This is a genomic window from Pseudobacillus sp. 179-B 2D1 NHS (assembly GCF_045370945.1).
In the GTDB taxonomy this organism is placed as follows: domain Bacteria; phylum Bacillota; class Bacilli; order Bacillales; family Domibacillaceae; genus Pseudobacillus.
The window spans coordinates 1-56662 of the sequence record NZ_JBIQDP010000005.1 but is presented as its reverse complement, the minus strand read 5'-3'; the positions used below and the strand labels follow the sequence as shown (position 1 = coordinate 56662).

General features: G+C 42.0%; 59 protein-coding genes and 8 tRNA genes (1 of these 67 cut by a window edge). 49 read left to right on the top strand and 18 right to left on the bottom strand.

From position 1 onward, the window contains the following. On the top strand, window positions 1-555 hold the 3' portion of the coding sequence (locus ACH0BF_RS06815) for a response regulator transcription factor (protein WP_120036040.1). Its footprint begins 78 nt before the window's first position; 555 of the gene's 633 nt are visible here — the last part of the coding sequence; its start codon lies beyond the left edge, outside the window; the stop codon is at window positions 553-555. Between the two features lie 3 nt (window positions 556-558). Here ACH0BF_RS06815 and ACH0BF_RS06810 read toward each other — a convergent pair whose 3' ends face one another. Then, window positions 559-729, bottom strand: coding sequence for a hypothetical protein (locus ACH0BF_RS06810; protein WP_406909130.1), 171 nt, complete (start codon window positions 727-729; stop codon window positions 559-561). A gap of 275 nt (window positions 730-1004) precedes the next feature. Between ACH0BF_RS06810 and ACH0BF_RS06805 the strand changes: the two genes are divergently transcribed. Continuing rightward, window positions 1005-2180 carry an LL-diaminopimelate aminotransferase gene (locus tag ACH0BF_RS06805; RefSeq protein ID WP_340851368.1) on the top strand — a complete coding sequence of 392 codons (1176 nt, stop codon included), beginning with the start codon at window positions 1005-1007 and terminating at the stop codon, window positions 2178-2180. Between the two features lie 16 nt (window positions 2181-2196). Continuing rightward, window positions 2197-3723, top strand: a complete 1527-nt coding sequence (locus ACH0BF_RS06800) for an aldehyde dehydrogenase family protein (protein WP_120036042.1) — start codon at window positions 2197-2199, stop codon at window positions 3721-3723. Window positions 3724-3807: 84 nt separating this feature from the next. Here the strand turns inward: ACH0BF_RS06800 and ACH0BF_RS06795 are convergent, their stop codons facing one another. Continuing rightward, window positions 3808-5019 (bottom strand): CdaR family transcriptional regulator, encoded by a 1212-nt coding sequence (locus ACH0BF_RS06795; protein WP_406909129.1) that lies wholly within the window; start codon window positions 5017-5019, stop codon window positions 3808-3810. Window positions 5020-5157: 138 nt separating this feature from the next. Here ACH0BF_RS06795 and ACH0BF_RS06790 point away from each other — a divergent pair, with 138 nt between their 5' ends. The 5 genes from ACH0BF_RS06790 to ACH0BF_RS06770 all read left to right on the top strand — a co-directional run bounded on the left by ACH0BF_RS06790 (window position 5158) and on the right by ACH0BF_RS06770 (window position 9056). Beyond that, entirely contained in the window at window positions 5158-6822 is a 1665-nt protein-coding gene (locus tag ACH0BF_RS06790) for a thiamine pyrophosphate-dependent enzyme (RefSeq protein WP_340851366.1), read from the top strand. A gap of 143 nt (window positions 6823-6965) precedes the next feature. After that, window positions 6966-7271: an antibiotic biosynthesis monooxygenase family protein gene (locus ACH0BF_RS06785; RefSeq protein ID WP_120036045.1), complete on the top strand. Its 306-nt coding sequence runs from the start codon at window positions 6966-6968 to the stop codon at window positions 7269-7271. Beyond that, window positions 7268-7615, top strand: a complete 348-nt coding sequence (locus ACH0BF_RS06780) for a globin family protein (RefSeq protein ID WP_120036046.1) — start codon at window positions 7268-7270, stop codon at window positions 7613-7615. The genes ACH0BF_RS06785 and ACH0BF_RS06780 overlap by 4 nt, the downstream gene beginning before the upstream one ends. A gap of 42 nt (window positions 7616-7657) precedes the next feature. Further along, on the top strand, window positions 7658-8308 hold the full coding sequence (locus ACH0BF_RS06775; protein ID WP_120036047.1) for a cobalamin B12-binding domain-containing protein: 651 nt from the start codon (window positions 7658-7660) through the stop codon (window positions 8306-8308). Beyond that, window positions 8295-9056, top strand: coding sequence for an STAS domain-containing protein (locus ACH0BF_RS06770; RefSeq protein WP_340851363.1), 762 nt, complete (start codon window positions 8295-8297; stop codon window positions 9054-9056). The genes ACH0BF_RS06775 and ACH0BF_RS06770 overlap by 14 nt, the downstream gene beginning before the upstream one ends. Window positions 9057-9277: 221 nt before the next feature. Here the strand turns inward: ACH0BF_RS06770 and ACH0BF_RS06765 are convergent, their stop codons facing one another. From ACH0BF_RS06765 to ACH0BF_RS06755, 3 genes are all read right to left on the bottom strand, one after another. Next, complete coding sequence (locus ACH0BF_RS06765) at window positions 9278-9733, bottom strand: hypothetical protein (RefSeq protein ID WP_120036050.1); 456 nt, start codon at window positions 9731-9733, stop codon at window positions 9278-9280. A gap of 84 nt (window positions 9734-9817) precedes the next feature. Beyond that, entirely contained in the window at window positions 9818-10612 is a 795-nt protein-coding gene (locus tag ACH0BF_RS06760) for an HAD family hydrolase (RefSeq protein WP_340851362.1), read from the bottom strand. 267 nt (window positions 10613-10879) lie between these two features. Further along, window positions 10880-11425 carry a hypothetical protein gene (locus ACH0BF_RS06755; RefSeq protein ID WP_340851360.1) on the bottom strand — a complete coding sequence of 182 codons (546 nt, stop codon included), beginning with the start codon at window positions 11423-11425 and terminating at the stop codon, window positions 10880-10882. A gap of 230 nt (window positions 11426-11655) precedes the next feature. On the opposite strand from ACH0BF_RS06755, the gene ACH0BF_RS06750 reads away from it, so the two are divergent. From ACH0BF_RS06750 to ACH0BF_RS06720, 7 genes are all read left to right on the top strand, one after another. Further along, on the top strand, window positions 11656-11931 hold the full coding sequence (locus ACH0BF_RS06750) for a hypothetical protein (protein WP_120036052.1): 276 nt from the start codon (window positions 11656-11658) through the stop codon (window positions 11929-11931). Further along, the gene (locus ACH0BF_RS06745) at window positions 11928-12809 is read left to right on the top strand and encodes a diacylglycerol/lipid kinase family protein (RefSeq protein ID WP_406909128.1); all 882 of its coding nucleotides are present in this window, start codon (window positions 11928-11930) and stop codon (window positions 12807-12809) included. Before ACH0BF_RS06750 ends, ACH0BF_RS06745 begins: the two co-directional genes overlap by 4 nt. Window positions 12810-12939: 130 nt before the next feature. Continuing rightward, a complete protein-coding gene (locus tag ACH0BF_RS06740) occupies window positions 12940-13446 on the top strand; it encodes a DUF4178 domain-containing protein (RefSeq protein WP_120036054.1) in 507 nt (168 codons plus the stop codon). 19 nt (window positions 13447-13465) lie between these two features. Beyond that, entirely contained in the window at window positions 13466-14137 is a 672-nt protein-coding gene (locus tag ACH0BF_RS06735) for a PspA/IM30 family protein (protein ID WP_406909127.1), read from the top strand. A gap of 30 nt (window positions 14138-14167) precedes the next feature. Beyond that, window positions 14168-14728: a DUF4247 domain-containing protein gene (locus ACH0BF_RS06730; RefSeq protein ID WP_120036056.1), complete on the top strand. Its 561-nt coding sequence runs from the start codon at window positions 14168-14170 to the stop codon at window positions 14726-14728. Between the two features lie 27 nt (window positions 14729-14755). Beyond that, the gene (locus ACH0BF_RS06725; RefSeq protein WP_120036057.1) at window positions 14756-15151 is read left to right on the top strand and encodes a DUF350 domain-containing protein; all 396 of its coding nucleotides are present in this window, start codon (window positions 14756-14758) and stop codon (window positions 15149-15151) included. 24 nt (window positions 15152-15175) lie between these two features. Next, window positions 15176-16729 (top strand): polyamine aminopropyltransferase, encoded by a 1554-nt coding sequence (locus ACH0BF_RS06720; RefSeq protein ID WP_406909126.1) that lies wholly within the window; start codon window positions 15176-15178, stop codon window positions 16727-16729. Window positions 16730-16827: 98 nt separating this feature from the next. Here ACH0BF_RS06720 and ACH0BF_RS06715 read toward each other — a convergent pair whose 3' ends face one another. From ACH0BF_RS06715 to ACH0BF_RS06705, 3 genes are read right to left on the bottom strand one after another with little or no spacing between them, the layout of a single operon-like run. Then, complete coding sequence (locus tag ACH0BF_RS06715; RefSeq protein WP_120036059.1) at window positions 16828-18312, bottom strand: sodium/proline symporter; 1485 nt, start codon at window positions 18310-18312, stop codon at window positions 16828-16830. A 35-nt stretch (window positions 18313-18347) separates the two neighbouring features. After that, window positions 18348-19313, bottom strand: coding sequence for an ornithine cyclodeaminase family protein (locus tag ACH0BF_RS06710; protein WP_340851353.1), 966 nt, complete (start codon window positions 19311-19313; stop codon window positions 18348-18350). Window positions 19314-19344: 31 nt separating this feature from the next. Next, on the bottom strand, window positions 19345-20505 hold the full coding sequence (locus ACH0BF_RS06705) for an NAD(P)/FAD-dependent oxidoreductase (protein ID WP_340851352.1): 1161 nt from the start codon (window positions 20503-20505) through the stop codon (window positions 19345-19347). Between the two features lie 161 nt (window positions 20506-20666). On the opposite strand from ACH0BF_RS06705, the gene ACH0BF_RS06700 reads away from it, so the two are divergent. After that, the gene (locus ACH0BF_RS06700; protein WP_340851350.1) at window positions 20667-21875 is read left to right on the top strand and encodes a CdaR family transcriptional regulator; all 1209 of its coding nucleotides are present in this window, start codon (window positions 20667-20669) and stop codon (window positions 21873-21875) included. A 100-nt stretch (window positions 21876-21975) separates the two neighbouring features. On the opposite strand, the gene ACH0BF_RS06695 is transcribed toward ACH0BF_RS06700, so the two are convergent. Further along, a complete protein-coding gene (locus tag ACH0BF_RS06695; protein WP_406909123.1) occupies window positions 21976-23358 on the bottom strand; it encodes an FAD-binding oxidoreductase in 1383 nt (460 codons plus the stop codon). Between the two features lie 267 nt (window positions 23359-23625). Next, the gene (locus tag ACH0BF_RS06690) at window positions 23626-23808 is read right to left on the bottom strand and encodes an SE1832 family protein (protein ID WP_120036064.1); all 183 of its coding nucleotides are present in this window, start codon (window positions 23806-23808) and stop codon (window positions 23626-23628) included. A gap of 47 nt (window positions 23809-23855) precedes the next feature. On the opposite strand from ACH0BF_RS06690, the gene ACH0BF_RS06685 reads away from it, so the two are divergent. Next, on the top strand, window positions 23856-24977 hold the full coding sequence (locus ACH0BF_RS06685) for an NAD(P)H-dependent flavin oxidoreductase (protein WP_406909121.1): 1122 nt from the start codon (window positions 23856-23858) through the stop codon (window positions 24975-24977). 359 nt (window positions 24978-25336) lie between these two features. On the opposite strand, the gene cls is transcribed toward ACH0BF_RS06685, so the two are convergent. Next, on the bottom strand, window positions 25337-26791 hold the full coding sequence (gene cls, locus ACH0BF_RS06680; RefSeq protein WP_259455683.1) for a cardiolipin synthase: 1455 nt from the start codon (window positions 26789-26791) through the stop codon (window positions 25337-25339). Window positions 26792-26947: 156 nt separating this feature from the next. Between cls and ACH0BF_RS06675 the strand changes: the two genes are divergently transcribed. Further along, window positions 26948-28336: an L-cystine transporter gene (locus ACH0BF_RS06675; protein ID WP_120036066.1), complete on the top strand. Its 1389-nt coding sequence runs from the start codon at window positions 26948-26950 to the stop codon at window positions 28334-28336. 178 nt (window positions 28337-28514) lie between these two features. Further along, a complete protein-coding gene (locus ACH0BF_RS06670) occupies window positions 28515-28658 on the top strand; it encodes an Lmo0850 family protein (RefSeq protein ID WP_182917074.1) in 144 nt (47 codons plus the stop codon). A gap of 149 nt (window positions 28659-28807) precedes the next feature. On the opposite strand, the gene ACH0BF_RS06665 is transcribed toward ACH0BF_RS06670, so the two are convergent. From ACH0BF_RS06665 to mgtE, 7 genes are all read right to left on the bottom strand, one after another. Then, window positions 28808-29386 carry a YqaA family protein gene (locus ACH0BF_RS06665; RefSeq protein ID WP_340851344.1) on the bottom strand — a complete coding sequence of 193 codons (579 nt, stop codon included), beginning with the start codon at window positions 29384-29386 and terminating at the stop codon, window positions 28808-28810. 85 nt (window positions 29387-29471) lie between these two features. Then, entirely contained in the window at window positions 29472-30635 is a 1164-nt protein-coding gene (locus ACH0BF_RS06660) for an MGDG synthase family glycosyltransferase (protein WP_406909117.1), read from the bottom strand. A 14-nt stretch (window positions 30636-30649) separates the two neighbouring features. Next, window positions 30650-31246 (bottom strand): DedA family protein, encoded by a 597-nt coding sequence (locus tag ACH0BF_RS06655; protein ID WP_120036069.1) that lies wholly within the window; start codon window positions 31244-31246, stop codon window positions 30650-30652. Between the two features lies 1 nt (window position 31247). Next, window positions 31248-31964 carry a polysaccharide deacetylase family protein gene (locus tag ACH0BF_RS06650; RefSeq protein WP_406909115.1) on the bottom strand — a complete coding sequence of 239 codons (717 nt, stop codon included), beginning with the start codon at window positions 31962-31964 and terminating at the stop codon, window positions 31248-31250. A 166-nt stretch (window positions 31965-32130) separates the two neighbouring features. Beyond that, window positions 32131-33498, bottom strand: a complete 1368-nt coding sequence (locus tag ACH0BF_RS06645) for a hemolysin family protein (protein WP_340851339.1) — start codon at window positions 33496-33498, stop codon at window positions 32131-32133. Beyond that, window positions 33485-33643, bottom strand: coding sequence for a hypothetical protein (locus tag ACH0BF_RS06640; RefSeq protein ID WP_406909112.1), 159 nt, complete (start codon window positions 33641-33643; stop codon window positions 33485-33487). Before ACH0BF_RS06640 ends, ACH0BF_RS06645 begins: the two co-directional genes overlap by 14 nt. A 278-nt stretch (window positions 33644-33921) precedes the next feature. Next, window positions 33922-35280: a magnesium transporter gene (gene mgtE / locus ACH0BF_RS06635; protein WP_340851338.1), complete on the bottom strand. Its 1359-nt coding sequence runs from the start codon at window positions 35278-35280 to the stop codon at window positions 33922-33924. Between the two features lie 190 nt (window positions 35281-35470). Here mgtE and ACH0BF_RS06630 point away from each other — a divergent pair, with 190 nt between their 5' ends. The 30 genes from ACH0BF_RS06630 (at window position 35471) to ACH0BF_RS06485 (ending at window position 56660) form a co-directional block, all read left to right on the top strand. After that, entirely contained in the window at window positions 35471-36241 is a 771-nt protein-coding gene (locus ACH0BF_RS06630) for a hypothetical protein (RefSeq protein ID WP_340851337.1), read from the top strand. A gap of 510 nt (window positions 36242-36751) precedes the next feature. After that, window positions 36752-37807: a D-alanine--D-alanine ligase gene (locus ACH0BF_RS06625; RefSeq protein WP_120036075.1), complete on the top strand. Its 1056-nt coding sequence runs from the start codon at window positions 36752-36754 to the stop codon at window positions 37805-37807. A gap of 17 nt (window positions 37808-37824) precedes the next feature. Further along, window positions 37825-39201: a UDP-N-acetylmuramoyl-tripeptide--D-alanyl-D-alanine ligase gene (locus ACH0BF_RS06620; protein WP_120036076.1), complete on the top strand. Its 1377-nt coding sequence runs from the start codon at window positions 37825-37827 to the stop codon at window positions 39199-39201. 184 nt (window positions 39202-39385) lie between these two features. Further along, window positions 39386-40087 (top strand): alpha/beta hydrolase, encoded by a 702-nt coding sequence (locus ACH0BF_RS06615; protein WP_120036077.1) that lies wholly within the window; start codon window positions 39386-39388, stop codon window positions 40085-40087. 117 nt (window positions 40088-40204) lie between these two features. Next, on the top strand, window positions 40205-41668 hold the full coding sequence (cshA, locus tag ACH0BF_RS06610) for a degradosome RNA helicase CshA (RefSeq protein WP_120036078.1): 1464 nt from the start codon (window positions 40205-40207) through the stop codon (window positions 41666-41668). A 179-nt stretch (window positions 41669-41847) separates the two neighbouring features. Then, window positions 41848-42330, top strand: coding sequence for a PH domain-containing protein (locus ACH0BF_RS06605; protein WP_406909223.1), 483 nt, complete (start codon window positions 41848-41850; stop codon window positions 42328-42330). Continuing rightward, window positions 42323-43789: a PH domain-containing protein gene (locus ACH0BF_RS06600; protein ID WP_340851332.1), complete on the top strand. Its 1467-nt coding sequence runs from the start codon at window positions 42323-42325 to the stop codon at window positions 43787-43789. The genes ACH0BF_RS06605 and ACH0BF_RS06600 overlap by 8 nt, the downstream gene beginning before the upstream one ends. Before the next feature lie 5 nt (window positions 43790-43794). After that, window positions 43795-44145, top strand: coding sequence for a holo-ACP synthase (gene acpS / locus ACH0BF_RS06595; RefSeq protein ID WP_120036082.1), 351 nt, complete (start codon window positions 43795-43797; stop codon window positions 44143-44145). Between the two features lie 83 nt (window positions 44146-44228). Next, a complete protein-coding gene (locus tag ACH0BF_RS06590) occupies window positions 44229-45245 on the top strand; it encodes a LolA family protein (RefSeq protein ID WP_120036083.1) in 1017 nt (338 codons plus the stop codon). Between the two features lie 371 nt (window positions 45246-45616). Then, window positions 45617-46780, top strand: coding sequence for an alanine racemase (alr, locus tag ACH0BF_RS06585; RefSeq protein ID WP_340851328.1), 1164 nt, complete (start codon window positions 45617-45619; stop codon window positions 46778-46780). 182 nt (window positions 46781-46962) lie between these two features. After that, on the top strand, window positions 46963-47244 hold the full coding sequence (locus tag ACH0BF_RS06580) for a CopG family ribbon-helix-helix protein (protein WP_120036085.1): 282 nt from the start codon (window positions 46963-46965) through the stop codon (window positions 47242-47244). Window positions 47245-47249: 5 nt separating this feature from the next. Then, window positions 47250-47600 (top strand): type II toxin-antitoxin system PemK/MazF family toxin, encoded by a 351-nt coding sequence (locus ACH0BF_RS06575; RefSeq protein ID WP_041100719.1) that lies wholly within the window; start codon window positions 47250-47252, stop codon window positions 47598-47600. Between the two features lie 376 nt (window positions 47601-47976). Continuing rightward, window positions 47977-48810: an RsbT co-antagonist protein RsbRA gene (locus ACH0BF_RS06570; RefSeq protein WP_120036086.1), complete on the top strand. Its 834-nt coding sequence runs from the start codon at window positions 47977-47979 to the stop codon at window positions 48808-48810. Further along, window positions 48807-49163 (top strand): STAS domain-containing protein, encoded by a 357-nt coding sequence (locus ACH0BF_RS06565; protein WP_049659773.1) that lies wholly within the window; start codon window positions 48807-48809, stop codon window positions 49161-49163. The genes ACH0BF_RS06570 and ACH0BF_RS06565 overlap by 4 nt, the downstream gene beginning before the upstream one ends. Before the next feature lie 3 nt (window positions 49164-49166). Further along, a complete protein-coding gene (locus ACH0BF_RS06560; RefSeq protein ID WP_120036087.1) occupies window positions 49167-49562 on the top strand; it encodes an anti-sigma regulatory factor in 396 nt (131 codons plus the stop codon). Window positions 49563-49573: 11 nt separating this feature from the next. Continuing rightward, a complete protein-coding gene (locus ACH0BF_RS06555) occupies window positions 49574-50584 on the top strand; it encodes a PP2C family protein-serine/threonine phosphatase (protein WP_120036088.1) in 1011 nt (336 codons plus the stop codon). A 73-nt stretch (window positions 50585-50657) separates the two neighbouring features. Continuing rightward, window positions 50658-50987: an anti-sigma factor antagonist gene (locus tag ACH0BF_RS06550; protein ID WP_120036089.1), complete on the top strand. Its 330-nt coding sequence runs from the start codon at window positions 50658-50660 to the stop codon at window positions 50985-50987. Next, window positions 50987-51457, top strand: a complete 471-nt coding sequence (gene rsbW, locus ACH0BF_RS06545; protein ID WP_120036090.1) for an anti-sigma B factor RsbW — start codon at window positions 50987-50989, stop codon at window positions 51455-51457. The genes ACH0BF_RS06550 and rsbW overlap by 1 nt, the downstream gene beginning before the upstream one ends. Continuing rightward, a complete protein-coding gene (sigB, locus tag ACH0BF_RS06540) occupies window positions 51435-52229 on the top strand; it encodes an RNA polymerase sigma factor SigB (protein ID WP_120036091.1) in 795 nt (264 codons plus the stop codon). The genes rsbW and sigB overlap by 23 nt, the downstream gene beginning before the upstream one ends. Beyond that, entirely contained in the window at window positions 52229-52822 is a 594-nt protein-coding gene (locus tag ACH0BF_RS06535) for a PP2C family serine/threonine-protein phosphatase (RefSeq protein ID WP_340851319.1), read from the top strand. The genes sigB and ACH0BF_RS06535 overlap by 1 nt, the downstream gene beginning before the upstream one ends. 58 nt (window positions 52823-52880) lie before the next feature. Then, window positions 52881-55058 carry a Tex family protein gene (locus ACH0BF_RS06530; RefSeq protein WP_406909102.1) on the top strand — a complete coding sequence of 726 codons (2178 nt, stop codon included), beginning with the start codon at window positions 52881-52883 and terminating at the stop codon, window positions 55056-55058. Window positions 55059-55085: 27 nt separating this feature from the next. Continuing rightward, a complete protein-coding gene (locus ACH0BF_RS06525; RefSeq protein WP_340851316.1) occupies window positions 55086-55556 on the top strand; it encodes a SprT family protein in 471 nt (156 codons plus the stop codon). 126 nt (window positions 55557-55682) lie between these two features. Beyond that, window positions 55683-55757: transfer RNA gene (locus ACH0BF_RS06520), tRNA-Asn, on the top strand. Window positions 55758-55767: 10 nt separating this feature from the next. After that, window positions 55768-55858, top strand: a tRNA-Ser gene (locus ACH0BF_RS06515). 19 nt (window positions 55859-55877) lie between these two features. Continuing rightward, window positions 55878-55952: transfer RNA gene (locus ACH0BF_RS06510), tRNA-Glu, on the top strand. An 18-nt stretch (window positions 55953-55970) separates the two neighbouring features. Continuing rightward, window positions 55971-56042, top strand: a tRNA-Gln gene (locus ACH0BF_RS06505). 7 nt (window positions 56043-56049) lie between these two features. Then, window positions 56050-56122: transfer RNA gene (locus tag ACH0BF_RS06500), tRNA-Lys, on the top strand. Between the two features lie 6 nt (window positions 56123-56128). Then, a tRNA-Leu gene (locus ACH0BF_RS06495) sits at window positions 56129-56212 on the top strand. Between the two features lie 282 nt (window positions 56213-56494). Then, window positions 56495-56580, top strand: a tRNA-Leu gene (locus ACH0BF_RS06490). A gap of 6 nt (window positions 56581-56586) precedes the next feature. After that, a tRNA-Arg gene (locus tag ACH0BF_RS06485) sits at window positions 56587-56660 on the top strand. Window positions 56661-56662: the final 2 nt, after the last annotated feature.

Here is a 56662-nt window from a genome sequence, read left to right as displayed (position 1 = left end):
ATTCAAGTAGAAGCTGAAGCGGAAGACGGTGAAAAAGCGGTGACGGCTGCTCTTGAACTAAAGCCTGATATTATTTTAATGGATCTGGTCATGCCGAAGATGGATGGAATTGAAGCGACCAAACGTATTACAGAAAAGTGGCCTGAGGCCAAAATCATCATCGTAACCAGCTTTCTTGACGATGAGAAGGTCTATCCTGCTCTTGAAGCAGGGGCTGTCAGTTACATATTAAAAACATCAAAAGCCAGCGTAATTGCTGATGCAATCCGCAAAACATATAGCGGGGAGCCAGTGCTTGAACCGGAAGTAACAGGGAAAATGATGAAGCGCATGCGCCAGGGTCAAAAGATGCCGCTTCATGAAGAGCTGACCGAGCGAGAGCTGGAAGTTTTGCTGCTTATTGCTCAAGGAAAATCCAACCAGGAGATTGCTGACGAGCTGTATATTTCTTTAAAAACAGTGAAAACGCACGTCAGCAATATCCTGTCCAAGCTGGAAGTAAACGATCGGACACAAGCGGTTATCTATGCCTTCCAAAATCGGCTTGTTCACTAACATCTACGGAATCAAGTCACCAATCGAGCGGAACAGAAAGCGGATGAACATCCATAACATCCGAAGTGGCCATAAGATGATATTAAGCAAAAAGTTTTCAAATAAAGCTTCGAATAACTCAGACGCTCCTTCACGAGAGCGTCTTTTTTTCTTTTTATTTGACGACTTGGACATCTTCTTCATCCTTTACTCAGTTTTTTTGTATATACGGATGAAAGCCCAAAAAGTTTCCAGCTGCCGTTAAATTTTCACGGATGATAGAAGTGGATGCCAGACAATCCAGTCTGGAATACTTCTTTTGTGAAAAGTATACGGATTTTTTCGATAATTTTCCGGGCATTTTTGTACAAAAAGACCATAGTTTATAAATGTAAAAGAAGATAAAGTAAAAGCATGAAAATGTTTACTAATTAAACAAGACGAATGTGAAGGGGTGGTGATCACTTTTCATGCGCTATCAATCGCAAAGAATCTCACAAATTCCCCCGTATATGTTTGCCGAATTCAATAAGAAGAAACAGATGATGCAAGAGGCTGGAGTGGATGTAATTGATTTAGGAATAGGGGACCCGGATTTACCAACGCCGCAGCATATAACAGATAAGCTGATAGAGGAAATGGCTTATCCGGAGAATTTTAAGTATCCGAGTTTCATTGGCTGCCTGGACTTTCGAAAGGCAGTAGCTGAGTTTTATAAGCGGGAATTCAACGTTGATTTAGATCCGGAAACAGAAGTGCTCGCTCTGATCGGTTCCAAGGAAGGGCTGGCCCATTTAGTGCCCACAATGATTGATCCCGGAGAGATTGTTCTGGCGCCGGATCCGGGTTATCCTCCTTACCGTATGGCGGTTTCCCTTGCAGGCGGCAAGTTACATACGATGCCGCTGCTGCAGGAGAATAACTTTGAGCCTGATTTTCAGAAGATTCCTGAAAATGTCGCTGCAGAAGCAAAGCTGATGTTTTTAAATTATCCGGGCAATCCAACGGCAGCTACTGTGGACGTTAATTTTTTTCGCAAAGCTGTGTCATTTGCCAAGCAGCATGAAATCGTTATCGCTCATGATGCTGCTTACAATATGGTTACTTTTGAAGGCTACAAGGCACCGAGTATTTTGCAGGCAGAGGGGGCGAAAGAAGCTGTTGTTGAGTTTGGCTCCTTATCCAAGACATACAGCATGACCGGCTGGAGAATTGGCTATGTTGTCGGCAATAAAGAGGTCATTAAGGCCCTATCGATTTACAAAAGCAATACCGACACCGGTCAGTTTATCCCTATCCAAAAGGCAGCCGCCCATGCTTTGGCGGGCAGCCAGGATTGCATCAAGGCAAGCAACGACGTGTATGCGGAACGAATGAAGGCAATGACGGCTGCTTTAACATCTATTGGCGTGAATACAAAACCGACGCGTGGCACATTTTTTATTTGGGCACCGGTACCGGATGGATACACGTCAGCTGAATTCGCAAACCGTGTGCTAGAAAAAACAGGCGTCATTATCACGCCGGGTCATGCATTCGGGGAAAGCGGTGAAGGGTATTTTCGTCTTTCGCTGTCTGTTCCGACTGACCGGCTCACCGAAGCCATTAACCGCATGAAAAAAGAGCTCACTATTATTACAAATTAAGAGGAGAGATCATGACATGAATAATCAAACGGTAAAAGATGCAGTTCAAAAAGATACAGCGGTAAAAAAATACTTAAATTTTATTAACGGTGAATGGGTAGAGTCTGAATCAGGCAGATTTACGCAAAATACAAATCCGGTCAATGGAGAAGTATTGGGAGAGGTAGTTGCCTCGACAAAAGCGGATGTGGATAAAGCTGTCCAGGCGGCAAAAGCAGCGCAAAAAAAGTGGCGTAACGTACCAGCTCCAGAACGTGCGGAGGTTTTATATAAAGTTGCTTATTTGTTAAAAGAGCGCAAAGAAGAGTTAGCGCAGATTCTGACAACAGAAATGGGAAAAGTGATTGCGGAAGCGCGAGGAGAGGTACAAGAAGCGATCGACATGGCGTTTTACATGGCCGGAGAAGGCCGGCGCATGTTTGGCGACACAGTGCCTTCAGAGCTGCACAACAAATTTGCGATGAGCGTCCGTGTTCCTGTTGGCATTGCCGGGTTGATTACTCCCTGGAACTTCCCGATTGCGATCGCTTCCTGGAAGTCATTGCCGGCGCTTGTAACTGGAAATGCGGTTGTTTGGAAGCCGGCCTCTGAAACCCCATTTCTAGCCGGAGAGTTTGCAAAAATCTATGAAAAAGCTGGCTTGCCGAAAGGTTTGTTGAACCTTGTCTATGGTTCTGGAGGCGAGGTAGGAAATGCGATCGTTGAGCATCCGGATATCGATATCGTGTCATTTACAGGCTCCAATGAAGTCGGCAAGGAGATTAATGGACGTGCTGGTGAGCTTCTGAAACGTACATCGCTTGAGATGGGCGGAAAAAATGCAGTAACTGTGCTTGAAGACGCGGATATTGACCTTGCAGTAGATGGAATCGTATGGAGTGCATTTGGCACGAGCGGACAAAGATGTACAGCTTGCAGCCGAATTATCGTCCATGAGTCTGTGAAGGAAGAGCTGGAGCAGAAGTTGCTGAAGCGCATGGAAACATTGAAGATCGGCGACGGATTGGATGAGTCGATCGATGTAGGTCCTGTCATTAACCGTTCATCGCTTGAGAGAATACATGAATATGTCAAAATCGGTAAAGACGAGGGGGCAAAACTGTTAAAAGGCGGAGAAATTCTAACTGAAAATGGTTTAGATAAAGGGAATTTCTATGCACCGACTTTGTTCACTGACGTCAAATCCGATATGAGAATTGCCCAGGAAGAAATTTTCGGACCGGTCGTTTCTATTATTCCGGTGAAAAGCCTGGAAGAAGCCATTGAAGTAAATAACAGCGTTGAATTTGGATTATCCAGCTCTATTTTTACGGCTGATATCAACCGGGCATTCCAGGCGATGAGAGACTTGGATACGGGGATTGTTTATATTAATGCAGGAACAACAGGCGCGGAAATTCATCTGCCATTCGGAGGAACGAAAGGAACAGGAAACGGGCATCGTGACTCCGGCGTTGCTTCACTGGACGTATACACTGAATGGAAGTCTGTTTATGTAGACTACAGCGGAAAAATTCAGCGAGCGCAAATTGATAACTATTAATTCCTTCTATTAACCATAAAAACAAGCAGGAATGCCTCGCAAAAAGCGTGATTGCATTTCTGCTTGTTTTTTCCAGGGAAGCGCTTACGCCGGACGAAACGACTTCTCTTTCGTTTCTTCATAGCAGCGTATGGCCATGTAAAGCAGCATGCAGTCCTGAAAGCTTCCCGTGTCTATGCCGGTCGCTTCGCTTATCCGTTCCAATCGGTAAATAATTGTATTGCGGTGAATAAACATGTTGCGCGCTGCCTCGCTTAAATTTAAATTGTACTCACAATATTTAAGAAAAGTCGTAGACAGTACTTCATAATTATCGAGATCAGCAAGAGGCTGAACGATATTTAAAAGCTTTCTTTGAAGTTCAGGAGTGATTTCTTTCGGCAGCAGTTGGAAAGTTGTCTGTTTTTCATTATAAATAAAAATGCCTGAGCCGGTATCTCCTTTTCTTCCAAAAATCATCGTCTTTTCAGCATTGCGGAACGACTCAGCAATGCCCCTGATTCCTTTTTGTACATCGCCAATCGCGATGGAGGCGGCTAAGTAATACTTCGTTTGCAAGAAATTATTTAGCTTTTGGAGCCTTTGCTCCAGAGAGGAAACGAGAGCTGTGTAAGCTTGCTCTGTTGTGATAGGTTTGACAATAATTAACCGCTCAATATTAATGAAGGAAAGAATGTCTTCTTCGGAATCATGAAAAATTAAATAAAGATAGTCCAATAGATCTCTTTGAAAATACGGAAGTGAATAAGGGTCATAAACCTCATTTGAGTTGGTTTGCACAGGCAAAGAGCGATGAATGTCTATTAAAATGCACGTTCGATAGATTTCCTGGTTGTAGCCGAGTGTTTTAGCATACTGAATCATCCGCTCATCTCGTTCGTCTGTGTCATAATGAATAATTTGCTGGATAAACACTTCAACCATTTTCGATTCCAGCTCTTTCATTTCTTTGCGAAAGGCATCCTGGCACATCATTTCGACTTGATTCTTTACAAGCTGAGCATATTTCTCAACTTCTTCAGGTTTTCCGACGATTCCAAGCACGCCGATGGCTTTATTATTAATCATGATTGGTACAGAAACACCTGGAAGGATTTGTCCGATTCCTTCATTGCGACAATTAATTAAGCCCTTTTTTCTAATAACGTCAAGTGAAGGACGGTGGAAGAGTCCCAGCCTTTCCTTATCAGTTGATCCGATAATATATCCTTCGTTATCTGTAATGCTGATTGGATAACCTAAAACAGCGCTTGTTTTTTCTGCGATGTCCTGAGCAATATGCTCTAAAATTTTCACTGACAGCACCCCTTGTTTTCCGAAATAGCCAGCTTAAAAGATAGAATATTGACCAGAGTATACCATATTTCCGAGTTAAATAGACGAACTATTTAGAAATTTGTCAAGTGCGTATTCTAAGAGAAAGTAGGGAGGTAAATGACAAAATTATCCGGAGGGCAAACGATTGTAAAAGTAATGGAAAAGGAGGGGGTTAAAAAAGCTTTTTGTGTGCCTGGAGAGAGTTACCTTGGAGTCATTGATGCGCTGTATGAGCACCCGTCTATCCAACTGATTTCTACCCGTCATGAGGGCGGGGCATCTTTTATGGCAGAAGCTTATGCAAAAGCATCGGGAGGCACAGGGGTTTGCATGGCTACACGGGGGCCGGGCGCAGCGAATCTTTCCATCGGTTTGCATACGGCTATGCAGGACTCTACGCCGCTCGTCGCTTTAATTGGACAGGTGGAACGGCCATTCAAAGGAAAGGAAGCATTCCAGGAAGTAGAATTCACAGCATTTTTCAGTCATTTGTGTAAATGGACAGTAGAAATTGAATCCATTGAAAGGATTCCGGAGTTACTTCACCGGGCATTCTATATAGCGAAGTCCGGCCGTCCAGGACCAGTAGTTGTTTCTTTGCCTCACGATATGCTTGAAGATACCGCAGAATATATAGAGCAGCACGTGCAGGATGAATATGTGCCTAAGCCTGCTGATGAAGCTGTTCACGTTGTTCTGGAAAAGATTCGGGAAGCTGCACGGCCTATTATCATTGCAGGCGGAGGAGTGACCCGGACAAAATCAGCTGACCTGCTCGTCCGCTTTGCAGAAACAATGAATGTTCCTGTGGCCACAGCCTTCCGTCGGTTTGATGCATTCCCAAATAGCCATTCACATTATGCCGGCTGGCTTGGCTTTGGTTCGGACAAAGAATTGCTCGATTACATTAAAAATGCTGATTTGGTAGTAGCATTAGGCACCCGTTTTTCTCAAGTGACTACGCAGGACTATACGCTGCTTGGCGAACAGACGAAGCTGATTCAAGTGGACATTTCTCCCGATAGCATTGGCAAGGTATATCCGCCTGTTCTTGGTATTACAGCAGACGTCAAACAGTTTTTGCAAAAAGCTTTGGAAGTATCAGTCCCTACGAAGGATGAAGCGAAGGAGCGGGTAGTCGAAAGGTTACATGCAGCGTATCTCACTTTTTCATCGGCACCAAAAGATTATTCAGAACAATACGTTGATATGGATGGCATGCTTTATGATATGATGCGTATATTTCCGAAAGATACCATTCTAACAAGCGATGCCGGCAACTTTTTTGGCTGGCTGTCACGCTATTACCGCTTTGACCGTCAGAACACTTATATTGGGCCAACGTCAGGTGCGATGGGGTATGGGCTGCCAGCGGCCATTGGCGCAAAGATAGCGCAGCCGGGCAAAATGGTTGTTTCTTTTTCCGGGGATGGAGGCTTCATGATGACGATGCAGGAGCTTGAAACGGCTGTTCGCATCCAGGTTCCAGTCATCGCTATTGTCATTAATAATAATATGTATGGAACGATCCGGGCCCATCAGGAAAAGCACTTTCCGGGAAGAGTCGTAGCAACAGAGTTATCCAATGCTAATTTTGCCGAGCTAGCCAAACTATTTGGCTGTCACGGGGAACAAGTGACAAAAAATGAAGATTTTCTGCCGGCTTTGGAAAGAGCAAAAGCGAGCGGGCGCCCGGCTGTGATAGAGGTACTGACAAACCCGGCACTTTTGTCTGCCAGCCAGTCAAAAACCATTCATTCAAACGTACAAAGGGCTACTTAACTCAATCAAGAATACAAGATGCAGAAACGGTACTAGAGAGCAGTGCCGTTTTTTACATTCTTTAAAAATAAACAATATAATAGATTAACAGGAAGTGGAAGTGATAGAGTAGTACATATACCGTAGAAGAAGGGGGATTTAATGTGTATGTTGTTCACTCGACATTTTCTGTGGGGGATCACCAGGCAGAAGAAGTAATCTCTATCTATAAGAATCGTTCGCGTTTGGTAGACAAGACAGAAGGCTTTCAGCATTTCTTATTGCTGCAAAATGATAAAAAACCAGGCGAACTGACGGTCCAACTGGCTTTTCAAACAAAAGGCGCCTATTTATCGTGGGTGCGCAGTGAAGAATTTAAAAAAATTCACGAATTGGAAAAAAACTATCCGGACAAAGAGCTGTCCGCCGTTATTCCAACTGTCCGCCAGTTTAAAGTGGTGGCTACATGAAAAAGGGCTGGAAGGCGACATTAGCGGAAAAGGCAACGGCCGAAATTTATAAGCGTGAGCCCGCTCTTCTTTCCCGGTTTGGAGAAGAAGGAAAGGCAAAGTGTCTCGAAGATAACAATCATCATATCAAACAGCTGGAGAGCGCTTTGCTTTTAGATAACGAGCAATTTTTTATCGACTATGCTCTTTGGTTGAATGGCATCTTAACGAAGCATGGGATGAGCACCCGGCATTTAATTGATAACTTTACGATTATCCAGCAACTGTTGATCGAAAATGGAGAACAGGAAAATGAAAAAGGTCTTTTCTATCTAAGTGAGGCTATATTCGCTCTGCAGCAATGATATAGCTTATTCGCTGCTAGAGAGGCAAGTGAGGTGAGGGAGATGAGCGAGGAAGCACGTGAGTTTGCCGAATATTTACTGGAAGGTGATGCGCTGGCATCCATAGATTTTATTAAACATCGAAAGCAGTTGACCACGTTGGAACTATTTAATCAGCTTGTTACACCTGCAATGAGGCATGTAGGAGAGCTGTGGGAAAATAATAAGATTACGGTGGCTGATGAGCATTTGGCTACCGGTACCTGTGACTTTGTCTTATCGCGATTGTTCCCATGGCAGAAGGAACAACCTTCAGTCAACAAAAAAGCCATGTTTTTATGTCCGCAGGGGGAACGCCATTACCTCGGATTAAAAATGGTGAGCAGCCTATTTGTGGAGTCAGGCTGGAGCGTTCGTTTTTTCGGTTCTGACCTGCCTTTAGAATCGGCACTGACAACCGCTCATAAATGGCAGCCAGATGTAATTGGCTTATCAGTAGCGATCGTATACCATCTTCCGCATTTACAAGATTATATCGAGCGGTTTTCTGATTTACCTTCCCGGCCCGCTATTATTCTTGGAGGAAGATTGGCCGGCATGTATGATCTAAAGCCGTATTGCTCAGAAAGCACAATAATTTTTGAGGATTTGCAGGCCGCTCATTTATGGTTGAAGAATAACAGGATAGAGGGGGAGTCGAATGTCTCCTTATAATCAGCCATTTCCTCTCCCCTATTTTCAAATTAATAAAGAGGGAGTCATTTTAGCTTATTCAGATGCAGCCGCTAATCTTTTTCATATTAATCAGGGAAATATTTTAGCCCTGGTAGATAAGGCGAGTGAAGAAAAGGTTAAAACATTTATTTTTAAGCGAGAAAATCCACAAAAAATCGAAGCGAATTTTAAGACAAAGATAAATTCAATCCAGCTATTTGATATTCATTTATCGTGGGATGAACAATCAAACGGGCATATGGTTCTGCTCGTGAAAGACCAGCTGAATAAGCATTTGGAAGACCGTCTTTTATCTTTGCAAAAACGTTTGTCTTCTACAAACTTCGAGCTATTTGAAAAAAAAGAGGAATTAGAAAGAACTCTAATTCGTTTAAGAGAGCTGTCTGGTCCATTTATTGCGTTGTCTTCCGGTTTAGCATTTATTCCTCTTTTCGGTGACATAACGAAGGAAAAGCTGGAAGCCATTACTGGAAAGGCATTGCAGTCCGCTTATGAGGGAGATTATAGCCATATTGTAGTGGATTTTACTGCGGTTGGACAAATAGAAAAGGAGGGCGTTGATAAGCTGCTTGAACTTTTCACTATGCTAAGATATATGAGTGGTGCCGAGATTGAAGTAGTCGGAATGAAGCCGCATCATTCTCAGATAATGAACTCCCTCCAAAATAATTGGTCTTTTTCATTTTCTTCCTCACTAGCAGAGGTATTGCAAAGAAAAAATAAATAAGCATCAATCGCTCAATAACCCGTGTGGTGATCTTCGAGTATGGATGAATGGAAGAGAGAGGAGAAGTGGCCCTTGCATCCAATAGGAGCACTTCTGTATGAAGTTTTACTAACCCAGCAGTCAGGCCAGCTCAAACAAGATAGATTGAAATTTGAAGTATGAGAACAGTCTTCTTTCGTCCACTAATAAAAAACAGCGACGGGCAAAAGCCCGTCGCTGTTTTAAAATTCCACTTGAACTTGCTGTAGTTCTTCTTCTGTTTTCTCTGTAAATGTGTAACCGAGCTCTTTTAGCTGGCTGCAGATATTTGTAGCACATTGATCGTCAACAATAAGAAATGTCTGATCAAATTGCATTTTATCCTTAATAGAAGCGAGCAAATCAAATAAAGCACTCGTTCTTTCTTCCTTAAGGGATTGAGTTAATGCGGAAGTTTCTGTTGTAACGGGTACAATCCAAAGCTCACATTTATTAGGCACTTTCAAAAGCTGTTCGAACACTTCTGCTTTTTCAAGGGGTGTCCGTAATGTTTCATCATGAATTTCATATACACGTTTCGATGACAAGACTTTTTCTCTAAATGGAAAAATTCCTTGCTCATCGAATACTTTTATCTCTAATTTAGAAGCCTGAGGCATTTGGTTTTCCTGCGCATTTTGTTTTAAATGGCTGGTCATGTTTCTCTCTCCTTTTCCTTCTTCCCCTGATATGTATAAAAGGGATGTGCTATTCTATTCCCTTTTTGAGAAGAAGAAAACCTATTAGACACTTGCTAATTTTTGGAGAGTATCAGCCACTTCACTTAGGGTGCGAACTGTATAAGTTGGCTTGGCTCCTTCTACTTTTCTATCATCACCGTGATCAATAAGGATAGAATCCATGCCAATACGAGTAGCACCAAGAATATCCGTCCCTAAGTTGTCGCCAATCATGATAGCCTCTTCACGTGATACATCCATCAGTTTTAATGCATGAGTAAAGATAGATGGGTCTGGTTTTCCAAATCCAAAGTTTCCTGAAATGACGATATGTTCAAAATAAGGCACAAGCTCTGGCGTCATCGTTAACTTTTCCAGTTGAAGGGATGGAGCGCCATTCGTTAAAAGCAAAAGTCGGAAGTCATTTTCTCTCAGCTTATCAAGCACTGTAATGGTGTCATCATATAAGAAGGGAGAGTAGCGGCGTACTTCTCGAAATCGCTCTCTTGCCCATTCTTCCGCCCCTTGAATGCCGACGGACTCTAAGCCGTTTTTCCATGTGTTTAATTGATAGTCACTAATATCTTTGCCCATCTGGCGCAGCTGCCAGTGATGGACGTCCCCAAAATCTCCCCAAAGCCCCTCAAATGGATTAATGCCAAGATGAAGCGTAACCGGGTAAAAAGAATATTTCTGGTATTGCTTTCGTGCTGCTTCTCTGACAGAGGATTCAATGGCATCCTTTTGAATTCCATATTTCTGTTCTAAGTCGCCGCATGTCACATCGAAGGCGGTTTGAATACTTTTGCGATCATTTAAAAGTGTGTCATCTAAATCAAAAAAGACTGCTTTTTTCATTCTATAAAGGCTCCCTTTTAAACATAATGTTGAACCTAATTCTACACAAATGTCAGAATTCCTGCAAAATAAAATGAAAGCCACCTTGTTAAAAGTGGCTTTGGCGTGCGCAGCTGAAATTTTTATCATGCACATGAATGTGATCGAAAATATTTGTCTTTCGAGGCGCAAAGCTTGATGAAGAATGGAGAACCAGGAGGACCATAAGTGCTACAGACAGGTGAGTAATGAAGAATGCGAGCGTTTGCCAACAGACTGAGAAGCCGCTTAATTAAAAGTGGCTTCATTCTTCTTTCCTCTAAAAATAGAAAACAAAGAAGGAAGTCGATATTTGGGCGGCTCTCTTTTTATAGGAGGAGGCTGCAGGCCATTTAGCAACAGGCGATCACGAATAGCTATCTCCTGGTGTTCCAATTTCTCCTTCATCCATCTTTGATATTGGGCAAGTTCTTTAACAAGTTCTTTGTTTACTTCGATCAGTGTCTCTTGCTGTTGCTCAAGCCGGGCAATCCGCTCATGTAATTCATCATTTTCAGCCGAGGTATGGACTATTTTTTTCGCTTCTTCTTTTTTTTCCGGCTCCACCTTCATTGCCAGCTCAATCGCTGTTTCAAGGGCCATATTTTGTTCCTGTATAAGTTTCAGCAGACGCTGGACAGTAATAATATCCTTTTGATAAAAGACACGGGAATTATTTAACCCTCTATCAAAACGATAACCGGCATCTTCTAACGCTAGCGCATACTTTCGGAGTGTGCTTGCACCGACTCCAAGGCTCTTGGCTACTTCCGAGCTGAAATAAGCCTGCTCCATGTTCATCCCTCCGTTAATTAGTTATGTGGTACTTCCTCAAGCGGCTGATTCCGGGACAATAGACTGTTATTACTACTTTCCATAGGAATAAATAAATTCCTTTCACTACTTTTGTTGATTGATCAGTAGTTTTGTCGAGAAGAGCTTAAAAGATTTGCTGAAACCCTCAGTTGAAAAAGCAGAGAAAAGGGTATATAAAGGATATTATTTGATCAATGGGTGGATTGCTTATGAAGCTGAAAAGGTGGACCTATTCCCGTCGGTATAACATTAAGGCTGTTTTTGATAAGTTTCCTAATTCGAATGTTATTTTCCGAACGATTAACCAATTTTATTTTATTTATATTGTCAACTGGTCAGAAAAGGATCCGGTGGTAACAAGAGAGGATCTGGAACAGATGGAGAAATTGCTGAATGAAGAAATGGGAACAGCGCTCTTTTATCGTTACCGCAAGTCACAAATAGACGATGGGAAAGAGGAGCCAAATGGGGGGAAAGCTGAATGAAGAAAGCAATGGTTATTGCCAATCCTTCTTCAGGAAAAGAAGAGGCAGAGATTTATTTAAAAAAGATCCGTCGACAATTGGAGAGCAAGGAATATGAAGTGGATATCCGTTTGACGAGCAAAGAAGGTGATGCGGTAACATGGGCATCAGAGGCTTGTGCGAATAAGTATGAGGCAGTCGTTTCAATCGGAGGAGATGGGACGCTGAGTGAAACAATAAATGGTCTGGCGGAAAAAGAGTACAGACCGGCACTCGGTATCGTCCCGCTTGGTACGATAAATGATTTTGCCAGAGCACTAGGTATTCCACTTGATCCCGAAGAGGCAATCGCTATCATTGGAGGAAGTAAACTTCAGAAAACGGATATCGGAAAAATCAATAATCACTACTTTTTAAATATTGTAGCTCTTGGCGAGATCGCTGAATCAACGGCAGATGTATCAGCCGGACAAAAAACAGTGCTTGGATCATTTGCTTATTTTTTGGAAGGCGCAAAAACACTCGTTCATAAAACATCATTTGATGCGGCCGTTATCGCTGATGAACAACAGTGGGAGGGAGAGGCGCTGCTATTCCTTGCGGCTTTAACGAATTCTGTTGGCGGCTTTGAAAATATAGCGCCGGAAGCAAAAACGGATGATGGCAAATTGCACTGTTTTATTATTAAAGATACAGCTCTTCCGAAGCTTGTTCGAGTGATAGCCAACCTGTTGAAGGGCAATTTAAAAAAAGATCCCGATGTTCTCTATTTTCGCTCCAGCCAAGTAACCATTTCTTCAAGCATACGGTTAAAAGCAAATGTGGACGGTGATACGGGGGAGAAAGTTCCAGTCACTCTTCAAGCGTTAAAGGAACATATAAATGTTTTTACACCATAAATGACTGAAAGTAAAAAATATGAATAAAATACAAAATAGTGAAACCACATACAGAAAAGAGAGTATATCATAAAGAGATTAGAGAATTCTTATGAAGAAGCGCTAGTACATGGTACATGGAGGTGAAAATATGGGGTTTTTTGACCGGTTGTTTAAAAAAGAAAAAGAGACGGTGAAGGTAGAAGAAAGAACCGTTTTAAACCTACAGGTCGGTGATATTGTTACATATGATCTGCTGGATTACCAAGTAACGGGGAAGCTTCATTATAATGACAGCGGCTTTATGTGGGATGCTTATCAATTGCAAGGAGAGACCGGAGTCTTATGGCTCGCTGTGGAAATGGATGATGAATTAGAACTTGGAATGTATCGCGCTGTTAAACTGCCGCTTGAAGAGCCAATTCCTAAAAAAATCACCTATGATGGCCGAGAATATAGAATGATAGAGAGCGGTAAGGCGTACGTTAAAGGAGAAGGGCGCAGCCAGAATGTGCATGGAAAAGAATTAAAGTACTTTGATTTTGAAGATGATTCCGAAGAGCATTTTTTGTCTGTTGAAATATGGGGCAGCGAAGTAGAAGTAAGCTATGGTTATGCCATTGAAGAATATGAACTAAAAATTTTAGCGGGAAGCTAACTAACTGGGAGGAGTAAATATGTTTCAATTTTTTAAAAGAATGAAGACCTACGTAGGATCAGAATTAAATGCAGCTTTAGACAAAGCGGAAGATCCGGTGAAAATGCTTGACCAGTTTATGCGGGAAATGGAAATGGACATCCGCGATGCAGAAACGGCTGTGGCTAAGCAGATTGCTAATGAAAAAATGCTGAAAAAGAAGCTGGATGAAGCCAATAACATGGTAGAAAAACGCCAGCAGCAAGCTGTTACTGCGTTGGAAGCAGGAAACGAGGATCTTGCCCGCCGTGCTCTTGAAGATAAAAAAGTGTATGAAGGCCAGGCTGAATCAATGCGCTCAGCCCATGAACAGGCGTCACAAGATGCGGCTGTTTTACGGGAAAAGCTTGATGAAATGAAGAGGGAATATCAGGAAATGAAACTGAAAAAAGATTCGCTGAAGGCTCGTGCTGAATCAGCGAAGACAAGAACTAAAATGAACCGGGCGATGTCTTCCATTGGTGGGGATGAATCTCGTCGGGGATTTGAGCGCATGGAAGAAAAAGTATTGCAGTATGAAGCGGAAGCGGAAACATCTGATGACTTAAGGTCTTCTTCACGTGGGATTGATGAGGAACTGGATGCGTTGAAAACGAACAGTGCAATTGATGAGGAGCTAGCTGCGCTAAAGAAAAAATTAGGGAAAGAGTAATTCTTTCCTCTTTTTATTGGAGTGTTTTCCATGAAAAAACAACTATTATTGTTAGTTACTTTATTTACCTCCGCGGCCGTTTTGTTAGCAGGCTGCGGATCGGTACAAATAGAAGACTACATATCAGATAATTATTCGCTGATTGATGTCGTTCGCAGCCAAGCTGCAGAAGATTCTTATGTTTACTTGGCTGAAGATCAACAAGTGAAAGAGGTAGCGGATGAACTGATCCAGGTGCAGGAGCCTGATGAAATTGGAAAGTATGTAAATGGTAAACAAGTGCTTATTTATGATGATCAATTCGTCATTCTAACTGAGGCACCTAAAGAGCCGGACCAGACACTAATCGAAGTGTCTGACCAGGAATTTGTCCGTAATCATTATCATCCGGGTTTCTTTCAAGGGATGCTCCTCGGAAACATGTTAAGCAATATGTTTGGAGGAGGCTGGGACCGTGATCAGCGCTCGCGCTGCAATTCAGCTTACAATAACGATTGCTATGGCGGCTATGGTTCGACTGGTAGATGGAATCCTGGAGCAGCCGGACGTGGTTCTACTTTTCGAGGCGGGGGTCCGGGCACAGGAAAATAATTGATTACTCAGTAGAGGAGAAATGATATGAATCCGTTTTTATTAACCTTCCTTTATTTTGCTGTAGCCATTTTAATTGTATTGGCTGGTTTATTTATTTTTGAGATGGTTACGAGAAAATATAAAGATTGGCATGAAATTAAAGAAGCTAACATTGCTGTAGCATTGTCTATCGGTGGGAAAATCATCGGTATCTGTATTATTTTAATGTTCTCTATCCTTCATAATGATACGATTGTAGAAACGTTAATCTGGGGTGGATATGGAGTTGTTTTGCAAATGGCTGCTTATTTGTTATTTGAACTGTTTACGCGCAACTTCTCAGTACAAGAACAGCTGAAAGCACGTAATACGGCTGTTGGGATTGTTTCTTTCTGTGTTTCTGTTGGACTTTCGTTTGTAATTGGCGCGTCTATTACATAGGAGCGCATGACAGGTGGCACGCAAATGGATAAAAAAGAATTGTTAAAACAAAGCAGTAGTATTTACTGGGCATCAGGCATTGTTTCAATATGTGGCATTATTTTTGAAGTGCTGTTTGGTGCTCTTGGCTCTTACATACTTGGAGATGGCGTAAAGCAATACACGCTAACAATCTCGCTATTCTTAACTGGCATGGGCATCGGTGCCTTTATAAGTGAAAAAATCACAAAGCAGCTCGTCCTCTCCTTTATTTGGATTGAATATGGCATTGGACTCATTGGCGGATTTTCAGCTTTGCTCTTGTTTGGCGTAACGGCTTATTTACCGGATGGAACGGATGCGCTCTTTTTATATGCAGTTACACTTATTGTTGGTGCCTTAACAGGTGTGGAATTGCCGGTTTTAATCCGCAAAGCCAATGACATTGGTGTTGCTTTGCATAAAAGTACAGCAAAAGTGTTGTTTTCCGATTATGCAGGCGGGCTCATTGGCGGACTGCTATTTTTGTTTTTGCTGCGCCCTTATTTTGGCCTCGTGAAAACGGCCTTCATCGTGGCAATGATTAATGTGGCGGTTGCGCTTTGGGTAGCCGTGAAATTCAGGAAGGAACTGAAGCGGTTTTCTTTGCATGCAGGAGCGGGAGGCCTTTTGCTTTTATTGATCATCATCGGCATTTTAATGGGGGAAGAAGCAGCTTTTCACTTTGAACAAAAGCTATACAAAGATCCAATTGTTTATTCAGAGCAAACGAGTTATCAGCAAATTGTATTAACAAGAGAAGAAGGAGACACGCGGCTTTATTTAGATGGACAGCTACAATTTAGTTCAGCAGATGAACATCGCTACCATGAAACACTTGTTCATCCGGCTATGTCAGCAGCGGGCGGCCATCAGCGTATATTGATTCTCGGCGGGGGAGATGGGCTTGCTGTCAGGGAAGTATTAAAATATAAAGATACGCGCTCTATCACTCTGGTAGACCTTGATCCTAAAATGGTGGAGCTTGCTAATACGCATCATTTATTAACAGAGTTAAATAAACGCTCTCTTACAAATAAAAAGGTGGAAGCCGTTCATCAAGATGCCTTTCGCTTTCTGGAAGAATCAGATGGTTTCTATGATGTTATTCTGGTGGATTTGCCTGACCCGAATAATGAATCGCTTAACAAATTGTATACGATGGAATTTTATTCGCTGCTTCGCAACCATTTAACTCCCGGCGGAGCAATAATGGTCCAGGCGACAAGCCCAGTTTTTGCCCCACAAGTATACTGGACCATTGATAGAACGATACAGGCAGCAGGGCTTTCAACAAATAATCTTCATGTTGATGTTCCAAGTTTCGGCGGCTGGGGATTTGTTCTTGCTTCACGCCATCCGATTTCTCTCAAAGATCTACAAATAAAAGCAGAGACCCGTTATTTAACAACGGAGCTTTTGCCGGCGCTTGCCCGGTTTGGAAAAGATGAGGATGCCAAAATTGAAGACGAGAGCGGACATCCAGTTGAGTTAAGACCCAATACATTAATTCGGCCGAATCTTATTGAAGTATATGAAAAATCATGGAAATATTATTAAATGAACCAATGGTTCAAAAAAAGCTGTATCCAAGTCGATAAGTAACCGGCTTGGATACAGCTTTTTAATTATCTGGATTGATGCAGAACGCGGTCTGGCTATCCAATGCTTTTTGTTGATATATCGCTCTCTTTTTTATTTTTTATAATGCCGACACTTTCTTTCGCCGGGAACAGCAGGCTGAAAATGATGCCAAAGAAGGCAGCGATGAAAAAGGTAGTAAAGCGGGAAGAGATGATTGCCTCAAGTGGAGTGGAAATCCACACGACTGTGCTGATAAATCCGGCAAGAATCGTAGCGATGACCCCGATACCGGAATAACGCTTCCAGAAGAACGTGAGAATGATAGCTGGAGAGAGGGTACAACCAACGCCAGCCCAGGCCCAGCTAACGACAAGATATACAAGAGATTTAGATGTTAATGCAATGAGCAATCCTAGTAGGCCAGCTCCGATGATGGTTAATCTTGATACAGTTACCAGCTGTTTTTCTGTCATCTTTTTGCCTAGTGCGTTATTGACGATGTCTTCACTGACTGAGCTTGTAATGACAAGCAGTTGGGAGTCAGCAGTAGAAATAATGGCTGCCAAAATTCCTGAAAGTAAAATACCGGCCATCCATGCTGGAAGCAAGTCTAGCACCATAAAAGGCAAAATCGTTTCAACATCAGCAAACTCTTGCCCTTGGTATAACGTGAGAGCGGTCAGACCAATCATAAAGGCCCCGCCATAAGCAAGAAGGGTCCAAATGATAGCGACACGGCTGGCTGTTTTTGCTTCTTTATCATTTTTCAATGCCATAAAGCGAGCGCTGAGCTGTGGCTGGCCGCCTAGAAAGCCAAAAAACCAGGCGAAATTATTGAATAGAAGGAGGCCGAGGGCAAATCCAACTGCTCCACCTGTCCATGAATCCATCGTAGGACCGGAGGTGGCAAGTGCCGCACTAATAGAAAGGTCTGCGGCATGAATATGAAAAAGGGCAACAATTGGCAGGACGACGAGAGTGACAAGCATCATTAAGCTTTGAATCATATCTGTCCAGACAACAGATGTAAACCCGCCAAGATAAGAGAGGACAATAACGATAACAAGACTAAGAAGAGCTCCTACAGTGGGATCAATTTTAAAAACAGTAAACAAGGTTTTTCCGGCACCAGCAATTTGAGCGCCGAAATAAAACATCATAAAGCTGATAATTAAAATAGTAGACATCCACAGGATGATCTTTCCCTGGCTACCGAATCGTTTCGCTAAATAGCCGGGTAATGTCATAATTTTATGCTCTTCGGCTTCGTCCATAAATCGCTTCGCTAAAAATAACCAAGAGAAAACAATTCCTAAAGAGATGCCGACAGCTACCCATATACCAGAGAGTCCGGTAGAAAAGACAAAGCCAGTATAACCGAGGAGGAGCCATGCTGATTCACCGGTTGCCCTTTCTGAGAAAGCAAGCGCCCAACCAGGAAGCTGTTTGCCGCCGAGAAGGAAGGAAGCGTGATCCATTTCCCTTCGGCTGAATAGGTAACCAGCGCCAAGCATTAATAAGCAATAAAGAATGAATTCAACCATTATGATCGTTTGCATGTTTTATCATCCCTTTCAGAGTTTTTCACAGCTTTTTATAACTCTACGTCCATCCCAATTCCCTGTTGGACAGCTTTTTCATAGATGGCAGAGGCAGCAATCAAATCAAATAAGGCCATGCCAGTTGATTTAAAGATCAGCGGTTTTGGTGCATTTAACTGTAGGTTGTGTTTACCAGAAACCACGCTGGAGAAAGGGATAATTTGCGACTGGGTGAACCAGCCTGCTCTCAACGGATCCATCACATCTCCTGATTCTTGGATAGCATCAAGTGTATCGATAAAGAGAGAATCAGCTTGTTTAAAGAGCTGTTCGGGAAGCTCGCGCATATGTGGTTGGAAAGACCCGATAGCGATAATCAGCTTGCTGTTATATAAAGAAGATTCATCCGGCAGGACAGGTGTACTGGACGTGGTGGCAGTCACTAGGATATCTGACCGGCTGATCACTTGGCTAAGATCATTTTCGATGTGAATAGTTATGCGCGGAGACAAGTAGGATTGAATTTTTCGAGAAAAGTTGGCAGCTTTTTCAGGTGTGCGGTTAAATAAGTAAATGTTTTGAATGTTACGTTCTAAGCATATAGCTAATAATTGATAAAAGCCTTGCACACCGGTACCGATCAATCCGACAGAGGCAGCATGAGCCGGAGCTAAATAGCGAGCGGCTAATCCTCCTAAGGCTCCTGTACGCAGCCCGGTTAAATAAGTGCCATTTAGTAAAGCTTTTGTTTGCCCATCCATGCCATCAATTAACATCATCGTTCCTTGGACAACGGGGCGGGATTGGTTGTCTGGAAAAACACTGACGATTTTTGTGCCGAATGATTGGCGGGCATAACAGGGCATAAGCAACAGAGTATTGTCTTCATAGGCAATGTGCGTTCTTGCATCCATCTGAAATTGTTCTTTGTCGTAAAGCTTATAGGCGATCTCCACTGCCTCGATTATGTCTGCCATTTCAACAGCCTGTTGCATGCTTTTTTGATCCAGTATTAGCAAATTACTCCCCCCTTTATAAAAAATAGATTAATTAAACAATAGCGTGTTCCAATACCAAATCATTTTCAGCAAATCTTTCTACGCGCAAAGGAGTAAGATCGAGCGTTTCGTATTTTCCTTTATAAATCAGTTCAGCTAATCCAAGACCAACCCCGGGAGCTTGCTGCATTCCGTGCCCGCTAAAGCCGAGAGAGAGATAATAGCCCTTCATTGTTGGATGCTCTCCAATAATGGCGTTTTGATCTTCGGTGTTAAAGTCATACAGACCTGCCCATCCGGACTCAAGCTTGGCCTCTTCAAAGTTGGGAACACGATGAGCTAACACTGGCCAAAGCTCTTCAAAGTAGGAGCGTTTCCAAGAAAAATCAATCCCCGGCTTCACGTCTTCTGAATAGCCAGTGATAATACGATCTCCTTCATGACGGAAGTAAACACCGGTTGGGTCAATTGTTAATGGCAATGGCTTTTCAAGTGGAACGGAAGGATGGAACTGGAATATTTGTCTCTTTAAAGGGACAACAGGCAGAGAAAGTCCGATTTTATCACTAAGAAGAGCTCCCCAGGCACCAGCACAATTAATCACTATAGGTGCATTAAATTCTTCTCCGTCCAGTAAACGGACCCCTGTTATTCGATGATTCTCCGTTAAAAAAGTATCTACCTCTTTAGAAATATAGTCGACGCCAAGCTTTTGTGCGTTTTTCTTATATGCCTGCATGACTGAGTAGGCATCCAAGTAACCGTCTTCGGAACAATACAGTCCGCCCGCCAGGTCGCTCACTTCCAGTTCAGGTATAATCGAGTGAAGCTCGGCAGGAGAAAGAAATTGAGAAGGCACCCCAAGCTCGTTTTGCAGTTTTCTTTGGCACTCAATCGCCGGCACCATTTCTTTTTTTGCTAGAAATAAGTAGCCTCGTTGCTGGAAGTCGATTTTAGCCGGTTCTCCATCAATGGACATGTCTTTGGAGAAAGATTGATATTTTTGCAGGCTATAACGGCTCAGTTTTACATTGATGGCCGTTGTAAATAATTGCCGGATACCACCTGCGCTCCGAGGAGTGGAGGAAAACTCATAAATTGGGTCTTTTTCAAACACGACGATCGTTCCCTCAAAACCAATTTTACGCAAAGAATAAGCTGTGCTTGATCCCATAACCCCGCCGCCTACGATAACAATATCTGCTTTTTTCATCTAAGAACCTCCTGTGTATTGTTTGAATTATTTACCATTATATTTAGAAAGCGCTTTCATTCAATGTGCAATTTATACAAAAATTTGATAAAATAAAAGAGAAAATTAATCCGAATATTCAAAATAGTTTCGTGAGGATAGCTAACTATTGAGGTGAAGACATGAAATTTTTTGAACAAATTGCCCAATCGATTGTAGAAAAAACGTCAGCTGTCTTAGAAGTATCGATGAGTATTACTGACGCAAAGGGAACAATCATTGGCTGCAGTAATTTAGAAAGGCTAGGTTCTCATCATGTTGTTACAGAGGAGGTAACAAGGGCGGGGCGATCGGTTATTTTTACGAAGGAAAACATAGCAGGCAGAGAAAATGTATTGCCGGGCGTAGCGACGCCGATACGCTTTCAGCAGCAAATTATTGGGGTTCTTGGCATTATCGGAGAACCGGATGAGGTAGGGAGATACGTAGAATTCGTCCGGACACATATAGAAATGCTTCTGCAAGAGTCTTTTCGAACAGAGACATTTTATTTGCAAATGAAAACTACCGAAATCTTTATCCAGCATCTCATCCACTTTAAGGAGTGGGATAACGAAGAGGCCCTTCACAATTACTGCGAAATGTCAGGCTTCCATTTTGACCGTCCCCGCATGTGTATTCTTATTGACATAGCCGCTTTGCATGCAGCAACAGAGGAGATAAAAGCAATCAGAATCTCGGAATATGATTTATTTCAAATTATTAGCAATTATTTTGAAGACCACTCTGAGGATATTATTAGCCCGATTAATCGGGGGCAATGGATGGTCCTAAAGTATATGGATGGCTATGACCCTTCGAAAACAAGGCGTCAGTGTGAGCAAGCATTAAAAGCTTTAAAAAGGTTTCTTCAAGCCCACCACATTCCTGGACATGTATCTATTGCTTACGGGAAGAGTTACACGGGCTTCGCAGGGGTCAGCCGCTCTTACCAGCAGGCTTTACAAACATTATTAACAGGAAAAAAATATAAAAAGAGCTTGTCGGGGGTGTATGCGTTCGATGACTGGAACATTTTATTAAATACTCTCATTCAAGAAATTAACCCGGCTTTCACCGAAACTTTGGGTGATTATGTTGAAAAGTTATTATCTCATCCCAATGCTTCGATATTGGCAGAAACGTTCCTTGTCTACTGTGAACAGGGATTGAATGTCAGCCGGGCGGCCAGGAAGTTATTTGTTCATCGCAATACTCTCTTATACCGCTTGAACCAATTGAATGAAATTCTTTTTATGGACACACAATCTTTTGAACAATGTATGCTTTTGTACATATCCCTGAAGAAAAATGGAGATCGAGACAGCAGGCAGCCTTTGCCTGCGAAGTAATGCCTTCGCTTTTATGAGAGTGTTTTAAAAAATGTTAAAGAGACACTGAAAGGTGGGACTATAAAAAAACTGTTCCGCAGGCCGCGGAGCAGTCTCAAATTTATAGTGTAACTTCTGTTGTGGCAGGAAGCATTTTTCCAGGGTTTAAGATATTATCAGGATCCAGCAGGTTCTTAATACCGGTCATCACGTTAAGCGCTTCGCCATGTTCTTGCCTTTGATACTTAATCTTGCCGAGGCCGACGCCATGTTCCCCTGTGCACGTTCCGCCGAGCGATAGAGCAAACGAAACAATTTCGCTATTTAGCCGTTCAATTTTACGAGTTTGCTCAAGGTCTTGTGGATCAAATAAGGTAAGAGTATGGAAGTTTCCATCACCAATGTGTCCAAGAACAGCCCCGTCCATCCCGTATGCTTCAATGCGTGCACGGGCATAATCGACCATTTCCGGCAGCTTCGATATCGGTACACATACATCGGTATTAATGGTTTGCAGCTTAGGGTTGCTGTGACGGAAAGCGTAGGATAAGTCATGCCGGGCTTTCCAAAGCTGTGCTCTTTTTAAGCTGTCCTTTTCAAAAACAAATGTGTAACATTGGTGTTCCTCTAACAATTCCTGAACGAATTGGGTGTCTGCTTCATTTCCAGCCTCGTTTCCGTGAAACTCCAAAAACAAAGACGGTTCTTCAGGAAAGTCTGTTCCGCTAAAAGCATTCACTTGAGCAATAGAGCGATCATCAACAAGCTCCATGCGGGCAATCGGAATGCCAGCAGTGAGTATAGAAACCGCTGCCTCTACACATTGTTTTACAGTAGGAAAGCAAGCTCTAGCCGCCATAATCGATTCGGGAATGCCATGAAGCTTTAATGTAATCTCGGTAAATAATCCGAGTGTTCCTTCCGAGCCAGCAAACAAACTGTTCAAATGATAGCCGGAAGAAGATTTTTTAGCGAGTGAGCCGGTATGAATGAGCCGACCGTCTGCCAGAATGACTTCGAGGTCGAGAATCTGGTCTCTCATCACCCCGTAGCGCACGGCCTGAGTACCGCTTGCATTCGTAGCAGCCATGCCGCCTATCGTCGCATCCGCCCCGGGATCAACCGGGAAAAAGAGGCCATGTTTATTTAGTTCTTGATTCAATTGCAGTCTTGTCACGCCAGGCTGTACTTTGACAATTAAATCTTCTGGCCGCAGCTCAATAATTTTGTTCATTTGGGTAAAGTCGACAGATATTCCTTGGTGCACAGGAATAGCATGCCCTTCAAGGCCCGAGCCGCTTCCGAAAGGAACGACGGGAGCCTTATATTCTTTAGCAAACTGAATGATCTTTTGTACGTCGTCTGTGGAGGCGGGAAATACGACAACATCAGGCAGGACAGGCTCAAAATGGGACTCATCCTTGCTGTGATGCTCTAATATCGTTTCATTGACTGTTACTTTTTCCGGGCCAAGTAGGCCGGTTAATTTTTCAACGAAATTCATCCTTTCACCACTTTCATGGAAATGATTTTTTTAAATATTCATTCATTTGAATGATAGCATACGAGGTAATTGCTGTATACTAAAGATTGTCTATAATTGCCAGTGAGGAAGAGGTATGGAGTGTATCAGTGCGTAGTGAAGCTTCAGAAGTACGGAGATGGTTTATTTTCAATAAAGGGGACTTCTAGCTTGCCCATTGCAAAAAAACCGTCCGGTTCAGCGGACGGTTGAAGGCAGAAGATAGCTTATTAAATTTGCTGGAGAAGTCTATTTGGAGAGAGTGGCAAGCTCTTCATTAAGCTCTTGCAGTTCCTTCTCTATGCGTATGAGCTGTTCTTCGGCTTTCGATACACCGTTTCCTGTAGACTCAAGTTTTTCAATGTCTCCTTGGATCCGAATGTAGTCCATTTTCAGTTCAGCGATTTTTGATTCAATTTCAGATTTTGTCATTCTTTTTTCTCCTTTATTATTTTCTTATATATTAAGGGAGAGAAAGAATGGATGGCAACTTTAAAGAATGGAGGATAATGATGTTTGGATTAAATCTAAAACTGCCGGTGTGGCAAGCGCCGATGGCAGGAGTATCCACACCAGAGTTAACAGCAGCTGCTTCAAATGCCGGTGTGCTTGGCAATGTTGGTGCTGGTTATTTATCGGGAGAGCAAACAGAAGAATTTATCCAGCGTGTAAAAAGACTGACAAATGCTCCTTTTGGCGTTAACTTGTTTGTGCCCGAGCAAGTAAAGACAACCCATGAGCAAGTAACAGCAGTCCATCAGCTGCTTTCTCCGTTTCGCGAGCAGCTTGGTATAGCAGAAGACGTAGACAGCATCTCCTTTAGCCCTCCTGCTTTTGATGAGCAACTTGCTGTTGTTTTGCAAGAAAAGGTAAAAGTATGTTCATTTACTTTCGGGCTGCCGCCGAAAAGAGCAATAGAGAAATTAAAGGAAAACGGGATCATTACGGTCGGCACAGCGACAACAGTGGATGAAGCCCTTGCTTGCGAAAAGGAAGGGATGGATGCTGTTGTAATCCAGGGGAGTGAAGCAGGTGGACATAGGGGGACGTTTCAGTCACCTGAGAGCTTGATTGGTTTAATGGCGTTGCTGCCACAGGCTGCTCAGGAAGTGCGCATTCCCGTTATTGCAGCAGGTGGGATCATGAATGGAAAAGGAATTGCAGCTGCCCTTTGTCTTGGTGCTTCAGCTGTGCAGCTTGGCACAGCGTTTCTAGTTACAGCAGAAAGCGGTGCCCATCCACTCCATAAAGAGGCTATTCTATCAGCGAAGGAAAATGATGCGGTATTGACAAGAGCTTTTTCTGGGAAAACAGCCCGCGGCATTTCCAATCGATTTATAAAGGAAATGCAGCAGCATGAAGAAGTGTTTTTGCCGTATCCACTGCAAAACACATTGACACAACCTATAAGAAAACAGGCGGGAAAACAAAATAACAAAGAATATTTATCTCTCTGGTCAGGTCAGGGGACAAGATTGAGCAAACAGCAGACTGTCAATGAATTGGTTGAGAGTCTAGTAGACGAAATGGACGCCTCTTTATTAGCAGCTAACCGGACAGTACAGAATATAAGAAGAGGCTCTCTAACAGAACCACAATAATCATGATAAGAAAACAAATAAAAAATCAGCCCATAAACGGCTGATTTTTTATTTATATATTTAATAAAATTGCACAAAGTCAAAAGCTAGATTTAAAAAGAATAGGGAATGAATAGCGACAAAGATTAATCCTTGTTTGTTTAATTTTTGTGTGATTACTTGATCCATATATATCACCCCGTTAAAAGTTTGTAGGTTTATTATATAACCATTTTCACAAAATTTCAAAACTTTTTTAACTAATTTGTCACATTTTTTTTGGATTGGGCCTTGACTTATTTTTTTATATGGGAATTGCATCCTTTTTTTCAAAAAGAAAGACAAAACGAAAGAGAGCCTCTGCTCTCTTTCGTTTTGTCTTATAAAATTGGAGATAGCAGCCTGGAAATGGATTCTTTAAATTTAATCATTGTTGTTCGGTTTTTATAAAGCTCTGGAGTGAGCTCAAAGCAAAGTTCCATATCTTTTTCAAATATCTCTGCTAGTTTTCGTCCTGTCTCATGGTGGTAAATAAAAGCATTCACTTCAAAATTTAAACGGAAGCTGCGTACATCAATATTGGCTGTCCCGACGGAACTTAGTTTTTTGTCAACAACAATTGTTTTTGCATGAATGAAGCCGGCATCATAAATGTATGTTCTAGCCCCGGCTTTTATTAGCTCGCCGATATAAGAATAGGTAGCCCAGTACACAAACAAATGATCAGGCTTGTTTGGTATCATGATTCGAACATCTACACCTGAAAGGGCAGCAATCCGTAAGGCGTCCAGCAGGCTTGCATCAGGAATGAAATAAGGTGTTTGAATGTAAACGGACTCCCGTGCTGACGAAATCATTTTGATATATCCGTTTTTTATTTGTTCCCATTCTGAATCCGGCCCGCTTGTCACAATTTGCATGGACACATCATTATTAGAAGGGCTGTTTGGAAAGTAAGTATCTGAGTAATGGATGTCATGGCGATCCGAGGCCTGGTTCCAATCCAAGATAAATCGAGTTTGAATTGAATGGACAGCTGTCCCTTCAATCCGTAAATGGGTATCCCTCCAGTAGCCGAATTTTGGATTAAGTCCTAAGTACTCATCGCCAATATTGAATCCGCCGACATAGCCAATGTTCCCATCAATAATCGCAAGTTTACGATGATTGCGATAGTTGAGGCGCAAATTAATAAAAGGGATTTTTGAAGGGAAAAAGATTTCAACGATGCCGCCAGCTTCTATCAATTCTTTGAAGTGCCTTTTGTGTACACCCCGGGATCCCATTTCATCGTATAAAACCCTTACTTTGACGCCTTGCTTTGCCTTTTCTGTTAACAAATGAACAATTTCTGATCCGAGATCATCCACACGAAAAATGTAGTACTGCAAATGAATATGGTGTTTTGCTCGTCTGATATCTTGAAGCAGAGAATGAAACTTATCTTTCCCGTCGATGAAAATGTTCACATCGTTGTCCTCGGTTAGAATGGCATCGTTATTGCGCAGCAGCATATAGACTAAGTCCTCGTTTTCTTCAGTATGAGGGTTGCGAAAACGAAACAATTGATTTTTAATCTCACGCATTTGAGTTTGGATGGTTGATTCAATGCCAATTTTCACTTTTTCATCCCAGTCAAACAAATGCCGTCTGCTTAAATTTTGGCCAAAAATTAAGTAAAGAATAAAACCAAGGATAGGAATAAACAATAAGACCATCAGCCACGCCCAGGTAGCTGCGGCATCCCGTCTTTCCATAAAGATAACGACAATAGAAAAAGAAAAGTTCAACAAAAAAAGAGCGTAAGCAATCCAGCTCCACATATGTGCTTCCATTGTTTCCACCAGCTTTATCGATAGTATTTAGATCTATGTTAACAAGGAAAGATAAATATTTCTATAAGTCAAATTAGGAAGAGGAATGAAAAACCTACTTGACACATAGGAATAGATGATATAGGCTATTCGTTAGTGAAAAGGAGGAAAGTACCTATGAACTTATTTTTCATCATTATAAATGTAGTAGCCCTGCTTGTTTTGGCAGGTGTTTTATATGGGATGCAGAAAAAGCATATCTCGTTTTCAAAGCGAGTATTTACCGCTCTAGGAATGGGAATTGTCTTTGGTTTTATCCTGCAGCTCATTTATGGGTTGGAATCAAAAACATTACTCCAGTCTACGGAGTGGTTTAATATTATCGGCACGGGCTATGTCAAACTATTGCAAATGGTAGTCATGCCGCTTGTATTTATTTCGATTGTTTCTGCTTTTACAAAGCTCACTCTCACAACGAATCTTGGAAAGGTTGCTGGGCTGATTATTGGTTTGCTTGTTGGCACGACAGCTATCGCAGCAGCTATTGGGATCAGTGCGTCTCTCGGATTCCATCTTGAAGCTGTCCAAATTCAGGGGGGAGAAACTGAGCAGGCACGGGGAATGGAAATTGAGCAACAGTATTCAGAGATTCAAGATCAGTCCTTCCCGCAAAAAATTATTGAACTCATACCGGCTAATCCGTTCCTTGACTTTACAGGCCAGCGGAGCACTTCTACCATTGCCGTTGTAATCTTTGCGGCCTTCGTGGGATTCGCTTATCTTGGCATTAAAAGAAAAGAACCGGAACAAGCTGAATTTTTCAAGAAAATGATTGATGCCATTTACTCGATTGTCATGCGTATTGTGACACTTGTGCTACGTATTACACCTTATGGAATCTTGGCTATCATGGCAAAGACGGTAGCAACGAGCAACTTTACGGCCATTGCAAAGCTCGGAGAATTCGTCTTGGCTTCTTATATAGCGCTGGCTGTTATGTTTATTATTCACTTGCTTATTTTAACTCTCGTCGGATTAAATCCAATGACTTATGTGAAGAAAGTATTGCCTGTTCTGTCATTCGCATTTACTTCCCGCTCAAGCGCAGGTACATTGCCTTTAAATGTTAAAGCGCAAACGTCATCACTAGGTGTGCCTGAAGGGATTGCAAACTTTGCTGGTTCATTCGGACTATCAATCGGTCAAAATGGCTGTGCAGGTGTATATCCAGCTATGCTTGCTGTAATGATTGCACCAACAGTAGGTATTAATCCACTTTCTCCAACGTTTATTTTGACATTAATCGCAGTGGTAGCGATCAGTTCATTCGGAGTAGCCGGCGTTGGTGGCGGAGCTACGTTCGCAGCTATCCTGGTATTATCAACAATGAACCTTCCTGTAGCGCTTGCTGGTCTACTTATTTCGGTAGAGCCATTAATCGATATGGCACGTACTGCAGTGAATGTCAGCGGCAGTATGACAGCAGGGGTCGTAACGAGCCGTATCACCAAAGAATTAGATACGACTGTTTACAATGAAGAACAAAAAGAAGCCATTTACAGTTAATAAAGAAGAAGATAAAAGCCGGCATTGCCGGCTTTTTTTGTAAAACAAATTTGAGATTTAAGGGATTAACTGCCGGAGAAAGGGGAATGTTAAAATTAAATAATTAATAAATTTTTGAAACCATTTTTAATAGAACTCGTAGAAAAAGGAGTAAAAAATTTTTAAAGAGGTGTGTAAATTGGGGAAAGACCATGAAAGAGTGTTAAAAATGATCGACCGGCTCGCTCAATTAGGTGTTAAAGTGTCAAAAACCAAATCCCGCATCGAAGTGTTTAACTCTTTAAAAAGATATCAAGATTTAGTGGATCATGTAAAGGCCTGAAAATAAAAGAAGTACATAATGAAATATAAAACAACCCGGCTGCGTGTAGAACGAGCCGGGTTGTTTTTATGAATAAGCAATCTGAAATGTCTTTTGTCCCTACATACAGTTCCAAAGAAACAGTGAAGGGCTGCTTGGCCATTTCTTAGCTAGCTTGTTTTTTTCTTTTGAATAAAGTGGTAAATAAAGAAAATGATAACGATCAGTAATCCGCCTGCAATAGTTAGCATGGTAAAGTTTTCTTCAATAAATGGCTTAGCTTGCTCACCAAGCCAGAAAATAATGAGCCCTTCCAGGAAAAAGCGAAGCCCACGCCCGATGAGTGACCAAATGAGAAGAACTCTAATACGAATCTTTGCTACTCCGGCAAAGATTGTAAACACCTTATAAGGAATCGGTGTAAAGCCGGCAATTAAAATGGCAAGAGGACCATACCTCTTGAATAGATCTTCTACTTTTAAGATTAATTCCTCAGAAACAAATTTTAATAAAATGGGACGGCCAAGCTTACGTCCAATCAACCAGCCAAGCAGAGCGCCTAAGACAGAAGCAATCGTTGTATATAGCGCGAAAAGGAGGGCACGGTCAGGATCAGCAAGGGCCAACGGCAGCAAGATGACATCCGGGGGAATAGGAAAGAAAGAAGATTCCGTAAAGGCAACGAGAATTAACCCTAACAATCCATATTCCAGCAGCCACTCTTCCAGATGATGAATCAACTCAGACATGTAAAAGAATTCTCCTTTAATTAAATTAACCACAAAAATTATAACATTATTCATTTAGACGAACGAGCAAGAGCTCAGTAAAAAATCAGCCGAGATATGGATCCCAGGCTGATTCTTTTACTGAGGAGACGTAGGTTCGTTCTTTGCTTTTAAAAACGGCAAGTAAGCTGTTTTTTATTTCAGCATCTTTTTCTAAATGATAATAGGCAAGCCGCTTGCGCCATTTATTCATCTCTACCTCATTGTTAATAACATCGGTAATCTGTGATTCAATCGGCTGCTGTATATCGAGCTTATACACCAGTTTTTGAGTTCTCAAGTAATGGCAGTTAATTTCTTCCTGACCTGGCAAGGTGTCCATAATAAAGACAGGCAGGGACTTTTCCAGAACTTCCGTAATTGTCACTCCGCCTGGTTTCGTGACAATGGCAGAGGCTCTTTCGTAATAGAGATTCATTTGTTCGCGACAGCTTGTATAAGGAATAGCTTCTATTTTTTTATGGTGAAGAGAGCAGATATGCTCATATAGTTTTTGGTTATGACCGCACAGCACTTTGTAAGAGTATCGGAGCTCAGAGGCAGATAATTGTTCAATTAATGAAGTTAAGTTGCCGAGCCCGCTATTGCCACCTGCGATTAACACATAGCCTTCCGACAAGGGGCGTGAAGGCTTTTGGAAAAAGGGGTGTATAGGAATGCCAGTTACAAATATTTGCTCTTGCTTTAACGAATATACTTTTATGAGCTTCTCTTTTGCTTCCTGGTGCGGAACAAAATGAAAATCAATATATTTTTTTCCCCATATATCATTCATAAAGAAATCCGTATACACATTTATGACGGGAACGTTAACTTTCCCTCTCTTTTTAAGGTGATTCAGAAGCTTAGAGGGATAACAGTGAGTGCAGATAATAAAATCTGGTTGTTCTTTTTCAATGAATTTCTCCATCCGCCAGGCAAGATAGCTGTCCCAGAAGCAAAGAGAAGAGCCAGAGGACAGATCATCTTTTGGCTTGTGCGAATAAATAAAAGAATGATAAAACTTACTATACAGCGCTGGTTTGCGGCTAATCCACTTTAAATATGTGTTTGAAATAATGGCCTCTATGCCGCTATGAAAATGACTCAAACAGTCAACCGTCTTTACTTCAATTTCCGCTTCTATATTGGATAAATGTCCAATAATGGCCTCAGCCGCTTTATGGTGTCCAGAAGGCATGCGGAAGAGGGGCAGTAATAAAATTTTCATAGGCGAAAACTCCTTTAGCGTTCGGTGCTGGTAGCTTTGTTTTTAGACTTTCTCCATTTATATAGCAGCTGAATCAAAAACGCAATAAGAAAAATCGCACCGGCGATCGTTAAGTAAATAGGCTTAACTGTTATATACGAGCTAACAACATACCCAATCATTATATAAGATAATACCCATATAAGTGAGCCCAAAACAGAAAGGAGGAGAAACAGAAGCAAGGGAAACTTCGCTACTCCAGCAAAATAAGGATTGAATTGTCTTATTCCAGGAATAAAGAACCCGGTAAATAAGGATTTCTTCATATCCCAGTGAAGAAGGACTTTCCTCCATCTTTTTTTGCTCATACCCAAATACTTCCCATACCGATCAAGCAAAGGCTTCCCCACCTTGCGACCAAGCAGGTAGCTTGTCAGCATACCGGAAAAAGCACCTGCAGAGATGGCCAGCCAGGCTGAGAGCAGCGGAATGCCCTGATGTCTCGCCAGAATGCCTACGTAGACGAATAAGCTTTCTTCAGGAACCGGAATGCCCACAATACCGAAAAAACCAACAATAAACAAAATAATTAATCCATATTGAGACAGATAATCAAGAATTTGAGATTCCATATTACAGCTTGCTCCCTTTGAAGGCTTGTAACATAGTATGAATATTTACAAAGCGATAGTTAGCTGAATCTTTATCTGCCAGAAAGATTTCCAATGCTTTTAATGTGTTTGCCGGCGCATGTTCATCGGCTCCAAAAGTGGTACCGCTATCGTGCAGTGTAATAATAGCGCCTTGCTTTCGCTCTTTTCTTAGTTTGTCGGCGAGTGCAGCAGGTTGAACACTCTCCTTCCAGTCACCGGGAATAGCAGTCCACATAATGGTTTGCAATGGTCTGACTGTATGCAATGTAAGTAAGTTAAAATGTCCCCACGGTGGTCTATAGTACATAGTTGGTTCTCCTGTTATTTCCATAATTGTTACTTGTGCCTTTGCTAGTTGTTTTTTAAACATCAAGGGTGAGAACAGCCAATTGGATAGGTGTGTGTCGTTATGTATACCGATCGTATGGCCTCTCTTCTTGATCTCTCGGACAATGTCCGGATAGGCACGGGCTTTAGCACCCACAATGAAAAAGGTGGCTTTTACATGATGTTTTTCCAATAAATCGAGCAACAGGGGGGTATACCTAGGATCAGGCCCGTCATCGAAAGTTAAAGCGACCATATTTTCTCCTGTTCCGCGTTTATGTATTCCTATTTCAAATACTCGGATGAAAACAGTAGCTCCGACCGTATAGATAAAAAGGAAAAGCAAGACCAAAGTTGTTAGTAATAGCACTTATTATCATTCCCTCACAAAGAAGTGTTGGAGCAACTTTTCATAAATTCGCCCTTTTATAAAAAACTCCTGCTAGATAAACACTTTCAGAATAAAAAGAAAAGAGAATGTGCCAGCTGTTGAGCCGGTTCATTCTCTTTTAATACCTACAAGTTCAAGTAGACAGCTATATTGCTTTTGATTCTGCTAGGGGAAGGGTGGATTGTTTAGTTGGAAGAGTTTGCTCCTCCAGCTGTACCTGTGGCTTTTTTCGCACTTCCACATATTTAATTTGATGGTCTTCCATCGCTTTGATTGTGAAAAGATAGCCCTCATAATCAATAATGTCCCCTTGAACGGCTTCGTAATTTTCCGTAAGAATCCAGCCGCCAATTGTATCGATATCCTCGTCTTCCAGTGCCAGATGAAGAAGTGTATTTACCTCATTGATCAGTACTTTGCCGTCTATAATATAATGAGTATCAGCTATTTTTTGGATGAGCGGCACCTCGTCTGTATCAAATTCATCCTGAATCTCTCCAACGATCTCTTCTAAAATATCTTCAATCGTGACCAGGCCAGATGTCCCTCCGTATTCGTCCATTAATACAGCCATGTGAATTCGCTCTTTTTGCAGTTTAACGAGTAATTCATGAATAGGAATGGAATCGATGACACGAATAATGGGACGTACGTATTGCTCGAGTAAAACGGGACCGAGTTCCTTTTGCTTAACATAGTCGGTCAGCACCTCTTTAAAATTAACAAGGCCAATCACATGATCTTTGTCACCATCAATAACGGGATAACGTGTAAATCGCTCCTCACGCACGACATCAATGAACTCCTGAATCGTCATTTCTTTAGACAGCGTGACCATTTCTGTACGCGGAACCATAACTTCTTTCGCGATCCGGTCATCAAACTCAAAAATTTTATTTACATATTTAAATTCAGAAGGGTTAATTTCACCGCTTCTTAAGCTTTCCGATAAGATGAGACGCAGCTCTTCCTCTGTATGCGCCACTTCATTTTCAGAAACGGGCTTTATGCCGAACAGACCGGTAACGAGCCGGGCTGTTCCATTAAGCGTCCATATAAAAGGGTACATGGCTTTATAAAATATGATCAATGGCCGGGCAAAGAAAAGCGTCAGCGCTTCTGCTTTTTGAATAGCCAGTGTCTTTGGCGCGAGCTCCCCCACCACTACATGAAGAAAAGTAATAATGAAAAATGCCGCTCCTACAATGATTACCTGAGACAAAGAGGAAGGGATGTGAAGAAGATCCATAAGCGGCTTTAATACACCGGCCATAGCCGGTTCTCCGATCCAGCCAAGTGCAAGGGCTGTTATCGTAATGCCAAGCTGACAGGCTGACAAGTATTCATCAAGGCTTGAAATAACAAGCTTTGCAGCAGGTGCTTTTGGATGGCCTTCTTCCAGTAATTGATGAATCCGCGAGCTGCGGACTTTAACGATGGAAAATTCTGAAATAACAAAAAACGCAGTTAGAGCTATAAGGATGACGATGAACACCAGGTTAAATATGTCCAAATAGTTTCCTCAGTCCGCCGAGGGGCGGACAAGGAGTCACCTCCTGTAGAGTAAAGTTACCTGATTGCAAAAGCCAATCTTTCACTTCAACGAGCCGCATCTTCAGTGAGACGGGCTTATGGGAGAGCTCATATTGAACCTTCATTGTCCCATCGAATCACCTCTTAACGCACTTAAATAGTTATCAATAGTATAATAAATACTGATTTTTCAGTCAAATCAAAGATACTACTTTATATGCTAGGCGAGAGAAAAATATGCCTCAGACTGTTAAGAAGCGCTTGCTTTTTACCTGTCTGCGAGGTGTTTTTATAACCACTCCGCTTCTTGTCGAGTTTCAAGCTTTGAAAGAAGTTGTTTCTAAACAGCCTGAGAATGCCAGCATAGGTTTTATTTATACACTGGCAGATGTTAGTCCACTTGTTACATTAATTGATGCAGAAACCATGAGGCGATGGAAAAATAAATAATTAATGAAAAAATATCATTGATTGTCGTAATAAGCGGCCCGGACGCTACAGCCGGATCGATATTCAACTTGTAAAGAACTAATGGAATCACTGTGCCAGAAAGCGTTCCGATAATAAGCGTTAAGAGTAGGGAAGAGCTGACAACCACTCCCAGTATGGCGTTCCCTTGCCAAAAAAAGGCGATCAGGAAAATTAAAATAGCACATACAATACCTATAATAAAGCCCACGCCAAACTCTCGAGCGACAAGGCTCATCACCGTCTTCATATCAATGTCCCGGGAGGCGAGGCCACGTACAACAACAGCGAGGGATTGAGTACCTGTATTACCGGTCATGCCGGAAATCATCGGCATGAAAAAAGTAAGGGCCACTACTTGTTTCAGTGTGTCTTCAAAGCCTGAGATAATGCTTCCGGACACAAGGCCGATAAATAGAAGTAGAATAAGCCAGGGCAGCCGACGGAAAGCAGCAGTGGAAGCTTTTGTGTCAAAGTCAATCGCTTTACCAGAGGCAGAAAGCTTTTCAATGTCTTCGTTCGCTTCCTGAATGACGACATCAATAATATCATCAAACGTGACAATTCCAACAAGCACATCCTCGTCATTGACGACAGGAATAGCCAGAAAGTCATAACGCTCGATTAAACGAGCAATTTCTTCCTGATCCGTGTAAACGGAAACAGAAATCACCCGTCCATACATGACATCACTTACCTTTTCACTGGCGTCAGCTAAAAGCAGGTCGCGGTAGGAAACGACACCGACAAGCTTTTTTTCAGCATTAATAACATACAAATAGTTTATTGTCTCAGCAAACTCTGCAAAGGTTTTTAATTTATCAACTGCTTCCCGCACTGTATAAGTGTCTCTAATCCACACGAACCGGTTTGTCATGAGCCGGCCGGCAGTTTCAGCAGGATAAGCCATCATGCTTTCGATGATAGTCGACTCTTCTTTTTTCATGCCCGCTAAAAACAGTTTAATTTTTTCAGGGGACATATCGTCCAGCAGGGAAGCCAAATCATCGTTATCCATGTCATCAAGAACTTTTCGGGATCGCTCTTTTCCTACTTTTTTCAGTACATCCAGCTGATTTTCATTATCAAGTTCCTGGATCATATCCGTCAAAATAGGAATGCTGAGCTGAAGCAAAAATCTTGTCTGATGTTTTTCAGGCAAGTTTGTATAAATGGCTGCCATATCATAAGGATGCAGTTCGTCCAGCAGTTTTTGGAGCTCCTTCTTTTTTCCTTCTTTTAACGCTTTTATGATAAGAAGAGTCATTTGATCTTCAGTTAAATTTGTCAGCATAAGCATCCCTCCTTGGTGAAAAAATCATTCTTTCCTATTATAAAACGAACAGAAAAGGAAAGTGAAAAAAGAATCACATATTTATTAGATTTTAACATACGAGTTTTTGATTTCTTTTGCTAAAATAGAAAGTATAACATATTGATGCGGAAAAGACGTCGTAATTTCGAGAAAATCGGGGGGCATCGCTTTGAAGAGCCAAGGGACTATGAAAGAGCTTATTTATGTTCACTTAAATACAGCTCACCAATATGCAATTTCATATGGTATTGATTTTCATGATTTTGTTCGGAGCCTTTCTCAAGAGCTGAATCATTTATTGCTTTTGAAGCATGAATACAGCGAGGCGGGTTTTAATATGCATACGAGGTTTAATTACGTGGACGCAGAAGAAGTTAAGAACCTTCTTAAAGAACCGATTGCTGAATACGGCGACTTCTGCTGGCTGGATTTCGATGATATGGAAGGACTTAATGAGCTAGAGGGTCGAGAGATTGCCGAGCTACTTTACCTTGGCCATTGCAAGCATCATTTGCGGGTCCCTTTTTACAGTAAATTGAACAATCGCTATGCTTATCTTTCTGAAGAAGATGAATGGTTTAATAAAACATATTATCGTTATCTTCCTGATTTTTATTTTATGCTCGGGCAGGCCATTTCGTTCAAGCTCGGCTACTTTCGCAGCGAGAAGTCTTTTTTTGCCTTGCGAAAAGGTAATTCTTTTCCGCCTGTTCCAAAAGAAATGGTTGCTTCTTTTACAGATAAAATGAAAGAAGGCATGGTCATTTCTTTGACGAAGACGGTGCAAAGCAGAACAAAGGTAGAAGTGCCGGTATGGGTAGTAGGAGATTACATTAATATGGACGAAATGTTTGATGAATATGTAAATTGTTACAAACAGCCGCCAGATGGCCACTTTGAATTTGATAAAAAGACTCGTGAATGGAGTGTGTATTTTTAAGAAAGGAAAAGTCCTGAATCAGTCGTTGGATGGCTTATTCAGGATTTCTTTTTAGAGGGAGTGTAAAAATAAAGAGGAATTGAAGGCGAAACTTCCGCCTTGTTGTGGAACCTCGCTTGCAGAAGCAGCGTTTTTTCAGGTAGAAGGATAAGCATGAGCTCTGGCGTATTAAACGCATAAGTATCAAATAGGAAGAATAATAATCATTAATAAAAACTTTGACAAATAGGCTCAAAATTCACCAACTTGTCCGTCTCATGTCGCATTGGTGCAATCAGCCCTACTGTTCCTTGAGGAGTGGGAATGAGCAGCGAAGCTACTATAGAAATAAAATTCTGATGATTAATTTTTGCGTGCTGGAAAATTTTACTGATGCAAGCGCATGGTAGGCAGCAACTAGAAAGCGGAACAAATCGGGAAGATAGTTGCATGGAATTTTAGTTTTTCTTTGCTTAAAGCATGATAGAATGGAAACAATGAAATTTTTCATTTATTTATTGGAGGGCTAATATGAGAACGAAACTGTGTTTATTATATGGGGGAAAATCCGCTGAACATCAGGTGTCTTTACAAACGGCGAAAGCGGTTATTGGCGCACTTGATCTAAATAAATTTGATATTTATCCTATTTATATTACAACAGAGGGAAATTGGATTGAAGGGAACAAGCTGACTGGTCCCGTCAACCAAGTATCCGAGCTGCAGTTTGCGAGTGATGGCCAGCCGTCCACAGTGGCTCAAAGCCTCGTTTCCAAAAAATACGATGTCATTTTTCCGCTTTTACATGGGCCAAATGGCGAAGATGGTACTGTCCAAGGGCTGCTTGAGGTAATGAATCTTCCTTATGTCGGCAATGGCGTACTTGCTTCATCAGCCGGCATGGATAAAGTAATTATGAAAAATATCTTTGCTCAGGCTCATTTGCCGCAAGTAAACTACGTGTGGCTTACACGCAAAGGGTGGATGGAAGATAAAGAAGCAGCCTATGAGAAAGCAGAAAAAGAGCTGGGATACCCATGCTTCGTCAAGCCGGCTAACCTTGGATCAAGCGTAGGTATTAGTAAATGCACAAATCGAGAGGAATTGGAAGCAGCCTATGAGGAAGCGTTCCAGTTTGATCGCAAAATTATTGTAGAAGAGGGCGTCGCAGCAAGAGAATTGGAAATTGGCTTGCTTGGAAATGAAGACCCGAAATGTTCTATCATTGGTGAAATTGTTCCGAAAAAGGAATTTTATGATTATAAAGCGAAGTATGAAGACGGAAATACGGCATTAATTATTCCTGCTGAAATTTCTGAAGAGGCACAAGTTAACATGGAAAGAATGGCTATTACTGCTTTTCAGGCATTAGATTGCTCGGGGCTTGTTCGCGCTGACTTCTTCTTAACGGAAAAGGGAGAGCTGCTGATTAATGAAGTAAACACGATGCCTGGATTTACTCCTTTTAGTATGTTCCCTCTGCTTTGGAAGCATGCGGGCGTTGAATATCCTCTATTAATCGAAAGATTAATTGATCTTGCAAAAGAACGCTATGAGGAAAAACAGCAACTTAAATATACTTTTTAAAGGTGGACATTGATTTTATGATGCGTAAGACCATTGAACAAATAGCAAATATAATAAAAATAGAAAATAACTTTGAGTCATTCAAAGATTATCTTATTCAAGGAGTGGCCATCGATTCTCGCAAAGCGACGAACGGTCAGTTGTTTGTCCCGTTTAAAGGGGAAAATACGGACGGCCACCAGTATATTAGACAGGCGATTAACCAGGGGGCAGCTGCTGCCCTTTGGCAGAAGGACAGGCCAAACCCGCCCGAGGATTTGCCGGTGTTAGTTGTAGAAGATACTTTGAAGGCACTGCAACAGCTAGCTAAAGCCTACCGGGAAGAGTTGGATGTAAAGGTCATTGGCATTACTGGTAGCAATGGAAAAACAACGACGAAAGATATGACAGCAAGCCTGCTTTCTCGAAAATTCAAGGTGCAAAAAACAGAAGGAAACTTCAATAACCATATTGGTCTTCCGCTAACTATTTTATCTTTAAAGGAAGATACAGAAGCGGCTGTTATTGAGATGGGGATGAGCAGTAAAGGTGAAATCGACCTGTTAACGAAGATCGCTTCTCCAGACGTTGCTATCATTACTAATATTGGGGAAGCTCATTTGCAGGATTTAGGATCAAGAGAGGCAATTGCTGAAGCAAAACTAGAAATTATCAATGGTCTCGCTGCTGATGGTACACTAATCTATCATGGAGATGAACCACTATTAAAGGAAGCCTTAAAAGAGACAGAATTAAAGACGGAAACCTTTGGTCTAGAGGCAGAAAACGATATGTATCCTCTCTCTGTTCAGACCCTTCAGGATGGAAGTCGGTTTAAGGTCAATAAAGCGCCTGACATGGAATTTTTTCTGCCTATCATCGGCAGACACAATGTATTAAATGCAATGGCTGCTATGCTGGCAGCCCACAAAATGGGTCTTACTTTTGAAGAGATGAAAATAGGTTTGACATCTGTCGAGTTAACAAAAATGCGGATGGAAATGAAAGATGGCATGAAGGGCACGAAGATTATTAATGACGCTTATAATGCCAGCCCGACTTCTATGAAAGCGGCTATTGAGTTGGCTGAAAAGATGCCAGGATTCAAGCGGAAGATTCTTGTGCTGGGAGACATGCTTGAATTAGGTCTAGATGAGGAGTTATTCCATTATCAAGTTGGCCAAACGGTAGAGGGGGAAGCGATTGATTATCTCTTTACACTTGGCCGGCTCGGTCAATTTATTGCGGCCGGCGCGAAAAACTCTCTTGGAGAAGACCGCATCTTCGCTTTCAGCGACAAACACGAGCTCATTGAGAAGCTAAAGTCGATTGTTGCTAGTGGCGATTTAATTGTTGTTAAAGCTTCTCGCGGTGTTAGACTTGAAGAAGTAGTAGAGGCACTTGAATGTAATTGACAGTAAGGGAAGCTGTGTCACAGCCGGAATGCAGGACAAGCATTTGAATGAAAGCGGGCGTCCGGACTTGTGTATAAATTCAACACCAGGTAGAGCCCCTGGTGTTTTTCTTTTGAACTGCAAGGGGAACGGGTAATGACTATCGTATATAAAAGAAAATAGTTAAGAAAAGGAAATGATGAAGATGATTGGTTGTTTATGCATTCACGGTTTTACTGGAGCTCCCTACGAAGTAGAACCTCTCGCTGAGTATTTGCATGAAAAAACAACTTGGAAAATCGTTGTACCTACACTTCCGGGTCACGGAGAGACTCTTTCTTTAAAAGGAATTACTTATCAGCAGTGGATTGGCCATGCAGAAAGAGAAATGAAAAACCTGCTTTCCGAGTGTGAGACGGTCTATGTCATTGGATTTTCTATGGGTGGATTGATTGCGGCTTACTTAGCAGAAAAATATCCTGTAGAGAAACTTATATTATTGAGCGCTGCGGCTAAATATATTAATGTGGGGCAATTACTTAAAGACATGAAGGAAATGTGGAAAGACGCTAGAAACGGTAAGCTGAGTGAAAATGAATTGTTTTTGCGCTACAAGAGTAAGTTTTTGCTCACGCCTATATCAGCAGCCTGGCAGTTCCGAAAAATGGCTGCTTATAGCAGGCCGCTTTTTTCGAGAATTCAGACGCCAACCTTCATTGCTCAGGGGTTGGCAGACGGGATTGTGCCGCCTAAGAGCGCCGAATATATCTACAGATGCTTGCCAGCTCACCAGAAGGAAATTTACTATGTGCCGCATGCGAAACACCATATTTGCCATACGGGAGAAAAGGAGCGGTTGTTTGAAAAAGTCTTTACATTTTTAACGGGAAGTAGTAGAGTGATTTAAATATCGATTGTGTTGTAATGAACCAATAAAAATGATATGATGACAATAACTTTTGCTCTTCATACGAAGAGTATTTTTTGTTTGATACGGCAATCGAAACAGAAGGAGAAGAAAATATTGACGAAATTTAAAGAACTAAATTTAAGTGAAACCACTTTAAAAGCTATTGATAAAATGGGATTTGAAGAAGCAACACCAATCCAGGCACAGACAATTCCAGCGGGTCTTGAAGGGCGAGACATTATTGGTCAGGCACAGACAGGAACAGGAAAGACAACGGCTTTCGGTGTGCCAATGATCGAAAAAATTGATACACATAACCACATGGTACAAGGATTAGTTATTGCTCCAACTCGTGAGCTCGCTATTCAAGTATCAGAAGAGCTTTACAAAATTGGCAGCGGCAAACGCGTCGGCATTTTAGCCGTATATGGCGGTCAGGACATTCAACGTCAAATTCGCGCATTGAAAAAACGCCCTCACATCATTGTAGGAACACCAGGACGGATTCTCGATCACATTAATCGGAAAACGTTGAAGCTTGATAACTTACAGACACTCGTATTGGATGAAGCAGATGAAATGCTGAACATGGGCTTTATTCAAGATATTGAGGCTATTCTTTCCCACATGCCGGCTGAACGCCAGACATTGTTGTTTTCAGCGACAATGCCTAAGCAGATTCGTGCGATAGCTGAAAGATTTATGAATGACCCTGTGACTATTCGAGTGAAGACGAAAGAGATGACTGTTTCCAACATTGAGCAGTTTTATGTAAAAGTGCATCAACGCGATAAATTTGACGTGCTTTCTCGCTTGATCGATGTTCATTCACCAGAGCTGGCGATTATTTTCGGCCGCACTAAAAGACGTGTAGATGAATTAGCCAATGCTTTAAGCCTTCGTGGTTATCAAGCAGAGGGAATTCATGGCGATTTAACTCAGGCAAAGCGCTTGACTGTGCTGAAGCGTTTTAAAGAGGGGAAAATCGATGTGCTTGTGGCGACAGACGTAGCTGCTCGCGGACTGGATATTTCTGGCGTTACCCACGTATATAATTACGATATCCCACAGGACCCAGAAAGCTATGTACACCGCATCGGTCGTACAGGCCGCGCCGGTAAAGAGGGAGTCGCTATTACATTCGTTGAACCGAGAGAAATGGGTTATCTGAAAGAAGTAGAAAGAACAACGAAGAAAAAAATGTCCCCGATGGCTGCCCCTACATGGGATGATGCATTGGTTGGACAGCAGCAGGCTGCTGTTAATGAACTAGAAGAGTCTGTCGCTAAAAATGATCTCTCTCAATATAAAGCATTGGCGAAAGGCTTACTTGACCAGTATGATGCTGAACAGCTTGTAGCTGCTGCTTTAAAATTGATCACAAAAGAGCCAGATCGGACACCGATTCATATTACAAATGAGTCTTCTCTTCCGCAAAAGAAAGATAAGTTCCGTTCTAAAAATTCAAGTTCTAAAAAGCCGTATGGCAGCCGCCAAGGCGGACGTTCATCCGGCGGCAATCGCTCTTACAACCGTGATCGCAAAAGCAATCCAAGAAGAAAATATACTTCCCAATAAATCATGAACGATAAGAGGCTGTCCCATGAAGTTAGTAAAGCGCTGACTTTGGGGCGGCCTCTTTTTTTCATGGAAGTTTCTTGATCACATACCGATTTTTCTAGAAAAAGTGAAAGAAGATGAAACTTTTACCAGCTTTAAAACGTTATAACAGGAAAACAATGATGAAGGCTGTGAATATGAATATGGAAGAACCTGCAAAAAGAATTTCAAAAAAAGCTTTAAAAGTATGGAGAATATCAGGGAGCATCAGTTCTGTTTTCTTATGGCTCTTAGTTATCGGAGCTGGTGTATTCATTGTGATTAAACAGTGGCCGTTATGGATTCTTTTTCTTCTTGTAGCAGTGGGCGTGTTAGAAGTGCTGACGGTTGTTATGGCTCTGCCGAATATGCGATGGAAAAGATGGAGGTATGAAGTGAGGGAGCAGGAGATTGAGCTGCAGCGAGGGGTATTTGTTGTTCGTCGTACGCTGATCCCTATGACCCGTGTGCAGCATGTCGATACAGAACAAGGACCGCTCCTGCGTAAATATGGTCTAGGGGCGATTAAAATCTCGACGGCCGCGACAATTCATGAAATACCAGCCGTTGAGATGGAAGAGGCGGAAGAAATGAGAAGGGTCATTTCGGCTCTTGCAAGGGTGGCGGAAGAAGATGTCTAATCCTAAGAAGCTTCATCCTATCGCTGCGTTGTTAACTTTTTTTAAGGAATTGAAAAGTCTTATCCTGCCTGTTGTTTTCGTGATTTTTATCGGAAACGGAGAGCGGAATAGTTTTTGGGACTATTTCCCGATTGTAGCTATAGGAATGGTCGTTCTATACGTTCTTATTTCTGGTATTGTTAAATGGCTGCGCTTTACTTATAGACTGGAAGAAAATGAATTTAAAATTGAATATGGTCTCTTCGTGAAAAAGAAACGCTATATTCCAATCGAGCGCATTCAAAGCTTAAATGTGTCAGAGGGGCTGCTGCACCGGATGTTTGGTCTTGTGAAAATTACAGTAGAGACAGCGGGAGCAGGGGCTGAATCTGAATCGGAAGCAGAGTTGACTGCTATTACAAAAGAAGAAGCACAAGCTCTTCAACAATTAATTAACCAAGAAAAAAAGCGAAAAGCCCCAGTAGATGTTACCGATGATCTCCTTGAGAAAGTAAAGACAAACGGGGAAGAAGACGTTATTTATCAAGCTCAACTGTCCGAATTGTTGCTCCTAGCCGCCACATCAGGAGGGATCGGTGTGGTCGTTTCGGCGGTATTCGCTTTTCTATCCCAGTTTCAAGATATCATTCCCTATGAGAAGATTTTTAAAGAAGCTTCACATTTTATCGAAATGGGAACCGTCTTTATTGCATTCATTGTTTTTCTGGCTTTATTTGCCGCCTGGATTATTTCAATTGGAATGACCTTATTGAGATATGCGGGGTTTACTCTGTGTCACAAGGAAGAAAGTTTGATCATCCGACGAGGACTGCTTGAAAAACAGCAGCTGACAGTCCCGATGGATCGTATACAGGGAATTACTATTCTAGAGAATCCGCTCAGGCAAGGGTTGGGTTACTGTTCTGTTCATCTAGAAAGTGCGGGGGGAACGGCTAAAGAGAAAGACAATGCAAATATGGTCGTTATGCCGATGGTAAAAAAAGAACAAGCACTAAAGATGCTGGCGGAAATCTTTCCAGATTATTGTTTTTCAGTAAAGCTGACTCCTGCTCCGGCACAAGCGATAAGCAGGTATATGGGAAGAGCTTGCTTATATCTGGCTTTACCGGTGGCGCTAGCTACCTGGTTTTTTTGGCCATTTGGCTTGGCGTTTCTAGCTGTTTTTCTGCCTGCGGCTCTTTATGGGTTTATTTGCTTCAAAGCGGTTGGATGGAATATTCAAGGGAACCAATTTACTGTTAGAACGAGAAGGGTCTCCCTCCAAACAGCTTTTATGATGAAGAATCGTATTCAATCGTTGGAAATGATAAATACATGGCGGCAAAGGCGAAAAAAACTGTCATCCATTCATTCAGTGATCAGGAGTGGGATAGGCGGCAAAAAAATAAAACTAATAGATGCTTCAGCAGTTGATGGGGAAAAAATATACCAGTGGTACGAATTAAGGAAGAAGGGTTAACTAACATGATAAGAGGCATTGGAATGGATATTGTAGAGATTAGCCGGATCCAAAGGCTCATACAAAGGCAGCCAAAGTTTGTTGAACGAATTTTAACAGAGAAAGAGAGAGAAGTGTTTAACAGCAGGAATGGCAGGCGCCAATATGAATATGCAGCTGGCCGCTTTGCTGCAAAAGAAGCGTTCGCTAAAGCGCTTGGAAGCGGCATTGGTGAGCAGCTGTCTTTTCAAGATATTGAAACAGAGGCAGATGAATACGGCAAACCTTATATTAAATCCCCTTTTTTTGAGGGAGTACATTTATCTATTACACATAGCAAAGAATATGCAGCTGCTCAAGTCATCATAGAAAAATAAATAAAAAGAAACAGCCCCTTTTGGACAATCATATTTTGAAAGGTTGTCTCATATATTTTTAATGCGAAAGGGGTTGTGAGGAAATGACAAAAAGAAGGTTAGTCTGGCTGCTATGCCTGGTTGCTTTATTTGTTCTTTCTGCCTGCGGAGCAAAATCTAAGGAGGATGTGACAAAGGATTTAAATGAGAAAGCGGAAGAGATGAAGGGATACAAGGCTACCGCGCAAATGACGCTGCAGACAGGAGAGGAAAAACAGGCATATCACGTGGAAATTTGGAATAAAGAAAATAACTTTTACCGTGTAGAATTGTCCAATGATAAAAAGGATCAAAGTCAGATGATCCTGAAGAACGAATCAGGTGTATATGTTTTAACGCCGTCTTTGAATAAAAGCTTTAAATTTCAAAGTGATTGGCCGAAAAACAGCAGTCAAGCTTATTTGTTCGAATCACTTGTCAAAGACATTAAAAGCGATCAGGAGGCAACCTTTGAAGAAACAGACAAACACTATGTGTTTGAAACAAAGACAAGGTATCCAAACAGCCACATGCTTCCGCTTCAGGAAATCACTTTTAACAAACGTGATTTGTCCCCTGTTTCTGTAAAGGTGATGGATCCGGACCGCAAACCGGTATTGACTGTCAGTTTTACAAAAGTAGATTTTAAAGCGAGTTTTGAGAAATCATCTTTTGATGTGAAAAAGAATATGACCGGAGCTCAATTGGAAATGCCGGTGCTTGCTCAGGAACAGGAAAAGGAGTTCACGGTTTTTTACCCGCAGGCAGAAGTTGTTGGCAGCCGTTTGCTCGAGGAAAATGAAATGTTAACAGCTAGTGGTAAACGAATTGTTCTTACGTATGGAGGAGACAAGTCGTTCACAGTGGTTCAGGAAAAGGCGGTTACTCCGTCAGCTGCCTCGGTGGAAACGGCTAGTATGAGCGGGGAAATGGCCGATCTTGGTTTTGCGTTTGGTGAGATCACAGATCAGTCCCTTTCTTGGACTTATAAGGGGATAGACTATATGATTGCTTCTAAAGATTTAAGCGAAGCTGAGATGATTGAAGTAGCCCGCTCTATGCAGGCGGAAATGGAAAAGTAGACGGATACAGCCGCCTTGGATTGGGCGCTTTAGGAACGGGAATTTGACGTTCCTTTTTCTTTATTTAAATATAAAACTTGTCAATGGAAAAAGGGAAATTTCAGAGGGTGTTTAACAAAGGAGCCAGCGGGCAGAAGATTTCGCTTACAGGCTCATTGGTGCTGGCAGGGATAGCTTTTTTAATTACTAGGCAGCCCAAGGGTGGAAGTAACATTTCTGGCTCTTAATTATTTCTTTTTCTGAGAAGGGAGTGAATCGAACATCCTTGTTATCTAGAATCTGTTGATCCCTTCTTGCTGTATACTTAAAATAAGGTTGACAAGCAATCTAATTTTACAGCTTCACGTATACAGATAAGAAAGAAGGGGCATATGTTGACAGTAGAGACTAAGTTTTACCGTGATACATGGGCAGAGATCAATCTTGATCATATTTCGCACAATGTGAGGGAGACACTGAAGCTGCTTCCTGAACATACAAAGCTGTTTGCTGTAGTGAAGGCCAATGCTTATGGGCATGGAGATATACAAATAGCAAAAACGGCTGTAGAGGCAGGAGCTCAAGGGCTCGCTGTCGCTTTCTTTGATGAGGCGCTTTCTGTAAAGGAAGCTGGCTTACCTGTGCCGCTGCTCGTATTGGGGGCGAGTAGTCCGCATACAGCAAAAATAGCGGCCGAGCAGCAAATCTCATTAACTGTCTTTCAGAAGGAATGGTTGGAAAAAGCTGAGAAGCATCTTGAGGATGGTCAGGTACTTCGCGTGCATATTAAGTGTGACACAGGAATGGGGCGGCTCGGAGTAAAGACAGCAGCAGAACTCAATGAACTTGCTGAGTTTATCGAGCGTTCACCTAAGTTCTTTCTGGAGGGAGTGTTCACTCACTTTGCCACGGCGGATGACTTGCACACAGATTACTTTGAAGAGCAGTACCAGACTTTTACAAAGATGATTGCTGCGCTTGAAATTAAACCGGCCTTCATCCATTGTGCCAACAGTGCAACGACGCTGCGTTTTCAAAAAGCTTATTTTAATGCCGTTCGTCTTGGTATCTCGATGTACGGCCTTTCACCATCTGAGGACATGAAAACAGAGCTACCGTTTCCATTAAAGCAGGCTTTCTCTCTTCATACGAGAATCGTTCATATAAAAAAGCTGAACAAAGGTGAAAAAATCAGCTATGGAGCCACGTATGAAACGCAGCAGGAGGAATGGATTGCCACGTTGCCGATCGGCTATGCTGACGGTTGGCTGCGCAAGCTTCAGGGACAAGCTGTGCTTGTCGGTGGGAAAAAAGCGCCGATTGTCGGCAGAGTGTGTATGGATCAATGCATGATCCGTCTGCCCGAAGAAATGCCCATAGGAACAAAAGTAACACTGATCGGCAAGCAAGGCGAGGAAGAAATTACCATGGATGATATTGCCCGGAAGATGGAGACAATTAATTATGAGGTTCCCTGTATTGTTACCGCACGCGTACCGAGAGTTTATAAGCAAAACGGAGAAATTGTCGAGATTGTAAACCCCCTGATTAAATAAAAATTCAAGTTTATATTTATCGGCATTTTCCGTCAAGCTTTTAGTGGATTTGCGCTTTTTTTCTCTGTTATTTTAAGATAATAGCTGGGAAATTTGAATTCGCCTTCCCTTGTAAAAGAAAAGATGATATGATGAAAAGGACAGTTAACGAGACGGTGTAGTGATTGGTGGAGGTGTAGTTCGTGTCTGAATCAAGCGCAACAACAGAAGTGTTAATTCGTTTGCCACAACAATTTGTTAAAGAACTAGACGGGTATGCTGAACTTGAGAAGGTTAACCGCAATGAATTTATCTACAGAGCAACAAAAATGTATCTTCGGGAAAGAAAAAAACGTCAGATTAGAGAATCTATGCGGCGCGGGTACATGGAAATGGCTAAGATCAACTTAGCTATCGCCTCGGAGGCCATGCAAGCTGAGTATGAGGCCGGAAATACTGTAGAACGTTTAGTAAGTGGAGGATAATCCGTGTGATAGTTAAGCGTGGTGACGTATATTTTGCAGACCTGTCCCCTGTTGTCGGATCAGAGCAAGGCGGCGTGCGGCCTGTGCTAGTAGTTCAAAACGACATCGGGAATCGGTTCAGTCCCACTATTATTGTTGCTGCTATAACAGCGCAAATTCAAAAAGCTAAGTTGCCTACACATGTTGAAATTGATGCAAAGCGTTATGGCTTTGAACGTGATTCCGTTATCTTACTTGAGCAAATCCGGACGATCGACAAACAGCGTTTAACGGATAAAATCACTCAACTTGATGAGGAAATGATGGAAAAAGTGGACGAAGCCTTGCAGATCAGCTTAGGTCTTATTCAGTTTTAAATAGACGCCCGCTAGGTTATACTAGCCGGGCGTCTTATTTTTTTAGATGATATTTTGCCGGCAGGCAGTACTCTCGCTTTTTAATTGACGAAATAAACATTATAATGTTTAGTAGTGACGATAAATATCGGCGGATACAAAAAAAGGAAATGGAAATCGGTTTAGTTTTATGTTCGAAATTGTTAAAATTGAGAAAGTGGATTTGGGGATAATAAGCGGACGGGGCTGTCTGGAAAGTAAGGAGTCAGCTGCCTTCGGTTTCCTTGGATGAAAATCTCTATGTGTTATAGAGAGGGAAGGAGCCGGGCGTTTATGGGACAGTCTCTACATAGAGCAGATGCGTAGTCATCGAAAAAGAAGAATTGGAGTTGTCTTAATGCGTAAATTAATTTTTAACTATGTGCAAACCCATAAGAGTCAAATATTGAGCGAATGGATTAGCAAAATGAAACAAGACGCAGATGAGCGTGCTGTTCAAACGATGTCTGATCAAATGTTTACACAAACAAGCAGTGAGTTTATCGAGTTGCTTATTTCCAATTTTACTGAAACGGAAGAAGAATTTCAGTCAAAAGTTACTGGATTTGCGGAGAAGATTGTCAGACTAGGATGGCCCCTTACTGTTATTACACTTGGGCTGCATACATTTAGCCACATTATATCCGAGGGAATGACAAAGGAAGAATTGGTTGGACAGCATAATTATATCGAATTTTCTTTTGAATTTGAGCGCTGGATGTTCCCTTTATATAACACGATTATTGATACTTATGCTGATACGTGGGAACGCACGGTTTCTTTGCAAAAGATTGCCCTTCAGGAATTATCCGCCCCTCTTATCCCGGTTTTTGAGAAAATATCAGTTATGCCTCTTGTAGGAACGATTGATACAGAAAGAGCTAAACTTATTATGGAAAACTTGCTTGATGGGGTAGTTAACCATCGTTCGGAAGTTGTTCTTATTGATATTACGGGGGTTCCGGTTGTGGACACGATGGTGGCACATCATATCATCCAGGCGGCGGATGCTGTCCGGCTTGTTGGTGCTAAATGTATGATCGTGGGCATCCGTCCGGAAATCGCTCAAACGATCGTCACTCTAGGTATTAATCTGGATCAGGTTATTACTACAAGTACCTTGAAAAAAGGGATTGAAGAAGCTCTTGAGATGACGGAAAGAAAAATCATTGAAGTGGAGGAAGAACGATGAGAATACCAATTTTAAAACTTCATGATTGTCTGCTGATTTCAATTCAATGGGAACTGGACGATCAGACTGCCCTGCAGTTCCAAGAGGATTTGCTGCACAAAATTCATGAAACGAGCGCCCGGGGAGTGGTGATTGATTTAACTTCTATTGATTTTATCGATTCTTTCATCGCTAAAGTGCTCGGAGATGTAATCAGCATGTCGAAGCTTATGGGAGCGAAAGTTGTGATCACAGGAATTCAGCCAGCCGTTGCTATTACCTTGATCGAATTGGGTATACGTCTTGAAGATGTCTTGACAGCTCTTGATTTAGAAAAAGGTTTGGAGAAACTTCAACGGGAACTGGAGGACTAATCTATGGATTCTTGCGTCAAGATTACAAATGAATGGGACATCGTAGCTGCAAGGCAGCTTGGCAGGAATGTGGCCAAAGATCTAGGATTTGGCACGGTCGACCAGGCCCGTATCACGACAGCTATCAGTGAGCTGGCGCGTAATATTTACCTTTATGCCGGTCAGGGCCAGGTATGCATAGAAAAGACAGAGGCTGCCGGAAAAACCGGGTTAATCATTATTTCAGAAGATCAGGGACCTGGTATCCAAGATCTTCGTAAAGCAATGGAAGACGGTTTCTCCACCTCTGGAGGACTTGGAGCCGGTTTGCCTGGGGTGAAACGCCTTGTAGATGAGTTTACAATTGACTCTACTCCAGGAGAGGGGACTCTCATTAAGGCAATCAAGTGGCTCCGATAAGGAGGGCAAGTATGGAATTTAGGGAAGCAATGCAAGAAAAATATAAAGAAATTCTTGAGAGCTATATGAGGGATCAAAACGAGCAAGCTTTGTATCTTAGTCAAAAGTTCAGTAGAAAATCCATTGAACATAAAGTCTCTCCCGAAGAAATTATCAGTCTCCATAGAACTGCTTTGTTGGAACTCGGAATAGAAACTTCCGAGGCGATGCTCCCCTCTTTCGACATCTTGCTTGAAGTGATGATGGCGTATGGTCTTGCTTATCGTGAGCATCAAAATTTGCGGACGATTCAGCAGGAATTAAAAAGTGAGATTGAAGTGGCGGCTAATATGCAGCAAACACTTCTAGGGACGCAGGTTCCGAATGTGGATTGCCTTGACATAGGAGCTATTAGCGTGCCGGCGAGACAAATGAGCGGGGATTATTATCATTTTGTTCAGGATGAGCAGGGAGCTGTCAGTGTGGCCATCGCGGATGTAATTGGAAAAGGAATTCCGGCGGCACTGTGCATGTCAATGATCAAATATTCCATGGATAGTTTACCAGAGGGACGGCATGAACCGAGCCGCGTGCTGGAAAGCCTAAATAGAGTGGTAGAACAAAATGTAGACCCGACGATGTTTATTACCATGTTCTATGGGATGTATAATACAATGAATCATACATTCTATTATTCTTCCGCAGGTCATGAACCGGGCTTTTTCTACAATCATGAAACAAAAGAATTTGAAGAGTTGTATGCAAAAGGGCTCTTGCTTGGTGTAGATAAGAAAACAAAATACCGCCAGTTTGAGAAAAAAGTTGAAGTAGGGGATATTATTCTGCTTATGTCTGACGGCGTAACAGAATGCCGAACCGAAGAAGGCTTTATAGAAGTAGATACGTTAATGGGATACATTAAAAAATATATTCACCTGGAAGCCCAAGAGATTGCAGATAAGGTATATAAAGAACTTGAGTTTTTACAAGACTTCCAGCTGCGGGATGACTTCACTTTAATTATTTTAAAGAGAATAAAGTAAGAAAAGGTTTATCTCTCTTTCAGCTGGGTATACTTTAAAAACAGTGGAGTAATAAAGAAGAGGTGGGTTTAAAATGAATATTACAATTGACGTAAAAGAAACAGAACAACAAATCACAGTGAGAATCACTGGAGAAATTGATGCATATACAGCACCTAAGCTTCGTGAGACTGTTTTTCCATATACCGAGAAAGAAAAGGCGAACATAGTAATTGATTTGTCTGAAGTATCTTATATGGACAGTACAGGTCTAGGTGTATTCGTTGGGCTTTTCAAAAGTTTAAATGCTAATGGGGGCACTCTGCAGTTGATTGGTTTATCAGAACGCTTGAGAAGATTGTTTGATATCACCGGCCTTGCAGATATTATGAATATTAATTCTGAAGTAGAAGGTGGCGTTTGATGATGGAAGCGTTTGATTACATCGAGATGAAAATCCCGGCCAAGCCGGAATTTGTGGGCGTTATCAGGTTGACGCTTTCAGGAATTGCGAGCAGAATGGGATTTACATATGATGCGATTGAGGATTTGAAAATAGCTACTAGCGAAGCAATCACCAACGCTGTCCAGCATGCTTACAACGGCGATGAAGAAGGTGAAGTGGTGGTTGGCTTTGCTCTTTATCAGAAACATTTAGAAGTGATGGTATCTGATAACGGAAAAAGCTTTGATTTCCGCGAAACAAAGAAAGCATTAGGCCCTTACAAGGAGAATTCTGTGGAATTTCTGCGTGAAGGAGGCTTAGGTCTATTTCTCATCGAAACATTAATGGACGAAGTAAAGGTTCATCAAAAGGAAGGGGTTACTTTGTTCATGACGAAGTACCTCGAAGGAGAGCAGGTGGAGAGGGATGCGGAAACCATCTCAACCTAACCAGGATACAAAACAGCAAGTTGTTGAGTGGATCAAAGCTTATCAGAACGACAGTGATAATGAAGCACAAGAACATCTCGTAAAACATTACCAAGGATTAGTTGAATCCATTGCCCGTAAATATTCAAAAGGCAAATCTTATCATGAAGATATTGCTCAAGTCGGAATGATGGGCCTTTTAGGGGCAATTAGACGATATGATGATGCTTATGGTAAGAGTTTTGAAGCCTTTGCTATTCCGACAATCGTTGGAGAGATTAAGAGGTTTTTGCGGGATAAGACGTGGAGTGTTCATGTTCCAAGGCGGATTAAGGAACTGGGGCCAAAAATTAAATCCACAGTGGAGGAGCTAACCTCTAGCTTACAGCGTTCTCCAAAGGTAGATGAGATTGCGCGTTATCTTGATATTTCTGAAGAGGAAGTTTTGGAAGCGATGGAGATGGGCAAGAGTTATCAAGCTTTATCTGTTGACCACTCAATTGAAGCAGATTCCGATGGCAGCACAGTGACACTTCTAGATATCGTCGGGAATAGAGAGCAAGGTTATGAGAGGGTAGACCAGCGACTTGTACTTGAGAAGGTGCTTCACGTATTGTCCGACCGTGAACGTCAAATTATCCAGTATACTTATTTAGAAAATATGAGTCAGAAGGATGCGGGAGATAAGCTAAACATTTCTCAAATGCATGTATCGCGCCTGCAAAGAAGAGCAATCAAGAAGCTGAAAGAAGCAATTGATGCTGAATCAATGACATCGGAGCGGTTGACTTAATGAATTGTTTTCAAAATGAACAGCTAGAGATCTGTGCTAATAAAGCCGCAAAAGGCGGCCAGCCATTTTGCGGTGACAGTTACTATATTCACACAACAGATGACTATTTAATCTGTGTGTTGGCAGATGGACTGGGTAGTGGGGAGTTTGCTTTTCATTCTTCATCGGCTGTAACAAAAATAGTAGAAGAGAACCATCACGAGTCGGTTGATCTTCTAATGAGTTTAAGCAATAATGTTCTTTATCAAAAAAGAGGAGCAGCCGTTGCTATTTTAAAAGTTTATTTTAATACCCGTGAATTTGAATATAGTTGCGTTGGCAATATTCGGTTTTATTTATATACTGACAAGGAAAAATTAACTTACCCACTGCCGGTAACCGGTTATTTATCGGGCCGGCCTCAAAAATATCGGACACAACGCTTTACCTATGAGGCGAATTGCAAATTTCTTTTGCATTCAGACGGGATTAACGTTCTTAATGTCAAAGGACTAATGAGAAACCGTTCTATTCAACAAATCGCCTCTCTACTGGAGGAAGAAACAACCAAATCTGGCGATGACTCTACTTATATTATCGGAAGCCTGCTTTAATAAGCGCGGGCTTTTTTTCTTGTGATAAAATGAAAGATAGGAGAAGGAGGGGATTGGCATGCCCGTTGAAGCTATAATTGACAAAGAAAGCTTGATTAAACAAACAGCCCAGGATGAGAAATTAGAGGTAAAGAAAGTACGCGCAGTCATTGGGCTGATTGAGGAAGGAAATACTGTGCCTTTTATTGCCCGCTACCGGAAGGAAATGACTGGTGCGCTTAATGAAGTGGAGATTCAATCGCTTATCAATCGGTGGACCTACTTGCAAAACTTATCAACGCGCAAAGAAGAAGTCATTCGTCTAGTTGAAGAGCAGGGGAAACTAACGGAGGAATTGCGATCTGCTATTTTACAGGCAGAGAAAATTCAGGCTGTAGAAGATCTTTATCGTCCTTTCAAGCAAAAACGCCGGACAAAAGCAGCTATTGCCAAAGAAAAAGGATTGCTGCCGTTAGCAGAGTGGCTCTTGGAGATGCCTGCTTCTTCTGTAACAGCCCAGGCGAAAACATACATATCAAACGAAACAGGCGTCTCTTCTGTGGAGGAAGCAATTGAAGGTGCGCTGCATATTATTGCTGAGCAGGCGGCGGATGAAGCAGCGATTCGTCAGTGGATTCGCAGTGAAACCTTCAAAAATGGGAGCATTCATGCAACTGTTAAAAATAGGGAGTTAGACGAAAAGAATATATATGAAATGTATTATGATTACGAAGAACCTGTTGTGAAAATTGTTCCGCACCGCATATTAGCCCTGAATAGAGGGGAAAAAGAAGATGTTCTAAAAGTAAACATCCATACAGATTCAGAAAAAATCGTGCGTTACATAAGCAAGAAATATAAGGTGGATGACAAAGTCGAAGCTGGAGCATATGTACAACAAGCCCTTCAAGATGCATACAAGCGGCTCATCCAGCCATCCGTTGAACGGGAAGTACGCAATGAACTAACTGAAAAGGCGGAGGATCAGGCAATTCATATTTTCTCCGAAAACTTAAGGAAATTACTTTTGCAGCCTCCTTTAAAGGGAAAAATAGTTTTAGGCGTCGATCCTGCTTACCGAACAGGCTGTAAGCTTGCAGTGGTAGATGAAACAGGTAAGGTATTATATATAGGTGTTATTTATCCGCACCCGCCGAAATCTAAAAGAGCCGAGGCAGAAGAGCTTGTCCAAAAGCTTCTAAAGGAATATGGAGTGGAAATTATCGCGATTGGCAACGGAACCGCTTCGCGAGAGACAGAGCAATTTATAGCTGATGTCATTAAGAAAAGTGAATGTCAAACGGCTTATATTATTGTGAACGAAGCAGGGGCAAGTGTATATTCTGCTTCCGAAACAGCACGTGAGGAATTTCCGGATTTTCAGGTCGAAGAAAGAAGTGCTGTGTCAATAGCGCGGCGGTTGCAAGATCCTTTAGCTGAATTAGTAAAGATTGATCCAAAATCAGTTGGTGTAGGCCAATATCAGCATGATGTTTCTCAAAAAAAGCTAAATGAGTCGCTCACATTTGTAGTAGAAACAGCAGTTAACCAAGTAGGAGTGAATTTGAATACAGCCTCTTCCTCATTATTGCAGTATGTAGCCGGCTTGAATAAAACTGTAGCTAATAATATTGTTAAATTTAGAGAAGATAACGGTAAATTTAATAATCGCTCTCAAGTCAAAAAAGTTCCTCGGCTTGGTGCGAAAACTTTCGAGCAATGTATAGGGTTTTTAAGAATTATGGATGGGCAGGAACCGTTGGATAAAACAGCGATCCACCCTGAAAGTTATTCAGAAGTGAAAAAACTGCTTCAAAGTATTGGCTATACCACAAAAGATGTAGGATCCAAAGAGCTCAAAGATACATTGGATAAAGTTTCTGTTGAGCAGGCTGCAGAAGAGTTAGGCATTGGGGTCCTAACAATGCAGGACATCAAGGATGCCCTTCAAAGACCGGGACGTGACCCTCGCGATGAACTGCCGACTCCGCTGTTAAAAACAGGAGTAATGAAATTGGAGGATTTAAAGCCTGGTATGGAAATGCAAGGGACTGTCAGAAATGTGGTAGACTTCGGTGCGTTCGTTGATATTGGAGTAAAAGAAGATGGTCTTGTTCATATTTCCAAAATGAAAAAAGGGTTCGTTAAGCATCCTCTCGATGTGACAGCTGTAGGTGATATTGTAACTGTCTGGATTGAACAGGTGGATGAGAAAAAAGGGAGAGTCTCTTTAACAATGATTCCTTCAGAAAAATAATTGAAGAAGAAAAGGAGCGGCCGGCTAATGAATGATCAGGAACTTCAGTTGCTTACAGAAAAGATATCAATAGAGTTATTTGGCCGTCCGTTTCTTCATAAAGCAACATTTAATTCAAGATTAAGAACTACTGGTGGCCGCTATATGATGCGGTCCCATAATATTGAAGTGAATAAAAAGTATTTGGAGGCCTATGGGCGGGAAGAAGTGGAAGGTATTATCAAGCATGAGCTATGTCACTATCACCTGCATTTAGAAGGAAAAGGACATAAACATCGTGATCGGGATTTTAAGCAGCTGCTAGAAAAGGTGCAAGGGCCTAGGTATTGCACTCCGTTGGAGAAAACAAAGCCCAAACAGCTAAGGCGTTTGTTGGTTTATGAATGCACTAATTGCCACCTTGCGTACCATCGTAGAAGAAAGATTGATACAGCCCGTTATGTATGTGGAAAATGTAAAGGAACGATTAAGTTCAAAGAAGAGAGAGCAGTAGACTAAAAATAATGGTTGAATTTGGTGAATGAGGAAAAGGAATGGGGAGTTTTTAATTTTATTGGACAAAGTTGTTGACTCATGTACTCTACTTTAATATAATACAAATTGTCGATAAAATGAATTTTATATTCCGCAGTAGCTCAGTGGTAGAGCAATCGGCTGTTAACCGATCGGTCGCAAGTTCGAATCTTGCCTGCGGAGCCATATTTTTTATGGGGAAGTACTCAAGAGGCTGAAGAGGCGCCCCTGCTAAGGGTGTAGGTCGCGTAAGCGGCGCGAGGGTTCAAATCCCTCCTTCTCCGCCATTATTTTAATAAGCATTGTGGCCCCTTGGTCAAGCGGTTAAGACACCGCCCTTTCACGGCGGTAACACGGGTTCGAATCCCGTAGGGGTCACCATTTTCTTATTGTTAACAATGGGCTATAGCCAAGCGGTAAGGCAACGGACTTTGACTCCGTCATGCGCTGGTTCGAATCCAGCTAGCCCAGTCACTATGAGCCATTAGCTCAGTCGGTAGAGCATCTGACTTTTAATCAGAGGGTCGAAGGTTCGAGTCCTTCATGGCTCACTATTTGCGGGTGTGGCGGAACTGGCAGACGCGCTAGAATCAGGCTCTAGTGTCCGCAAGGACGTGGGGGTTCGACTCCCTTCATCCGCATTGATGTGAGGTCGGCTTGCGTGAGGCAGGCTGTTTTTTTATTAGTGAGTTTGTTCGAAGAACGGCAGTTGATCAGGAGTCTAGTAAGTAGATTTATTTCTTTAAAAAATAGTTGACTAATTAACATTATTGCTTTAATATATTTCTAGTGACGTTAAATCAAAGAAAAGTACCGATCGAAATGAACAATCGTCTTTTATTTTGAAGATAAATATCGTTTCAAAAAGTACTTGATTTGATAAAGGGTATATGATATAATTAAGTTCTGTTGTTAAAAAACATGCGGTCGTGGCGGAATGGCAGACGCGCTAGGTTGAGGGCCTAGTGGGGGCGACCCCGTGGAGGTTCAAGTCCTCTCGACCGCACCATAAAATGCGCCCGTAGCTCAATTGGATAGAGCGTTTGACTACGGATCAAAAGGTTAGGGGTTCGACTCCTCTCGGGCGCGCC

Coding starts and splice junctions, on each gene's coding strand:
- ACH0BF_RS06810 (WP_406909130.1), bottom strand. CDS start 729: ATGTCCAAGTCGTCAAATAAAAAGAAAAAAAGACGCTCTCGTGAAGGA.
- ACH0BF_RS06805 (WP_340851368.1), top strand. CDS start 1,005: ATGCGCTATCAATCGCAAAGAATCTCACAAATTCCCCCGTATATGTTT.
- ACH0BF_RS06800 (WP_120036042.1), top strand. CDS start 2,197: ATGAATAATCAAACGGTAAAAGATGCAGTTCAAAAAGATACAGCGGTA.
- ACH0BF_RS06790 (WP_340851366.1), top strand. CDS start 5,158: ATGACAAAATTATCCGGAGGGCAAACGATTGTAAAAGTAATGGAAAAG.
- ACH0BF_RS06780 (WP_120036046.1), top strand. CDS start 7,268: ATGAAAAAGGGCTGGAAGGCGACATTAGCGGAAAAGGCAACGGCCGAA.
- ACH0BF_RS06775 (WP_120036047.1), top strand. CDS start 7,658: ATGAGCGAGGAAGCACGTGAGTTTGCCGAATATTTACTGGAAGGTGAT.
- ACH0BF_RS06770 (WP_340851363.1), top strand. CDS start 8,295: ATGTCTCCTTATAATCAGCCATTTCCTCTCCCCTATTTTCAAATTAAT.
- ACH0BF_RS06765 (WP_120036050.1), bottom strand. CDS start 9,733: ATGACCAGCCATTTAAAACAAAATGCGCAGGAAAACCAAATGCCTCAG.
- ACH0BF_RS06760 (WP_340851362.1), bottom strand. CDS start 10,612: ATGAAAAAAGCAGTCTTTTTTGATTTAGATGACACACTTTTAAATGAT.
- ACH0BF_RS06755 (WP_340851360.1), bottom strand. CDS start 11,425: ATGGAGCAGGCTTATTTCAGCTCGGAAGTAGCCAAGAGCCTTGGAGTC.
- ACH0BF_RS06750 (WP_120036052.1), top strand. CDS start 11,656: ATGAAGCTGAAAAGGTGGACCTATTCCCGTCGGTATAACATTAAGGCT.
- ACH0BF_RS06745 (WP_406909128.1), top strand. CDS start 11,928: ATGAAGAAAGCAATGGTTATTGCCAATCCTTCTTCAGGAAAAGAAGAG.
- ACH0BF_RS06740 (WP_120036054.1), top strand. CDS start 12,940: ATGGGGTTTTTTGACCGGTTGTTTAAAAAAGAAAAAGAGACGGTGAAG.
- ACH0BF_RS06735 (WP_406909127.1), top strand. CDS start 13,466: ATGTTTCAATTTTTTAAAAGAATGAAGACCTACGTAGGATCAGAATTA.
- ACH0BF_RS06730 (WP_120036056.1), top strand. CDS start 14,168: ATGAAAAAACAACTATTATTGTTAGTTACTTTATTTACCTCCGCGGCC.
- ACH0BF_RS06725 (WP_120036057.1), top strand. CDS start 14,756: ATGAATCCGTTTTTATTAACCTTCCTTTATTTTGCTGTAGCCATTTTA.
- ACH0BF_RS06720 (WP_406909126.1), top strand. CDS start 15,176: ATGGATAAAAAAGAATTGTTAAAACAAAGCAGTAGTATTTACTGGGCA.
- ACH0BF_RS06715 (WP_120036059.1), bottom strand. CDS start 18,312: ATGCAAACGATCATAATGGTTGAATTCATTCTTTATTGCTTATTAATG.
- ACH0BF_RS06705 (WP_340851352.1), bottom strand. CDS start 20,505: ATGAAAAAAGCAGATATTGTTATCGTAGGCGGCGGGGTTATGGGATCA.
- ACH0BF_RS06700 (WP_340851350.1), top strand. CDS start 20,667: ATGAAATTTTTTGAACAAATTGCCCAATCGATTGTAGAAAAAACGTCA.
- ACH0BF_RS06695 (WP_406909123.1), bottom strand. CDS start 23,358: ATGAATTTCGTTGAAAAATTAACCGGCCTACTTGGCCCGGAAAAAGTA.
- ACH0BF_RS06690 (WP_120036064.1), bottom strand. CDS start 23,808: ATGACAAAATCTGAAATTGAATCAAAAATCGCTGAACTGAAAATGGAC.
- ACH0BF_RS06685 (WP_406909121.1), top strand. CDS start 23,856: ATGGATGGCAACTTTAAAGAATGGAGGATAATGATGTTTGGATTAAAT.
- cls (WP_259455683.1), bottom strand. CDS start 26,791: ATGGAAGCACATATGTGGAGCTGGATTGCTTACGCTCTTTTTTTGTTG.
- ACH0BF_RS06675 (WP_120036066.1), top strand. CDS start 26,948: ATGAACTTATTTTTCATCATTATAAATGTAGTAGCCCTGCTTGTTTTG.
- ACH0BF_RS06665 (WP_340851344.1), bottom strand. CDS start 29,386: ATGTCTGAGTTGATTCATCATCTGGAAGAGTGGCTGCTGGAATATGGA.
- ACH0BF_RS06660 (WP_406909117.1), bottom strand. CDS start 30,635: ATGAAAATTTTATTACTGCCCCTCTTCCGCATGCCTTCTGGACACCAT.
- ACH0BF_RS06655 (WP_120036069.1), bottom strand. CDS start 31,246: ATGGAATCTCAAATTCTTGATTATCTGTCTCAATATGGATTAATTATT.
- ACH0BF_RS06640 (WP_406909112.1), bottom strand. CDS start 33,643: ATGAAGGTTCAATATGAGCTCTCCCATAAGCCCGTCTCACTGAAGATG.
- mgtE (WP_340851338.1), bottom strand. CDS start 35,280: ATGCTGACAAATTTAACTGAAGATCAAATGACTCTTCTTATCATAAAA.
- ACH0BF_RS06625 (WP_120036075.1), top strand. CDS start 36,752: ATGAGAACGAAACTGTGTTTATTATATGGGGGAAAATCCGCTGAACAT.
- ACH0BF_RS06620 (WP_120036076.1), top strand. CDS start 37,825: ATGATGCGTAAGACCATTGAACAAATAGCAAATATAATAAAAATAGAA.
- ACH0BF_RS06615 (WP_120036077.1), top strand. CDS start 39,386: ATGATTGGTTGTTTATGCATTCACGGTTTTACTGGAGCTCCCTACGAA.
- ACH0BF_RS06605 (WP_406909223.1), top strand. CDS start 41,848: ATGAATATGGAAGAACCTGCAAAAAGAATTTCAAAAAAAGCTTTAAAA.
- ACH0BF_RS06600 (WP_340851332.1), top strand. CDS start 42,323: ATGTCTAATCCTAAGAAGCTTCATCCTATCGCTGCGTTGTTAACTTTT.
- acpS (WP_120036082.1), top strand. CDS start 43,795: ATGATAAGAGGCATTGGAATGGATATTGTAGAGATTAGCCGGATCCAA.
- ACH0BF_RS06590 (WP_120036083.1), top strand. CDS start 44,229: ATGACAAAAAGAAGGTTAGTCTGGCTGCTATGCCTGGTTGCTTTATTT.
- alr (WP_340851328.1), top strand. CDS start 45,617: ATGTTGACAGTAGAGACTAAGTTTTACCGTGATACATGGGCAGAGATC.
- ACH0BF_RS06570 (WP_120036086.1), top strand. CDS start 47,977: ATGCGTAAATTAATTTTTAACTATGTGCAAACCCATAAGAGTCAAATA.
- ACH0BF_RS06565 (WP_049659773.1), top strand. CDS start 48,807: ATGAGAATACCAATTTTAAAACTTCATGATTGTCTGCTGATTTCAATT.
- ACH0BF_RS06560 (WP_120036087.1), top strand. CDS start 49,167: ATGGATTCTTGCGTCAAGATTACAAATGAATGGGACATCGTAGCTGCA.
- ACH0BF_RS06555 (WP_120036088.1), top strand. CDS start 49,574: ATGGAATTTAGGGAAGCAATGCAAGAAAAATATAAAGAAATTCTTGAG.
- ACH0BF_RS06550 (WP_120036089.1), top strand. CDS start 50,658: ATGAATATTACAATTGACGTAAAAGAAACAGAACAACAAATCACAGTG.
- rsbW (WP_120036090.1), top strand. CDS start 50,987: ATGATGGAAGCGTTTGATTACATCGAGATGAAAATCCCGGCCAAGCCG.
- sigB (WP_120036091.1), top strand. CDS start 51,435: ATGCGGAAACCATCTCAACCTAACCAGGATACAAAACAGCAAGTTGTT.
- ACH0BF_RS06535 (WP_340851319.1), top strand. CDS start 52,229: ATGAATTGTTTTCAAAATGAACAGCTAGAGATCTGTGCTAATAAAGCC.
- ACH0BF_RS06530 (WP_406909102.1), top strand. CDS start 52,881: ATGCCCGTTGAAGCTATAATTGACAAAGAAAGCTTGATTAAACAAACA.
- ACH0BF_RS06525 (WP_340851316.1), top strand. CDS start 55,086: ATGAATGATCAGGAACTTCAGTTGCTTACAGAAAAGATATCAATAGAG.